Origin of the sequence: Methylobacterium marchantiae, from assembly GCF_042679825.1 — a bacterium.
Taxonomy (GTDB): Bacteria; Pseudomonadota; Alphaproteobacteria; order Rhizobiales; family Beijerinckiaceae; genus Methylobacterium; species Methylobacterium marchantiae.
Map to the genome: position 1 here is coordinate 1 of NZ_JBHTND010000005.1, position 54,978 is coordinate 54,978.

At 66.9% G+C, this 54,978-nt stretch carries 56 protein-coding genes, 2 tRNA genes and 2 pseudogenes (1 of these 60 only partly in view); 36 read left to right on the forward strand and 24 right to left on the reverse strand.

The window, feature by feature from the left end; all coding sequences use genetic code 11:
- The 3 genes from ACFQ4G_RS04975 to ACFQ4G_RS04985 form a co-directional block, all read right to left on the reverse strand.
- On the reverse strand, positions 1-1,121 hold a 1,121-nt coding region (locus ACFQ4G_RS04975), incomplete at its 3' end, for a DUF882 domain-containing protein (protein WP_379039813.1).
- A 374-nt stretch (positions 1,122-1,495) separates the two neighbouring features.
- A complete protein-coding gene (locus ACFQ4G_RS04980; RefSeq protein WP_238208179.1) occupies positions 1,496-3,601 on the reverse strand; it encodes a L,D-transpeptidase family protein in 2,106 nt (701 codons plus the stop codon).
- A gap of 184 nt (positions 3,602-3,785) precedes the next feature.
- Positions 3,786-5,279, reverse strand: coding sequence for a sigma-54-dependent transcriptional regulator (locus ACFQ4G_RS04985; protein ID WP_238208181.1), 1,494 nt, complete (start codon positions 5,277-5,279; stop codon positions 3,786-3,788).
- A 293-nt stretch (positions 5,280-5,572) separates the two neighbouring features.
- Between ACFQ4G_RS04985 and ACFQ4G_RS04990 the strand changes: the two genes are divergently transcribed.
- From ACFQ4G_RS04990 to ACFQ4G_RS05015, 6 genes are all read left to right on the forward strand, one after another.
- Positions 5,573-7,462, forward strand: a complete 1,890-nt coding sequence (locus ACFQ4G_RS04990) for a M3 family oligoendopeptidase (protein WP_238208183.1) — start codon at positions 5,573-5,575, stop codon at positions 7,460-7,462.
- A gap of 193 nt (positions 7,463-7,655) precedes the next feature.
- The gene (locus ACFQ4G_RS04995; RefSeq protein ID WP_238208185.1) at positions 7,656-9,020 is read left to right on the forward strand and encodes an ABC1 kinase family protein; all 1,365 of its coding nucleotides are present in this window, start codon (positions 7,656-7,658) and stop codon (positions 9,018-9,020) included.
- 174 nt (positions 9,021-9,194) lie between these two features.
- Positions 9,195-9,488, forward strand: a complete 294-nt coding sequence (locus tag ACFQ4G_RS05000) for an aa3-type cytochrome c oxidase subunit IV (protein WP_238208187.1) — start codon at positions 9,195-9,197, stop codon at positions 9,486-9,488.
- A 93-nt stretch (positions 9,489-9,581) separates the two neighbouring features.
- Positions 9,582-10,724 (forward strand): Re/Si-specific NAD(P)(+) transhydrogenase subunit alpha, encoded by a 1,143-nt coding sequence (locus ACFQ4G_RS05005; protein ID WP_238208189.1) that lies wholly within the window; start codon positions 9,582-9,584, stop codon positions 10,722-10,724.
- Between the two features lie 17 nt (positions 10,725-10,741).
- A complete protein-coding gene (locus ACFQ4G_RS05010; RefSeq protein WP_238208191.1) occupies positions 10,742-11,182 on the forward strand; it encodes a proton-translocating transhydrogenase family protein in 441 nt (146 codons plus the stop codon).
- 4 nt (positions 11,183-11,186) lie between these two features.
- Positions 11,187-12,587 carry an NAD(P)(+) transhydrogenase (Re/Si-specific) subunit beta gene (locus ACFQ4G_RS05015; protein WP_238208193.1) on the forward strand — a complete coding sequence of 467 codons (1,401 nt, stop codon included), beginning with the start codon at positions 11,187-11,189 and terminating at the stop codon, positions 12,585-12,587.
- A 125-nt stretch (positions 12,588-12,712) separates the two neighbouring features.
- Here ACFQ4G_RS05015 and ACFQ4G_RS05020 read toward each other — a convergent pair.
- Positions 12,713-13,123, reverse strand: a pseudogene (locus tag ACFQ4G_RS05020) (MarR family winged helix-turn-helix transcriptional regulator).
- A gap of 529 nt (positions 13,124-13,652) precedes the next feature.
- On the opposite strand from ACFQ4G_RS05020, the gene recJ reads away from it, so the two are divergent.
- The 4 genes from recJ (at position 13,653) to ACFQ4G_RS05040 (ending at position 16,143) form a co-directional block, all read left to right on the forward strand.
- Positions 13,653-15,392 carry a single-stranded-DNA-specific exonuclease RecJ gene (gene recJ, locus ACFQ4G_RS05025; protein WP_238208201.1) on the forward strand — a complete coding sequence of 580 codons (1,740 nt, stop codon included), beginning with the start codon at positions 13,653-13,655 and terminating at the stop codon, positions 15,390-15,392.
- An 88-nt stretch (positions 15,393-15,480) separates the two neighbouring features.
- A tRNA-Tyr gene (locus ACFQ4G_RS05030) sits at positions 15,481-15,564 on the forward strand.
- Positions 15,565-15,647: 83 nt separating this feature from the next.
- A tRNA-Gly gene (locus tag ACFQ4G_RS05035) sits at positions 15,648-15,721 on the forward strand.
- Between the two features lie 182 nt (positions 15,722-15,903).
- Positions 15,904-16,143, forward strand: coding sequence for a hypothetical protein (locus ACFQ4G_RS05040; protein ID WP_018044339.1), 240 nt, complete (start codon positions 15,904-15,906; stop codon positions 16,141-16,143).
- A gap of 99 nt (positions 16,144-16,242) precedes the next feature.
- Here ACFQ4G_RS05040 and ACFQ4G_RS05045 read toward each other — a convergent pair whose 3' ends face one another.
- The 5 genes from ACFQ4G_RS05045 to ACFQ4G_RS05065 form a co-directional block, all read right to left on the reverse strand.
- Complete coding sequence (locus ACFQ4G_RS05045; protein ID WP_018044338.1) at positions 16,243-16,437, reverse strand: hypothetical protein; 195 nt, start codon at positions 16,435-16,437, stop codon at positions 16,243-16,245.
- Positions 16,434-16,724 (reverse strand): hypothetical protein, encoded by a 291-nt coding sequence (locus ACFQ4G_RS05050; RefSeq protein WP_018044337.1) that lies wholly within the window; start codon positions 16,722-16,724, stop codon positions 16,434-16,436. The genes ACFQ4G_RS05045 and ACFQ4G_RS05050 overlap by 4 nt, the downstream gene beginning before the upstream one ends.
- Complete coding sequence (locus tag ACFQ4G_RS05055; RefSeq protein ID WP_238206015.1) at positions 16,721-17,239, reverse strand: hypothetical protein; 519 nt, start codon at positions 17,237-17,239, stop codon at positions 16,721-16,723. The genes ACFQ4G_RS05050 and ACFQ4G_RS05055 overlap by 4 nt, the downstream gene beginning before the upstream one ends.
- On the reverse strand, positions 17,236-17,490 hold the full coding sequence (locus ACFQ4G_RS05060; protein WP_018044335.1) for a hypothetical protein: 255 nt from the start codon (positions 17,488-17,490) through the stop codon (positions 17,236-17,238). Before ACFQ4G_RS05060 ends, ACFQ4G_RS05055 begins: the two co-directional genes overlap by 4 nt.
- A 187-nt stretch (positions 17,491-17,677) precedes the next feature.
- Entirely contained in the window at positions 17,678-18,145 is a 468-nt protein-coding gene (locus ACFQ4G_RS05065; protein ID WP_018044333.1) for a hypothetical protein, read from the reverse strand.
- Between the two features lie 269 nt (positions 18,146-18,414).
- On the opposite strand from ACFQ4G_RS05065, the gene ACFQ4G_RS05070 reads away from it, so the two are divergent.
- From ACFQ4G_RS05070 to ACFQ4G_RS05100, 7 genes are all read left to right on the forward strand, one after another.
- Positions 18,415-18,954 (forward strand): hypothetical protein, encoded by a 540-nt coding sequence (locus ACFQ4G_RS05070; protein WP_018044332.1) that lies wholly within the window; start codon positions 18,415-18,417, stop codon positions 18,952-18,954.
- Positions 18,951-19,475 (forward strand): hypothetical protein, encoded by a 525-nt coding sequence (locus tag ACFQ4G_RS05075; RefSeq protein WP_018044331.1) that lies wholly within the window; start codon positions 18,951-18,953, stop codon positions 19,473-19,475. The genes ACFQ4G_RS05070 and ACFQ4G_RS05075 overlap by 4 nt, the downstream gene beginning before the upstream one ends.
- A 98-nt stretch (positions 19,476-19,573) precedes the next feature.
- Positions 19,574-19,972 carry a hypothetical protein gene (locus ACFQ4G_RS05080; RefSeq protein WP_018044330.1) on the forward strand — a complete coding sequence of 133 codons (399 nt, stop codon included), beginning with the start codon at positions 19,574-19,576 and terminating at the stop codon, positions 19,970-19,972.
- 250 nt (positions 19,973-20,222) lie between these two features.
- Positions 20,223-20,702: a hypothetical protein gene (locus ACFQ4G_RS05085; RefSeq protein WP_238206017.1), complete on the forward strand. Its 480-nt coding sequence runs from the start codon at positions 20,223-20,225 to the stop codon at positions 20,700-20,702.
- 66 nt (positions 20,703-20,768) lie between these two features.
- Positions 20,769-22,331: an AAA family ATPase gene (locus ACFQ4G_RS05090; RefSeq protein ID WP_019904521.1), complete on the forward strand. Its 1,563-nt coding sequence runs from the start codon at positions 20,769-20,771 to the stop codon at positions 22,329-22,331.
- Positions 22,332-22,342: 11 nt separating this feature from the next.
- On the forward strand, positions 22,343-22,579 hold the full coding sequence (locus ACFQ4G_RS05095) for a hypothetical protein (protein WP_238206018.1): 237 nt from the start codon (positions 22,343-22,345) through the stop codon (positions 22,577-22,579).
- Entirely contained in the window at positions 22,576-22,935 is a 360-nt protein-coding gene (locus tag ACFQ4G_RS05100; RefSeq protein WP_051439878.1) for a hypothetical protein, read from the forward strand. Before ACFQ4G_RS05095 ends, ACFQ4G_RS05100 begins: the two co-directional genes overlap by 4 nt.
- A 563-nt stretch (positions 22,936-23,498) precedes the next feature.
- On the opposite strand, the gene ACFQ4G_RS05105 is transcribed toward ACFQ4G_RS05100, so the two are convergent.
- From ACFQ4G_RS05105 to ACFQ4G_RS05135, 7 genes are all read right to left on the reverse strand, one after another.
- Positions 23,499-24,317: a metallophosphoesterase gene (locus ACFQ4G_RS05105; RefSeq protein ID WP_018044324.1), complete on the reverse strand. Its 819-nt coding sequence runs from the start codon at positions 24,315-24,317 to the stop codon at positions 23,499-23,501.
- The gene (locus ACFQ4G_RS05110) at positions 24,314-24,856 is read right to left on the reverse strand and encodes a metallophosphoesterase (protein ID WP_018044323.1); all 543 of its coding nucleotides are present in this window, start codon (positions 24,854-24,856) and stop codon (positions 24,314-24,316) included. Before ACFQ4G_RS05110 ends, ACFQ4G_RS05105 begins: the two co-directional genes overlap by 4 nt.
- A 154-nt stretch (positions 24,857-25,010) precedes the next feature.
- Positions 25,011-26,300 (reverse strand): Y-family DNA polymerase, encoded by a 1,290-nt coding sequence (locus tag ACFQ4G_RS05115; RefSeq protein WP_018044322.1) that lies wholly within the window; start codon positions 26,298-26,300, stop codon positions 25,011-25,013.
- The gene (locus ACFQ4G_RS05120) at positions 26,297-26,725 is read right to left on the reverse strand and encodes a LexA family protein (protein ID WP_018044321.1); all 429 of its coding nucleotides are present in this window, start codon (positions 26,723-26,725) and stop codon (positions 26,297-26,299) included. Before ACFQ4G_RS05120 ends, ACFQ4G_RS05115 begins: the two co-directional genes overlap by 4 nt.
- A 193-nt stretch (positions 26,726-26,918) precedes the next feature.
- Complete coding sequence (locus ACFQ4G_RS05125; RefSeq protein WP_018044320.1) at positions 26,919-28,922, reverse strand: AAA family ATPase; 2,004 nt, start codon at positions 28,920-28,922, stop codon at positions 26,919-26,921.
- A 57-nt stretch (positions 28,923-28,979) separates the two neighbouring features.
- Positions 28,980-30,584 carry a DUF2235 domain-containing protein gene (locus ACFQ4G_RS05130; RefSeq protein WP_026176012.1) on the reverse strand — a complete coding sequence of 535 codons (1,605 nt, stop codon included), beginning with the start codon at positions 30,582-30,584 and terminating at the stop codon, positions 28,980-28,982.
- Positions 30,585-30,625: 41 nt separating this feature from the next.
- Positions 30,626-31,204, reverse strand: coding sequence for a toll/interleukin-1 receptor domain-containing protein (locus ACFQ4G_RS05135; protein ID WP_018044318.1), 579 nt, complete (start codon positions 31,202-31,204; stop codon positions 30,626-30,628).
- 354 nt (positions 31,205-31,558) lie between these two features.
- On the opposite strand from ACFQ4G_RS05135, the pseudogene ACFQ4G_RS05140 reads away from it, so the two are divergent.
- Positions 31,559-31,915 (forward strand): annotated as a pseudogene (locus ACFQ4G_RS05140) (hypothetical protein); the annotation flags it as partial.
- A 137-nt stretch (positions 31,916-32,052) separates the two neighbouring features.
- Here the strand turns inward: ACFQ4G_RS05140 and arsH are convergent.
- Positions 32,053-32,799: an arsenical resistance protein ArsH gene (arsH, locus tag ACFQ4G_RS05145; RefSeq protein WP_018044316.1), complete on the reverse strand. Its 747-nt coding sequence runs from the start codon at positions 32,797-32,799 to the stop codon at positions 32,053-32,055.
- Between the two features lie 50 nt (positions 32,800-32,849).
- On the opposite strand from arsH, the gene ACFQ4G_RS05150 reads away from it, so the two are divergent.
- The 9 genes from ACFQ4G_RS05150 to ACFQ4G_RS05190 all read left to right on the forward strand — a co-directional run bounded on the left by ACFQ4G_RS05150 (position 32,850) and on the right by ACFQ4G_RS05190 (position 42,238).
- Positions 32,850-33,209, forward strand: a complete 360-nt coding sequence (locus ACFQ4G_RS05150) for an ArsR/SmtB family transcription factor (protein ID WP_026176011.1) — start codon at positions 32,850-32,852, stop codon at positions 33,207-33,209.
- Positions 33,202-33,729: an arsenate reductase ArsC gene (locus tag ACFQ4G_RS05155; RefSeq protein ID WP_018044314.1), complete on the forward strand. Its 528-nt coding sequence runs from the start codon at positions 33,202-33,204 to the stop codon at positions 33,727-33,729. Before ACFQ4G_RS05150 ends, ACFQ4G_RS05155 begins: the two co-directional genes overlap by 8 nt.
- Positions 33,729-34,154 carry an arsenate reductase (glutaredoxin) gene (gene arsC / locus ACFQ4G_RS05160; RefSeq protein ID WP_018044313.1) on the forward strand — a complete coding sequence of 142 codons (426 nt, stop codon included), beginning with the start codon at positions 33,729-33,731 and terminating at the stop codon, positions 34,152-34,154. Before ACFQ4G_RS05155 ends, arsC begins: the two co-directional genes overlap by 1 nt.
- 36 nt (positions 34,155-34,190) lie before the next feature.
- Positions 34,191-35,486 (forward strand): arsenic transporter, encoded by a 1,296-nt coding sequence (locus tag ACFQ4G_RS05165; RefSeq protein WP_056306599.1) that lies wholly within the window; start codon positions 34,191-34,193, stop codon positions 35,484-35,486.
- 7 nt (positions 35,487-35,493) lie between these two features.
- Positions 35,494-36,657, forward strand: coding sequence for an MFS transporter (locus ACFQ4G_RS05170; RefSeq protein WP_056172881.1), 1,164 nt, complete (start codon positions 35,494-35,496; stop codon positions 36,655-36,657).
- Between the two features lie 44 nt (positions 36,658-36,701).
- Positions 36,702-37,097 (forward strand): hypothetical protein, encoded by a 396-nt coding sequence (locus ACFQ4G_RS05175; protein ID WP_018044310.1) that lies wholly within the window; start codon positions 36,702-36,704, stop codon positions 37,095-37,097.
- A gap of 82 nt (positions 37,098-37,179) precedes the next feature.
- Positions 37,180-37,575 carry a FixH family protein gene (locus ACFQ4G_RS05180; RefSeq protein ID WP_018044309.1) on the forward strand — a complete coding sequence of 132 codons (396 nt, stop codon included), beginning with the start codon at positions 37,180-37,182 and terminating at the stop codon, positions 37,573-37,575.
- Complete coding sequence (locus tag ACFQ4G_RS05185; protein ID WP_018044308.1) at positions 37,572-39,074, forward strand: efflux RND transporter periplasmic adaptor subunit; 1,503 nt, start codon at positions 37,572-37,574, stop codon at positions 39,072-39,074. The genes ACFQ4G_RS05180 and ACFQ4G_RS05185 overlap by 4 nt, the downstream gene beginning before the upstream one ends.
- A complete protein-coding gene (locus tag ACFQ4G_RS05190) occupies positions 39,071-42,238 on the forward strand; it encodes an efflux RND transporter permease subunit (protein WP_018044307.1) in 3,168 nt (1,055 codons plus the stop codon). The genes ACFQ4G_RS05185 and ACFQ4G_RS05190 overlap by 4 nt, the downstream gene beginning before the upstream one ends.
- A gap of 171 nt (positions 42,239-42,409) precedes the next feature.
- Here ACFQ4G_RS05190 and ACFQ4G_RS05195 read toward each other — a convergent pair whose 3' ends face one another.
- Positions 42,410-42,781, reverse strand: a complete 372-nt coding sequence (locus ACFQ4G_RS05195; protein ID WP_018044306.1) for a response regulator — start codon at positions 42,779-42,781, stop codon at positions 42,410-42,412.
- A gap of 378 nt (positions 42,782-43,159) precedes the next feature.
- On the opposite strand from ACFQ4G_RS05195, the gene ACFQ4G_RS05200 reads away from it, so the two are divergent.
- Both ACFQ4G_RS05200 and ACFQ4G_RS05205 read left to right on the forward strand, forming a co-directional pair.
- Positions 43,160-43,798 carry a 2,3-bisphosphoglycerate-dependent phosphoglycerate mutase gene (locus ACFQ4G_RS05200; protein WP_018044305.1) on the forward strand — a complete coding sequence of 213 codons (639 nt, stop codon included), beginning with the start codon at positions 43,160-43,162 and terminating at the stop codon, positions 43,796-43,798.
- A gap of 183 nt (positions 43,799-43,981) precedes the next feature.
- Positions 43,982-45,043, forward strand: coding sequence for a YeiH family protein (locus ACFQ4G_RS05205; RefSeq protein WP_018044304.1), 1,062 nt, complete (start codon positions 43,982-43,984; stop codon positions 45,041-45,043).
- Positions 45,044-45,069: 26 nt separating this feature from the next.
- Here ACFQ4G_RS05205 and ACFQ4G_RS05210 read toward each other — a convergent pair whose 3' ends face one another.
- Positions 45,070-46,221 carry a TDT family transporter gene (locus tag ACFQ4G_RS05210; RefSeq protein WP_018044303.1) on the reverse strand — a complete coding sequence of 384 codons (1,152 nt, stop codon included), beginning with the start codon at positions 46,219-46,221 and terminating at the stop codon, positions 45,070-45,072.
- Positions 46,222-46,435: 214 nt separating this feature from the next.
- Here ACFQ4G_RS05210 and ACFQ4G_RS05215 point away from each other — a divergent pair, with 214 nt between their 5' ends.
- The 6 genes from ACFQ4G_RS05215 to ACFQ4G_RS05240 all read left to right on the forward strand — a co-directional run bounded on the left by ACFQ4G_RS05215 (position 46,436) and on the right by ACFQ4G_RS05240 (position 51,068).
- A complete protein-coding gene (locus ACFQ4G_RS05215; protein WP_018044302.1) occupies positions 46,436-46,669 on the forward strand; it encodes a hypothetical protein in 234 nt (77 codons plus the stop codon).
- A 78-nt stretch (positions 46,670-46,747) separates the two neighbouring features.
- Positions 46,748-46,882, forward strand: a complete 135-nt coding sequence (locus ACFQ4G_RS05220) for a hypothetical protein (protein ID WP_018044301.1) — start codon at positions 46,748-46,750, stop codon at positions 46,880-46,882.
- Between the two features lie 278 nt (positions 46,883-47,160).
- A complete protein-coding gene (locus tag ACFQ4G_RS05225) occupies positions 47,161-48,384 on the forward strand; it encodes a molybdopterin-dependent oxidoreductase (protein WP_018044300.1) in 1,224 nt (407 codons plus the stop codon).
- A gap of 11 nt (positions 48,385-48,395) precedes the next feature.
- On the forward strand, positions 48,396-48,734 hold the full coding sequence (locus ACFQ4G_RS05230; protein ID WP_018044299.1) for a c-type cytochrome: 339 nt from the start codon (positions 48,396-48,398) through the stop codon (positions 48,732-48,734).
- A gap of 185 nt (positions 48,735-48,919) precedes the next feature.
- Complete coding sequence (locus ACFQ4G_RS05235) at positions 48,920-49,903, forward strand: beta-propeller fold lactonase family protein (RefSeq protein ID WP_018044298.1); 984 nt, start codon at positions 48,920-48,922, stop codon at positions 49,901-49,903.
- Between the two features lie 79 nt (positions 49,904-49,982).
- A complete protein-coding gene (locus tag ACFQ4G_RS05240; RefSeq protein ID WP_018044297.1) occupies positions 49,983-51,068 on the forward strand; it encodes a sulfite oxidase in 1,086 nt (361 codons plus the stop codon).
- Between the two features lie 3 nt (positions 51,069-51,071).
- Here ACFQ4G_RS05240 and ACFQ4G_RS05245 read toward each other — a convergent pair whose 3' ends face one another.
- The 5 genes from ACFQ4G_RS05245 to ACFQ4G_RS05265 are packed head-to-tail and all read right to left on the reverse strand — an operon-like array spanning position 51,072 to position 54,039.
- The gene (locus tag ACFQ4G_RS05245; protein ID WP_018044296.1) at positions 51,072-51,443 is read right to left on the reverse strand and encodes a YidH family protein; all 372 of its coding nucleotides are present in this window, start codon (positions 51,441-51,443) and stop codon (positions 51,072-51,074) included.
- On the reverse strand, positions 51,440-52,330 hold the full coding sequence (locus tag ACFQ4G_RS05250) for a LysR family transcriptional regulator (protein ID WP_018044295.1): 891 nt from the start codon (positions 52,328-52,330) through the stop codon (positions 51,440-51,442). Before ACFQ4G_RS05250 ends, ACFQ4G_RS05245 begins: the two co-directional genes overlap by 4 nt.
- Complete coding sequence (locus tag ACFQ4G_RS05255) at positions 52,327-53,136, reverse strand: anti-sigma factor family protein (protein ID WP_018044294.1); 810 nt, start codon at positions 53,134-53,136, stop codon at positions 52,327-52,329. The genes ACFQ4G_RS05250 and ACFQ4G_RS05255 overlap by 4 nt, the downstream gene beginning before the upstream one ends.
- A complete protein-coding gene (locus ACFQ4G_RS05260) occupies positions 53,133-53,642 on the reverse strand; it encodes an RNA polymerase sigma factor (protein ID WP_018044293.1) in 510 nt (169 codons plus the stop codon). The genes ACFQ4G_RS05255 and ACFQ4G_RS05260 overlap by 4 nt, the downstream gene beginning before the upstream one ends.
- Positions 53,643-53,655: 13 nt before the next feature.
- Complete coding sequence (locus tag ACFQ4G_RS05265; protein ID WP_018044292.1) at positions 53,656-54,039, reverse strand: COG4315 family predicted lipoprotein; 384 nt, start codon at positions 54,037-54,039, stop codon at positions 53,656-53,658.
- A 538-nt stretch (positions 54,040-54,577) separates the two neighbouring features.
- Here ACFQ4G_RS05265 and ACFQ4G_RS05270 point away from each other — a divergent pair.
- Positions 54,578-54,978: the 5' portion of a phosphatase PAP2 family protein gene (locus ACFQ4G_RS05270; protein WP_018044291.1), read on the forward strand. It continues 346 nt past the right edge of the window; only the first 401 of its 747 coding nucleotides appear in the window; its start codon is at positions 54,578-54,580; the stop codon falls past the right edge of the window.

Below are 54,978 nucleotides of genomic sequence, written 5' to 3' on the forward strand. Positions count from 1 at the left end.
GTGGGGCCGAGGCTCGCCACCTGGATGGCGGGCCGCGGCGGCGGCAGGGGCATGGTGAGGGCGGCGGCGACGGCGGCGAGTTCCGAGGGCCGGCGCGGCGGCAGCGGCACGTCGATCTGGTTCGATCCGGCCGCCATGGCGCCGTCGGGCTTCGGGGCCTCCTGCGTCAGGAGGCTCTGCGCGTCACGCCCGTCGCGGCGAAGGAGGGTGCCCTTGAGAGCATCGGAGGCGGCCGGGGCGGCATAGGCCAAAGCCTCGCGGGTGCCCAAGGCCTCGCGGGCGCCCAAGGCCTCGCGGGTACCGGTCTGGTCGTCGGGATCGGCGCTGGCGACGAGGATCGTGGGCTTCGCGCGGGCCGGCGCCGGGGCGGCGACCGGCGCCTCGGCCTGGGCGGCGGGCGCCTTCGCGCCGCCGCCGAAGAGGCTGGCGAAGAAGCCCTTGATGCTCGGGCCGTCATCCTCGTCCATCATGGCCACCTGGGTCACGCCGAGCACGGTGCCGCCGCGGGCGAGCACCTCGGCGCGGGCCAGCTCATAGCCGGGGAGGGGGCGGTTGTCGGCGGGCAGGTGGACGGTCTTGCCGTCGGGGAACAGGCGGACCAGCTGCTCGTGGCTCATGCGCGGCCAGGACCGGACCGAGCCGACGTCGAGATGGACGAAGGGCGAGCCGGAATGGGGATACCAGCCGACGCCGCCCCGCTGCATCCGCATCCCGATCGCGCGGATCTGGTCGATGGAGACGTCCGGCAGGTAGAAATCCATCGCCTTGCCGAGCATGTGCTGGCTGAACTCGGCCACCGCCCGCGACCGACGGCGCAGCATGGCGTTGGTCCCCGGCGAGCGATAGGCCGAGACGACGTTGATCGGCTCCTGCGAGCCGACCGAGCGATAGGCCTCCCACACCGTGTCGAACAGGCGCGGGTCCATCTTGGTGGGCTCGTCCATCCGCCAGTCGCGCAGCAGCCAGTTCAGCTGCTCCAACGCCGCGCGGTCGTAGCGTCCGTCACGCTTGAACGTGACCGTGGCGCTTTCCTTGGTGTGGGTATGGTAGATCGAGAGAGTACGGGTATCGCCGTTCGCGATCGCGTCCTGAGTGCCCCGCGTTCCTGCACCGAAGGCCATCGCAATCCCGGACAAAACGATCGCGGATCGGCGAAATTGTGAAGCGGAAAAAGCGCCGCGAAGGCGGGCCCGGAGGCGCGAGACGGGGTGGGCGGGTCGGTCGGCCGGCACGGCCTCATCTCGCAGCGATATGCCCACGATCGTCCTCACCTCTGCCAGACCGCGCGTTGTCGCGCGGATCATGGTGAACGCAAGGTTGCCGAAAACCGTAAACGTAAGGTTATCGGGTCCTCGGCCGCTCGCCGGTTGGGAAAACGGCTAAGTCTGAACCATGGCGAAATCGTGCCGCCTTCCGGGTGCGATTTCGACATCCGCAAGAGCGGCATCGCACATTCCGACCGGCGTGGCATTCGCGCAACGCCGGCCGTTTCCCCCTACCACCAGCCGCGAGAGACGGGGGCGGGCGCGGGCCCCCACGGATCGGACCCCGCCGCCGCCGCGGATCGCGCGGCCGGGGCTCCTGCCGCCCGCGAAGGCGCCGTGCCGGGAAGAGTCGGGCGAGGCGTTGCCCGGCGATTTTCCGCCGTCGCGGAGGTCGCCGCCGGTGTCCTGGTCACGACCTTCGGCGGGGTCTTCGCGGGTACTTTGGCGGGCGCCTTGGCGACGAGCAGACTGCCCGGCGCGAGGCCGAGGGCGATCTTCATGCGCGCATCGTGACCGTAGAGGTCCGGATACGAGCGCAGGGAGCCGTAATCGTCCGGAGCCAGAGTGAAATAGGCGAGGTGGACCGGCAGTTTCTCGGGCAACCTGATGGTGCGCTCGCCCTTGCCGATGAGCTTCTTCAGCCGCTCGCTCGACCAGGCTTCGGGCAGGACCGAATCGGCGAAGCGGAAGGGGTCGTCGACGCGCACGCAACCATGGCTCATCGCCCTCTGCGAGGCCGAGAACAGCGAACGATTGGGCGTGTCGTGGAGGTAGACCGCATGGTTGTTCGGGAACAGGAACTTGATGAATCCCAAGGCATTGCGCTCACCCGGCGGCTGCCGCACCGAGATGTTGCCGTTGCGATAGACCACCTCGTAGCCGCGGCGCGCCGCGTAGTTCGGGTCGCGGGCGAGAGCGGGCAGGAACTCGTTCTTGAGGATCGAGGGCGGCACGTTCCAGGACGGATTGACGACGGCGTATTCCATCATCCCCGAGAAGACCGGCGTCGGCGTCTCGGTCTTGCCGACGATGACGCGGGCCTCGTCGCGTTGCGTGCCGTTGCGGACCACGCGCAAGCGGAATTCCGGGATGTTCACCATGACGTAGTCGCGGCCGAGATCGCTCGGAAGCCAGCGCCAGCGCTCCATGTTGACCAGGATCGTCGATTCCTCGTCGCCGCCGGTCCGCGCCGCCGGCTCGGCCCGTCCCAGAGCGGCCACGGTCTGCGCCGTGAGCGTGCCGGTGGCCGGCAGGAGGCGGCTTCGCTGGAACTTCGCCACGGCCGCGGCCACGTTCCCGTCATAGGAATCCGGCTCGCCGGGAGCGGCGTCGAGGGTGCCGGCGGTCCGGGTCGGCAGGCCGAAATGACTGCGCAATGCGGGTACGCGGGGATCGTGCATGCCGATCTTCAGCACCGGGCCCGCGGGAATCGTCAGGGGCGACGCCGCGACGGGTGCGCTGTGCAGGTCGCGCAGGCCGGCGAGCCGGGTCTTGAGGGCGAGATAGCCCGCCTGCGCCGGGTTGTAGCTCTGGAGCACGGCACCGGCTTGCGGCCCCGCACTGGCGATGCGCGTCAGGACCGCATCCGCACCGGGAATGTCGAGGGTGGGCGTGATCAGGCGTGACACGGCGGCGAGGTTGATACGTCCGCCTCGGGCATCCTTGGCATAGAGCACGATAGCGGCCGAGAGTTTCAGCTCGATCTCGGCGGTCTGCGCCTCGCTCAGCCCCTGCGTCCCGATGACGGGCACCGGATAGGCCTGGACGTTGAGGCCGTCCTCTGCGGCGAGGGCGAGCCGGGATGCGGCAGCCTTGGCCGCGGGAGTGAAGGCGCCGTCGACGACCCAGACCGGCTTGAAGGCGCCGAGCCCGTAGAAGGCCTGCATCGCCTCCCGATCCTTCGTGGTCAGGCGGGCGAGCAGGGGGGCGGGATCGGCGAGGCGGGCAGCGAGGGCCGCGCCGATGGGATCGGTCGGCGCCGGAGCCGACGCCGCCGTGACTGCGGATTCGGGGGCGGCGCCACCGACCGGCGGCATACCCTGGGCGCTCTCTTCCTTCCCCGCTTCGGCAGGGAGCGAGGGGAGGGGCGAGGGAGCTTGTACGGTCTCTCCCGCTTCAGCGGGCTTCGCTGGTTCGGGCGCTGGCTGTGGCGTCGCGGAGATCGCGCCGGTCGCGACGGCATCGCCCTGCGCCGGCTCCGACAAGACGTCAGAAGCCGTGGCGTTCTGCACCACGGGCGGCGTCGGATCGAGCCGCGGCTCGGCTCTGGCCGCATAGCCGACGCAACCGGCGATCAGGGCGGCCAGTGCGACGGAGGCGGAGCGCGAAGCGCCCATGATGCTACTCCCGGGGAACGACCGTACCGGCCGTGGTTGAAACCAAGTCATCGCTGCTGGCGCAGCCGCTTGCAACGGCAGGCCGGCAACAGTGGCGCCTCGCCGAGAGCCGGTGGCGGGAAACCTCGTGCCTTGACGCACATCCCGACCATCTCACCCGTTCCGTCGAAGCGATGCGCCGGCCTCAGGCGGCGGCCTCGTCAGCCTTGTCGTCGCCGTCCAGACCGAGATCCTTGAGCTTGCGATACAGGGTCGACCGGCCGATCCCGAGGCGTCTCGACACTTCGGACATGCGGCCGCGGTAATATTGTAAGGCAAAGCGGATGATCTCCGCTTCCAGCGCATCCATCGGCTTCATCTCGCCGGTCTCCTCGGTGACGAGGGTCATGGCGTGGGGATCGCGGACCTCGACGCGGACGATCTCGCGCACCGGCTCGGGGATGCCGGCCTGAAGCATGGGCTGGCTCGGAGCGGCGGGAATGCGAACGTCGAATCCCTCGACCTGGGCCGCGATCTGCGGGAACTCGGCCACGGTGAGTTCGTCGCCATCGGCCAGGACCACGGCGCGGAACAGGGCGTTCTCGAGCTGGCGGACGTTGCCCGGCCAGCCGTAGCGGCTGAGCAGTGCCATCGCCTCCGGCGTGATCGCACGGACGCGCTTGCCTTCCTCGGCCGCGAAGCGCGCGCAGAACGAGCGCACCAGATCCGGGATATCCTCCCGACGCGCCCGGAGAGGGGGCAGGGTCATCGGGAAGACGTTGAGGCGGTAATACAGGTCCTCGCGGAAACGACCCTGCTTGACGAGGTCGAGCAGGGAACGGTTCGTCGCCGAGATCAGCCGGATGTCGACGCGGACGCTGCGCTTGGCACCCACGGGGTCGACCTCTCCCTCCTGCAACGCGCGCAGGAGCTTCACCTGGGCGTCGAGGGGCAGTTCGCCGATCTCGTCGAGGAACAGCGTGCCGCCCGACGCCTCCACGAACTTGCCCATGTGGCGCTCGGTGGCGCCGGTGAAGGCGCCCTTCTCGTGCCCGAACAGGGTACTTTCCACTAGGTTGTCGGGAATCGCCCCGCAATTGACCGTGACGAAGGCCTTGCCGCGCCGGTCGCCCGACCCCTGGATCGCGCGGGCGAGCACTTCCTTGCCGACACCGGATTCCCCTTCGATCAACACGGGGATGTTGGATTTCGCCGAGCGTTCGGCCAGCCGGATCACGCGTTCCATGTCCGGACTGCGCGACGACAAATCCTTGAAGGAGAGCGAACCGGAGGCACGTCGGCGCATGCGGCGCACCTCCTCCTCCAATTGATCGACTTTGAGTGCGTTCTTGATCGAGACCTGCAGCCTCTCGGCTCCGGCCGGTTTGACCACGAAGTCGGTGGCACCAGCCCGCATGGCGGTGACGACGGCATCAATGGAGCCGTTGGAGGTCTGGACGATGATCGGCGTGTCGACGCCGGATTTGCGCATCTCGGCCATGACGGCCAAGCCGTCGAGACCGCCGGGCATCACGAGATCGAGGAGAACGACGTCGATCGGCTCCCCCGACCGCAGCACGGCAAGCCCTTCCTCGCCGCTCTCGGCCACCTTTGCGTCGAAGCCGAGGCGACGCACCATCGCTTCGGCGAGCCTGCGCTGCACGGGATCGTCGTCGACGATCAGGATCGTTGTCGACATGCGGAGAGCCTCGACCGTGTGGTGTGGGAGGAGGCGACCTGGCGGAGATGCACCGCAGGTCGACCACCAGATGTTTCGTTTCGATCCGCAGGGTGAGGGAAGAGCGTAAAGCTGCGCTTAACGACGATCCGACTTTTTCCCTGTGCCGTTCTTCGACCCGATCCGCGGGGCCGTCGGATAGAGGAGGCCGCCGATTCGTTTCGACCGAATCCGCCGACCTGGTTGATCGCGGCGATCGGCGCTCGATATCAGCGCCAGCGGCGCGAGAACGCCGCCTCAGGATCAAAGCCGCCATGTCGAGTCGAGCCGCCGCCTATGCCAGCCTCTTGAGCGCAGTCCGGGCGCCGGGCGGCCAACGATCGGAGGGGACGAACGTCGCGCGGGCTGCGGCTCTCGCCCTCGATCTCGGCCCTCTTCCCGAATGGGACCTGAGCGACCTCTATTCCGGTATCGATTCCCCTGATTTTCGCGCCGACCTGGAGCGAGCGGAGAGCGAATGCCGTGATTTCTCCGAGCGCTGGAGCGGCACAATCGCAGAGGCCGCCGCCGGGCCCGATGCTTCGCTCCGCCTCGCCGAGGCGGTATCCGCTTATGAAGCGATAGAGGATCGGCTCGGCCGTCTTATGTCCTTCGCAGGCCTCGTCTATTCCGGCGACACCACCGACGAGCGACGCCAGAAATTCTACGGGGATACCCAGGAGCGTCTGACAGCGGCCTCGGGGCATCTTCTCTTCTTCGCACTGGAGATCAATCGGGTCGACGATGCCGTGATGGACGCGGCCATGGCAGAAGGGCCGCTTGCGCATTACCGCCCGTGGATCGAGGACTTGCGCCGAGAGAAGCCGTTTCAGCTGGACGACCGCACGGAGAAGCTCTTCCTCGAGAAATCGGTCACCGGACGATCCGCCTGGAATCGACTATTCGATGGCACGATCGCGTCCCTGCGCTTCCCGGTCCAGGGTGAGATGCTGCCCCTGGAGCCTACGCTCAACAAGCTTCAAGATCCCGACGGAGCCGTTCGCAAGGAGGCCGCCGGGGCTTTGGGTGAGGTGTTTCGCGCGAACCTGCGCACCTTCGCGCTCATCACCAATACCCTGGCCAAGGACAAGGAGATCTCCGACCGCTGGCGTGGCTTCGGAGACGTCGCCGATGACCGCCACCTCTCCAATCGGGTCGAGCCAGAGGTCGTGGCAGCCTTGGTCGAGGCAGTGCAGGCCGCATACCCGCGCCTATCGCACCGCTATTACAAGCTGAAGGCCAAGTGGTTCGGCGTCGATGTGCTGCCATACTGGGATCGCAATGCGCCCCTGCCGAGGGTCGAGCAGCGCACCATCCCCTGGACCGAGGCGCGTGACGTGGTGCTGGATGCCTATGGTGCTTTCTCGCCGCGGCTGGCCGCCATTGCCAAGACCTTCTTCGACCGCCGCTGGATCGATGCGCCGACGCGGCCGGGGAAGGCTCCGGGCGCATTCGCCCATCCCACCGTACCATCGGCGCATCCCTATGTTCTGGTCAACTACCAGGGCAAGCCACGGGACGTGATGACGCTCGCACACGAACTCGGCCACGGCGTGCACCAGGTTCTTGCCTCGCCCAACGGCGCGCTGATGGCGCCGACGCCGCTGACTCTCGCCGAGACGGCGAGCGTGTTCGGCGAAATGCTGACATTCCGCCGTCTGCTCGCCAACACCACCGACACGGTGCAGCGACGAGCCATGTTGGCTGCCAAGGTCGAGGATATGATCAATACGGTGGTGCGCCAGATTGCGTTCTATCTGTTCGAGCGGAAGGTCCATCTCGCTCGGGCCAAGGGCGAACTCACCGCGGAGGAAATCAACGGACTCTGGATGTCGGTGCAGGCAGAGAGCTTCGGACCGGCGATTTCGCTGGATGCGGGCTACGAGCCTTTCTGGGCCTACATTCCGCACTTCATCCACTCGCCGTTCTATGTCTACGCCTACGCGTTCGGGGATTGCCTCGTGAATTCGCTGTACGGCGTCTATGCCGAGGCGGAGGAAGGCTTCGTGGACCGCTATTTCGCGCTCTTGTCGGCTGGCGGAGCCAAACCCTATGGAGCCCTCCTTGCCCCCTTCGGTCTCAATGCCAGCGACCCCGCCTTCTGGCAGATCGGCCTGAACATGATCGAGGGGATGATCATCGATTTGGAGTCGATGGAAGGCTGAGCCGGCATGGCGAAGCCTACTCTAGGTTGAAGCCTTCGTCCGCCCGGGACCGGTGTGAAGCGGTGATATCCATGCCAGACCTGCGACACCCGGCAAGCATCAGCGCCGCGACGCAAGGGCCCACCGCCCTGGTACCCTACCGGAAAGGACCTATCTCGTAGGCACTTCCTTTTAGTCGCGCAGAATGGACCCGATGGCCGATCACGACAGCGAAGCCAACCGCTTCTCGGCCCGCGCCAGCCGTTACGCCCGTGTCGGCGCCAATGTCGGCGGTGTCGCCGCGCGCATGGCCGGCGCTAAACTCTTCGGTAAGGGCGAATCTCCGACCAATGCCGCTGCCTTGGCTCAGGCCCTCGGCGGCCTGAAGGGGCCGATCATGAAGGTGGCGCAGCTGCTCGCCACCGTGCCGGATCTGCTGCCGCCGGAATATGCTTCCGAACTGCAGAAGCTGCAGGCGGATGCGCCGCCCATGGGTGCGGCTTTCGTCAAGCGCCGGATGATGGCCGAGCTCGGGCCAGATTGGCAGCGGCGGTTCGGAACCTTCGATCTCAAACCCGCCGCCGCCGCTTCCCTCGGTCAGGTTCATCGCGCCACCGGATTGGACGGGACACCGTTCGCCTGCAAGCTCCAATATCCCGACATGCAGTCGGCCGTAGAGGCAGATCTGAAGCAGTTGGAGGTCGCCTTCGCCCTGCATCGACGACTCAGTTCCTGGCTCGACACCCGCGAGATCGCCAAGGAGATCGGGGCTCGCGTGCGCGAGGAACTCGACTACGAGCGAGAGGCTAAGCACGCCGCTCTTTACGGGGCCGTCCTTCAGGACATCACCGAGGTAAGGGTGCCGGGAATCCACACGCACCTCTCGACCAAACGTCTGCTCACTCTCGGCTGGCTCGATGGCGAAAGGATCCTGAACTTCGCCGAAGAGCCAATCGAGATCCGCAATCGCCTAGCCCGGGCGATGTTCAAGGCGTGGTGGCACCCCTTCAGCCGTGCCGCCGTGATTCACGGCGACCCACATCTCGGCAACTACACGGTCTTCTCTGAGGAGAACGAGGCGCGAGGAATAAACCTGCTCGATTACGGCTGCGTCCGCATCTTCCATCCACGCTTCGTCGGCGGCGTGGTCGATCTCTACCGCGGACTCCTTGAGAACGATCACGCCCGGATCGTCCATGCCTACGAGGTATGGGGTTTCAAGAATCTGAACAAGGAACTGATCGAGATTCTGAACATCTGGGCGCGGTTCATCTACGGCCCGATTCTGGAGGATCGCACGCGAACCGTGGCCGATGGCGTGAAGCCCGGCGAGTATGGCCGGCGCCAGGCCTTCGAGGTGCATCAGGCGCTCAAGCAGCGCGGCCCTGTGACGGTGCCCCAGGAATTCGTCTTCATGGACCGCGCCGCAGTAGGGCTCGGAGCCGTGTTCCTACACCTCAAGTCAGAGCTGAACTATCATAGGCTTTTCGAGACCGAGATCGAGAGATTCTCGCTCGAGACGCTAACGGAGCGCCAGAGCTCGGCTCTGTCTGCGGCGAGCCTGCCTCTACCGGCCTAGGTAGGGGGTCGGCTTTTCCTTCTTCGCGTGACAAGCGGGGATGCACTGTCATTCCCTTGGATAAAACCCGCTTTCCATATTTTCGCGAGTCGGTATCTCGATTGCGAGCGATCAACGCTTGCGCTAAATCCGCTTGGAACCAATCAAGATGATGACCAAGGGGACGGGCACAAGATGGCAGATGCGAAGAGTGTGACCGGCGTGCACTACAGCCCGGCGATGGATGAGAAGACCCACGAGCAAACTTACCGTGGCTTCGTACGGTTCGTTGAAATCGGCACCGGCGTGGTAATCTGTTGGGTACTCGCGCTAGCTGTGGGCGGCATTCGCGAGGCTTGGCTCACCGCGATCTTCGGCGTCCTCCTCTCGGGTGTAGCTGGGGCCGTGGGAGCGTTCGCACCGGCCATCGGATGGAAGGCGCCGCTCGTTGTTGGCATCCTGCTGGCTCTCTACCTCGCCTTCGCGTGACGTACCCTTAATCTTCTGGCATACCAGAGATTAAGGCTCTATATTTCTGCTTAGCTACGGCGATCGAGGGCGATTGCCGAAGGGGGCCTTTGAATGCGCATCGCTGTACTGACAGAATCGGATCCCGCAGAGCCGCGGGTCGCGGCGGTGCCTGATACGATCAAGAAGTTCAAGGGCCTTGGCGTAGACGTAACGGTCCAATCCGGCGCCGGCCTAAAGGCAGGTGTTCCGGATGCTGAGTACGAGGCGGTGGGGGCAACCATCGCTGCCACGTCGAGAGATGCTGCAGCGGATGCAGACCTCGTCCTCAAGGTTCGACGTCCGAACGAGGAAGAACTGAAGTTTCTTAAGAGCGGCGCTACCGTGATCGCTATTATGGATCCTTACGGAAATGAAACCGCACTGAAAGCCATGGCTGATGCCGGCGTCAGTGCGTTCTCGATGGAATTGATGCCGCGGATCACCCGCGCCCAGGTGATGGACGTCCTCTCATCGCAGGCCAATCTCGCGGGCTACCGCGCTGTGGTAGACGGTGCGGCCGAGTACGGGCGCGCCATGCCGATGATGATGACCGCGGCCGGCACTGTGCCTGCAGCACGCGTATTCGTCATGGGCGTCGGTGTTGCCGGCCTCCAAGCGATCGCTACCGCCCGCCGCATGGGCGCGGTGGTGACCGCCACCGACGTGCGGCCCGCCACCAAGGAACAGGTCGAATCCCTCGGCGCCAAATTCGTGGCGGTGGAAGACGACGAGTTCAAGCAGGCCGAGACTTCCGGCGGCTATGCCAAGGAAATGTCTGCAGAATATCAGAAGAAGCAGGCCGAGCTGGTGGCGACCCACATCGCCAAACAGGATATTGTCATCACCACCGCACTCATCCCGGGACGCCCGGCTCCCAAGCTGGTTTCGGAAGCGATGGTCGCCTCGATGAAGCCCGGCTCGGTGATTGTCGATCTCGCTGTGGAGCGCGGCGGCAACGTCGCCGGCGCCGAGGCTGGAGAGATCGTCACAACGGAGAACGGCGTCAAGATCGTAGGCCACGTCAACGTCGCAGGCCGTTTGGCCGCTACTGCGTCGAGCCTCTACTCGCGTAACCTGTTCGCCTTCGTCGAGACCCTGATCGACAAGGAGTCCAAGGCTCTCGCCGTCCAGTGGGACGATGAACTGGTGAAGGCGACGAACCTCACCCGGGACGGACAGGTGGTCCACCCGTCCTTCCAGCCCAAAGCAGCCTGATCGCGCCGGAGAGACAGATGGCCACCCTTCCTCCCGAACAGGCCGCCGAACAGGCGCGCGCCGCCGCCGCTACCGCGCGCACGGCCGCCGAACAGGCTCAGAGCCTCGCGGACAGCCTCGGTCATGGCATCAGCCACGGCATCGCAGCCGCCACTCACGGCGCAGTCGACCCCACCGTCTTCCAACTCGCGATCTTCGTGCTCGCGATCTTCGTCGGCTACTACGTGGTCTGGTCGGTGACCCCGGCGCTCCACACGCCTTTGATGTCCGTCACCAACGCGATCTCCTCCGTCATCATCGTCGGTGCCCTCCTGGCCGCCGGCGTACCGCTGATAGAGAAGGGAACTGGCTGGGCGCGATTCTTCGGCTTCGTGGGCATCGTGCTCGCCAGCGTGAACATCTTCGGCGGGTTCCTCGTCACACAGCGCATGCTCGCCATGTACAAGAAGAAGGCCTGAGACGATGTCCCAGAACGTCTCCGCCCTTCTCTACATCGTCTCCGGCGTCCTGTTCATCATGGCGCTGCGTGGGCTCTCGCACCCCACCACATCGCGGCAGGGCAACCTGTACGGCATGGTCGGCATGGGCCTTGCGGTTCTGACTACCCTGGTCGGCCATCCTCCGGCCGGTTTCGGCGCCTGGATCATCGTTCTTCTCGGCCTTGCTATCGGCGGCGGCGCAGGTGCGGTGATCGCCAAGCGGGTACCGATGACCGCCATGCCGCAGCTTGTGGCGGCTTTCCACTCTCTCGTCGGCCTCGCTGCGGTGGCAGGCGCCGCAGGCACGCTCTACGCGCCGCAGGCGGTGGGCATCCTCGAGAACGGGCATATCCATAAGGAATCGCTATTCGAGATGGCGCTTGGCGTTGCGATTGGCGCTATTACCTTCACTGGCTCAGTCATCGCCTTCGCGAAGCTCGACGGACGCATGTCCGGCAAGCCGATCATGCTGCCCCAGCGTCATGCGATCAACATTGCCATTGGCATCGCTCTGGTCGGCCTGATCGCGGTGTTCATAGGGACGGAAAGCAAAGCCATCTTCTGGCTGATCGTAATTCTTTCCTTCGTCCTCGGCGGACTCCTCATCATCCCGATCGGCGGCGCCGATATGCCCGTCGTCGTGTCAATGCTGAACTCCTACTCAGGTTGGGCGGCGGCCGGCATCGGCTTTACCCTTGGCAACCTTGCGCTGATCATCACCGGGGCGCTGGTCGGCTCCTCGGGGGCAATCCTATCCTATATCATGTGCAAGGCGATGAACCGGTCCTTCATATCGGTCATCCTCGGCGGCTTCGGCGGCGATGCCGCCGCGGCGGGCGCGGGTGGAGCGGTGGAAACCCGTCCGGTCAAGCAGGGCTCGGCCGACGACGCAGCCTACATCATGAAGAACGCCGAGCGCGTGATCATCGTACCCGGCTACGGCATGGCGGTGGCGCAAGCCCAGCACTCGCTGCGTGAGATGGTGGATATGCTCAAGAAGGAAGGCGTCGACGTGAAATACGCCATCCACCCGGTTGCAGGCCGCATGCCCGGGCACATGAACGTGCTGCTCGCGGAAGCCAACGTGCCCTACGACGAGGTCTTCGAGCTTGAAGACATCAACGGCGAGTTCCCACAGGCGGACGTGGCCTTCGTGATCGGCGCCAACGACGTCACCAATCCCGCCGCCAAGACCGACAAGGCTTCGCCGATCTACGGTATGCCGATCCTCGACGTGGAGAAGGCCAAGACCGTGCTGTTCATCAAGCGCGGCATGGGTTCCGGCTATGCCGGCGTGGAGAACGAGGTGTTCTTCCGTGACAACACGATGATGCTGTTCGGCGACGCCAAGAAGGTCGTGGACTCGATCGTCAAGAACCTCTGAACCTAAGGGGCTTAGAACCTCGGAATGCTCGAGAAGCAGGGGCTGGCGCATTACCCGCCAGTCCTTGTTTCGTTCCGGATTGCGGTACCGGATCGTAAGGAGCGCGCAGCGGGAGCCGCAAGCCTTCAGCTTCGACCTCGCAAAGGTAGGCGTGCTTCGATGAAAACATGGGTCTCGCACCATATCGGAACGGCGTCGGCGAGAGTGCTTTGGCCCGCAGCAGTCGGAACAAGGCGCCGACTGCGTCGGTCTTCTGGATCCGCGGTCACAGCTACGACGAAGCGTCACTCCAACGGCTTCAGGGCCACAGTCACCGTTGTGCGGTCCATGGCAAGGAGCGGCGCAAGGAACCGAGGGTCGGCGCTTCAGGGCGATTCAGTGGCATTCAGTAACGAGAACTGCCAGTTCGTTAGCCCCACGGACCGGAGCAACTCTTCAAATCGCCGTGCCAAGCCTCCTGCCGCTCTCTGGGTAGGTAGCCACAAACAATAGTCGCGGATATGAAGCGTCGTTTCGAAGGGACGTATCTTTGACATAATCCATTCAAGCGGCGAACCCTGAGGGCGCCGTGTTCGTTCTGTTCCGCGGCGACGGCGCGCCACTGTCGGCACCTGCGCCCGGGACGTCCGGAAATGTCGGTTGGCACGAACTGCATGCCCGCAATGGAGAAGTGGCCTTCAGCTTTTACGCAGCTCTCTTCGACTGGAAAGAAGACCGATGTGGTGGATATGGTATGGGTCCCAGGGCACCTACCAACTCTACCAACTGTTCGGAGCCTCCGATCCCGATGCCGGCTGCGACGGAATCCATAGATGATATCGACGCGGCAGGACAGCGGGTCGCCACGAGCGGTGGTAGGATTATCGCCGGTCCGCATCAGGTGTCTGGTGGGCCTGGATCCTCCACGCTCTCGATCCGCGAAGTGCGATGTTCGCGCTGGATGAGCCGAGGCGGAACGCTTAACGAAGTGGCGCCAGACGGCTCGACGCTGGTAGAGTAGTGAGCGTGTCATCCGCTTCAGTCCTCGCGCCGTCTCGCGCCTTTCTCGACGTCACGCGTTCCGTCATGGGGCGGCCCTGGCGCGACCGAGGCAACGATGAGGTTGTGCAGGCCTATGCCACCACGATGGTGCAGGCACACGGCCAGCCCGAGTTTCTGGCGCGGGTTCTGGCTTCGCGCGGGATACGCCCCAATGAAGCCGAGGGATACCTTCAACCGCGCCTGCGCGACTTAATGCCGGATCCGTCCTGTCTGGTGGACATGGAGGCTGCTGCAGAGAGACTGGCCCGTGCCGTCGAGGGCGGCGAGCGCGTGGCGGTATTTGGCGATTACGACGTCGACGGCGCCGCTAGCGCTGCCCTGATTGCAGGCCATCTGCGCGCGCTCGGCCTCGACGTGCAGATCCACATCCCGGACCGAATCACTGAAGGCTACGGTCCCAACGTCGCAGCGGTTACGGCGCTGGCGGAGGGCGGGGCAAGACTGCTCGTCTGCGTCGATTGTGGCACAAGCGGCCATGAGCCCCTGGCGGTAGCGGAGAGGCTCGGCCTCGATGTGGTCATCCTAGACCACCACGGCGCACCAGAGATTCTGCCTCCGGTGCATGCGCTGGTAAATCCTAACCGCCTCGATGATATCTCGGGGCTAGGCCATCTCTGCGCAGCGGGAATCGTCTTCCTCACCCTTGTAGCCCTCAATCGTCGGCTGAGGCGAGGAGGAGCCGCTGACCTTCCCGATCTCGCGGAGGCCCTCGACCTCGTAGCCCTGGCCACCGTCGCGGATGTGGTTCCGCTCACCGGCCTCAACCGGGCGTTCGTGACCCAGGGCTTGAAGGTGATGCGGGGTCGAGGCCGGATCGGTCTCGCAGCCCTGTTCGACGCTGCCTCCCTGAACGAGCCACCAGAATCATGGCATCTCGGCTACCTGCTCGGTCCGCGCATCAATGCGGGCGGGCGTATCGGTCATGCGGGCCTCGGCGCAGCCCTCCTCACCAGCATCGACCCCGCCGAGGCAACCCGAATCGCCGCCGAACTCGACCTCCTCAATCGGGATCGCCAGAGTATCGAAGCGCAGGCCGTGCTCGAAGCCGAGGCCGAGATTGACAGGGTCCTCACCATCGATCCGGATAGGTCCGTCCTGGTGACTGCCTCGGCGGATTGGCATCCGGGGGTAGTCGGGCTTGTCGCGGCACGACTCAAGGAACGTTTCGACCGTCCGGCCTTCGCCTTTGCCCTGCGCCCCGATGGAACTGCCACGGGATCGGGCCGCTCTATCGCCGGGGTCGATCTGGGATACACGGTGCGCGAGGCTGTGGCTGCCGGTCTCCTCGCGAAGGGAGGAGGACACGCCATGGCCGCCGGCGCCACCCTGCCGAGCCACGATACCACGCACTTCGCAAACTTCCTGGCGGCCGACCTCGCCACAGCCGTGATGGAGGCAAGAGCGATGGAGGCGCTACTCGTCGACGGTACAGTCAGTGCTGGCGGTGCCACTGCGGATGTGGTTCGTCTCGTCCAGCGAGCCGGACCATTCGGCGCCGGAGCACCGGAGCCGGTCTTCGCCATGCCCCACCACCGGCTGGTCGATGTGGGTGTCGTCGGCAACGGTCATGTGCGCGCGCGCTTCAGGAGCCGGGACGGCCAGGCAATCGGCGCCATCGCCTTTCGATCGGCACGGGGGCCACTAGGGCAAGCGCTACTCAAGGGTATCGGGATGGAATTCCACGTGGCTGGAACGCTCGCGATCGACACTTGGCGCGGTGGTAAGCGGGTCCAGCTTCGCATCAACGATCTCGCCATTCCTTGAACTTTGCGCGGCCGCATGCGCTCGATCTGTTGACACCTGCGCGAGCCCTCACCATAAGGGCCCGCGCGCTGCCGAGAGGCGGTGGTTTGGGGGAATGTCCCGAGCGGCAAAGGGGGCGGACTGTAAATCCGCTGCGTAAGCTTCGTAGGTTCGAGTCCTACTTCCCCCACCAAGCCATACCGACCGGCAGGATACGACGACACAGAGAGGGTTCACATTCTCAAAGTATCGTCGCCATGCTATCGGGCGCAATATGCGGGTGTAGCTCAATGGTAGAGCAGCAGCCTTCCAAGCTGAATACCCGGGTTCGATTCCCGGTACCCGCTCCACTCCCCCCTTCCCGAAAAGACTAGCAACCTCAGCCCGATAGGGCAGGGGCGCGGTATCCAGTGGCTGTTTGCCTGGGCGGTGGATACCGCATGGATACCGCAGACGAATCGGTATCGGGCGCAAGTTTCCTTGTCGAACTCGGACCCGCTCGCACGAATGATGGTGATCGAAAGAGATCGCCATGCCCCGCTGCACCCACACCCCGGCCCGCCTCTACGACCGCCACCCTGATCCGGTTCACGACCTCATCGCCGTTGGCAGCCTTTCCCGGTTCGTGCGCTGCACGGATTGTGGTGCCAGGGGCATCGTCCGGCGCGGCCGCGTGGGATGGACGCCCCGTAGCGCCGGTGATCCGGTCCGCCCGGAGGTCGAGCGGTGGAACGCCCTGGTGGCCGAGGCTCGTGCAGCGCTCCTGCCTTGATCGAAGAACCCGGGCCCTTTCGCTTTGGGCCGCCCCGAACGTGTAAAACGATTCCACAAACGCGATTTGGGAATCGTTTTACACGTTCGGGGCGGGCCATCAGTTCAGGGTCCCGATCTCGCCGTCGTACCCATCAAGCACCCGGACCTCGCCCCCGGCCGGGTGGAGCGAGACGGCATCGCATCGCGGGCAGTGCAGGCCGCCCGCCGCCATCCGGACCTCCCCCCACCGGAACTTCGCGGAGCACGTGAGGCAGCACCAGGTCTGCTGCATGACTTCGTCAGACTCGGTCATCCCAGCCTCCGCGAATAGCTGCCATCGGGATGGAAGGTGACCTCCTCGGTGTAGGTGGTCACCTCCACGTCATGGCTGCCAGAGATGGAAACTTTCGCGACTGGCTCGCCAAGGTTCACGCCCCAGTCGTCATCGAGGTCCATCTCCTCGCCCAGGGTGAGGTGAACCCTGATGCCGCCGGCGAGCGTGAAGGTGCCTCCCTCGCGGATGGCGCGCTGCCAGTCCTCCTCGGTCGCGAAGTGCTTGCGGGTGAGGGTGATGGTCGGGTTCATCATGCGCTCGATCATGCCCTGTCTCCTTCCGGCGGCCGCCCGTGCCGAGTGGTGCCGTCCGGCCAGTCCCAGCGATGTTCGCAATCAGGTTCGAACTCGATACCGACGATGGTGGCCTTGAGGCGGTAGAGTTTGTCCCGGAGTTCGTTGACGCCGTTCCGTTCCAGACCGATGCACCCGGCCAGGTGGCCGGTGATGGCGTAGATCTGGCGCGCCGCCTCCTTCAGACGGTCGGCCTCGGACATGGTCGTCGGGTCCGGCTCGGGCGAGTGGACCTCCTCAAGCTTCGCCAGCCGGACTATCAGGGCGCTCATGGCGAACCCGACCGATCCCTCCTTGCCCGTGACCTTCCAGTGCCCGGCGGTCTCCCGACCGGCATCTTCCCCAACGCCCTCGGTATAGATCGTGATGACGTCGCCGACGGCGTGGCGGTCGAAAGGTGCCCTGATCAGGACGACGGTCCCCTGTCCGGGCATGCGGCGCCAGTCGGTTGCCTTGACCCGGTAGCTCTGCATGCCCCGACCGTTCACTGCGGCCTCCTCAGGCAATCGGGGCGCCCGTCCGGTCCCACGAGCGGCTGCATGCCAGTCTCGGCTTGGGTGTACCGGCACCCGGTCGCCGGGTCCGTCCAGACCCGGACGCCGCCTTGGTTGGACCACGCGGGATCCGCTGCCTGCGAGAGGGCCTGCAGGATCGTGAGCAGGACGGCCGCGGCGATGGCGATGCCGATGAACAGGAACCAGAGGTCGAACCCGTCGCGAGGCGAGGAGGTCCTGATCATGAGGACCTCCTCGAAACACGGCGCCGGTCATTCCTGACCTCGCGGAGGACGGCGTGCCTGATCCAGTCCGCGAACATGACCTGCACCTTGGCCTGCCGCTGGGGGGCCCCGCCGGGGTGCTCCTCTGCGATGATCCGCTCGACCCCACGAGCAGCCCCGAGGGCGATCTCGTCGATTGTGGACCGCCTCATGACTGGGCCCCCCGAAATGGAGCGGGGTTCGGGGTGCAGCCCGAGTGGTCCTCGCCGGTCAGGAAATCGAGGACCCGATACAGGTCATGGCGGATCCCGGGGACGCCGTAGAGATGATGCCCTGCGGTCGCGAGATCGAACTCCTTGATGACGGTCTTCACACGCGAGACGGCCTCGTGGAGATCTCGCCGGCGGATGAACCCGGCATACTGCAGGACCTGCAGGGCGGGCGCCGGGTCGAAGTCGGCGTCGCTGTAAGCGTTGACGGTCTGCTCGACGACGTCGGCATCGCTCATTGCCCGGAGGGCGTCACGGCGCTCCTGTGCCGCGACCGCTCGCTGCGCAATCTCCTCGGCCATCTCCAGCCGGTACTTGGCGACCCACGTTTCATGGGCCGCCACTTGCTCGGGTGTCATGCCGGCATACAGCCGGGCGAACTCTCGGATCTCGATCTCTGTGGGCATGCTGGTCCGGGTCCCTGTCTCGCGTTCGCGAGATCGCTTCAGAGACGATCGAAGCAGCTCCCGCAGATTCGCCTAGAGGGAAACCGGACGGGCCGTCCGGATGGCCCATCGAGAACGCCATCGCGGTTTACGACGCGCGACACGGCCTCATCGGGCGTAAAGAATTCTCTCGTGGAGGCCTTGCGACTACCGCAAATTGCGGTACATTTAGATCACCGGCGCAAGCCGAGGCCTCCCGGGGCGATCCGGGCCGATGATGGAGCCACCCGATGACCACCACCAAAATCGACCGTTCCGCCCTCCTGAGGAATGCTTGGCGGATCGCCCGCGAAGCCGCGGCCTCCGCCGGCACCGCCGTCCGTGCCGCGCTCGGCGCCGCGTTCCGGCAGGCTTGGGCCGAGGCCCGCATGGTCGCCCAGCCCGTCCAGCAGCAGCAGGCCCAGGCCGTCGCGCCGGCCGACCTCACCACCACCGAGGGCCTCGCCAAGGCCCTCGTCGGCAAGACCGCCTCCCTTGCGCTTGCGGGTGGTGAGGCCCTCTACACCATCGTCTCCGTCGAGCGCTGGACCTCGCCCGACGGCGCGCAGGTCCGCGACTACATCAAGATGGAGACGAGCGGCATGTGGTCTGACGACCGCAAGGGTCCAATCAAACTCTTCATCCTGCGCAAGGGAACCGGACACGGCACGTACACCGAGACGGATGCCGGCGAGGCCTTCTGGGCGTACGGCGGGTTCTGCAACAGCGGCAACAAGCGCTGCAACGCCAACGACATGGTCAAAGACATCCTGGAGAGTATCCGCTCATGACCTGGATGGTCCGACTACGCGCACACGATGGCGGCGAGCTTCTGGAGAGGGCGAGCTACGGCTCGCCCGACGCAGCCATTGACGCCTATCGCCTCCTGCTCGGGCGCGAGGACCTCATCGGGCAACCGGTCGCCGCGGTGTTCAAGCCTCCCCGGGATGCGACCGGCGACGGGAACGCCGCGACGTGGTTCTCGCGGTTCGACAAGCCTCTCGGGGCGGGCCGCATCGGTCCCGACGACCCCCGGCTTGACCCTTGGGCTAACGCATACGATGCGAAAAGCGCAGTGTACTCCCCCGCGCCGGCGTCCAAGCCCAAGGCCGCACCGGACTGGGAAAAGGACGCCCGCCCCCTGTCGGAGTGTCTAAAGGCATGGGCCAAGACACGCGGCGGGCGCGACGCCGCGGCCGACGCCCTGCAGGTCTCACGGTCTACCTTCGACGGCTGGTGCGACGGCCGTGGCGCGGCCCAGGACAGGATGATCCGCAGACTCATGACGCTCACCGACACTACTAGCCGTTGACGACGCGCTACCCTTGAAGAGTAATGATTGTCAGTATAGATAGGACAATACCAGAAGCGGCTTGCCCACAAGCTGCCCGGTACAGCAGGGAACCCCACATGTTGATTATCGACCGAATGGTGGCGATGGTGCGCGCCGGCCCCGGCCCCTCGCCGGAGGAACGGGCTGCGGCCGCTGCCCAGTACCAGGCTGAGGAGAAAGCCAGGCAGGTCCGCCAGGCCGAGGAGCGCCAGGCATTCCTCACGGCCGCCCCCCGGTATGTCCTCCCCGACGGCTCCGCGTGGCGCTCGGCACAGATGCTCGGACGCCTGAGCAACGGCGGTGAGCGCGACCGCGGCCGCCTGTACCATATCGTCTCCGAGGACGGCTGCGGCCCGATGGGCGGGGCCGGGAGCGCGCTGTGCGGTGCCACGCCGGGCCGGCGTTCCGTCGGATGGGGCGACGTCGAAGGCGTCCCTGCGACCTGCCCGCGTTGCCTGAAGCGGGTGGCGTCATGAGGGGCACCACCATCATCATCAGGGGGTACACATGGGGGCAGCGCCTTGGCATGTGGCCCGTCGCGAATGACCATCCCGGCCGGTTCTGCGTTGACGTGATCTACCTGGCCGGCCCCACCCAGGACCTTCTCCCGTGCGCATAACGCTCTACCCCGTCCCGGCTGGGACCCCCGCCGTTGGGCACGCCGTCGGGTACGTCTCGGGCTCGCCGCTCTCCAACCTCGCGGGGGCCGCCCCCCCGGCGGGGCCTTTGCTGTCCTACGATGGCCGGCAGGCCCTGATCGATGGCCAGCCGGTGGATCATGCGGAGATCTCGGAGGCCCTCCACGCCGAGATCGAGCGAGTGGCCAAAAGGGTCTTCGGACCTGATTTCGTGGGGCCCCTGAGCCTGGCCTCGGGCCTAAACGTGCGCTCCCTGGCACGCGGCCGCCTCATCTCCCATGGTCTCCCGGCGCCCCTCCTGGACATGCTCGGCCGGGCGGCCGCAACCGCACACCCGAGGGCCACCGGGTATATGCTCCAAGCAGTCGCGTACCTTTGGGACGAGCACGTCATCTCCCATGGAATGGGCGAGACCGGCCCAGGGCCGCTCTCCGCCCAGGGTCGCGAGGCCCTCGGGCAGCGCTGTGAGGAGATCCTCGACCGTGCGCTCGGGATGGTCGCCACGATGCAGGGGGAGACGGCCGCGGCCCGGGCCCGGACGGCCGCGCTCAAGGCAACGCTCCGTTAACGATTCGTGTGTATGGCTGGCACCCTGAAGCCCTGTCTCTGACAGGGCGTCTGGAGAAACCCGGCCATGACGAAGACCCCCCCTCGGGGTGCGCGCCCCCGTGCGCCTGCCAGCGATCCGTTCGCACCCAATCATCCCCCGTCCGTAGACTGGCTCGATCAGGGCCTGGATTTCCTCGACTGCGACCCGCTCGCGGATACGATCCACTGGTCGACCGGCATCCTGCTCGACCTGCCGGACCTGCCCCCCCCCGTGCGTGCCGCGCTTGAGAAGCTGTCGTCGTGCCGCGTGTCGCTCTCGTCGCTCTCGCATGCTGAGAGCGTGTGCGACGATGCCTCGGAGGACCTCAAGCTGGGGCAGAACGACCGCGACACGTATGCCGATTGGTCGACGAGGTGCGTCTATTACCAAGCTTTTTTGGGCGACCACGTCTGTGCCCTGCGGTGTGCCGTCAGGGTCTGGCAGATCGCCATGGCGGGCGGGCATACCGACCTACGACTGGGAAATCTCCTCCGAACGCATGCCGAGATGATGAGCATCGCCGCGTACTGCGATGGAGAGCAGTGGGCACCCAGGCGCGAGCCCCGGTCGGCCCGCCGCCAGGGGGACGGTTTGACCGCCTTACAGATCATTGCCCGGTCGGTCGTGAAGGTAGAGTGGCCCAACAACGTCAAGCGCGGCCCCGTCCGGGACGACACCGGCTTCGATCCCCGCGATCAAGACGAGGACGATCTGCCGGAGGCAGCGGGCGCCGGGCTCCTCGTCGTGCGCAGCGTCGAGCACCTGCCGGGGTCCGCGAAGGACGGCGCACGTAGCAGCGGCGGGACCACGCCCCGCGCGGAGTGGGCGCCTATCGCGGGGGTGACTCTCCCGCGCCGGCCGGTGCCCGATCTCGCGGCCGCGCGTCGGGATCTCGTCGATCAGTACCCGCACGCGGCATCGCTCATCGAGCGCATCCTGAACCAACTCGTCGGTAGGTCATTCGCCCGGCTTCCACCCATCCTGCTCGTCGGGCCCCCGGGCTCCGGCAAGACGCGACTGGCCACCAGCCTGGCCACCGCGCTGGGCCTCCCAAGCACGGTCTACTCGTGCTCGGGTGTGGCGGACGCCTCGTTCATCGGGACCTCCCGGCAGTGGTCATCCGGCAGGGCCTCGGTGCCGCTTCAGACGATCCGGCAAGAGAGCCTCGCGACGGTGGCGGTGGTCCTCGACGAGATCGAGAAGGCCGGCACCAGCATGACGAACGGCAATCTCCTCGACGGGCTCCTGCCCATGCTGGATCATGCCGAGGACTACAGGGACCCCTACCTGGAGTGCGCGACCGATCTCTCGGGCATCACGTTCCTGGCGACGGCTAACGGGACTAGGGGCATGCCCCGGCCCCTGCTGGACCGCTTCCGAGTTTTCCAGATGCCCGAGCCCACGCTTGCCGACCTACCTGCCCTCGCACGGGGGATCGTGGGGGACGCCCGGCGCGAGAGGGGGACGGATGCGTCGTGGCTCCCGGACCTCGACGGCGACGAGCTCGGGCTCATCGCGGAGCACTGGAGTGGGGGTAGCGTCCGACGTCTCCAGCGTCTCGTCGACACCGTCCTCGCCGGTCGCGAGACCCTCGCGGCCCGGCATTGAAGAGGGTGACGATGACCACGCACGCCCCCGTCTGGGACTACCTCCGCTCGTCCATCCGAGCCCATCGCCTCGCCGGCACGGTCGATCACCGCGTCGGGGTCGTGCTTGATGAGTACGTCGGACATATGGCCCGCTGTGTCGCGACACGCCAGGTCACCTTGTCTGAGGGCCTCGCCGCCGCCAACGCGGCCGTCGTGGCATGCGGCCGCCTCATCCCGATCCCTGAGGATCGCCTTGAAGCGCGATGACAGACGTCTACCGGAATCTGACCCGCGGCTGCTGGTCCGTCCGTGAACGCGGCCGCGTCGTCGCCCACGCCCAAACCGTAACCCTGGCCGACGCCGTGATGGTCGTCCGGCCAGGGTCGCGGGCCCGGGTTATCCCCACCGGCAATCGCGAGGTTCACGCGTGGATCAAGGGCACCCTCGTCCCGCATGCAGGCGTCCCCGCGAGGGCCGTCAGATTCTATTACCGGCCGTTCCTTGCCGGTCATTTCACTGACGAATGCGGTCGGCCCGTCGTGGCGGCCGCCTCAATTTTCTTCGACGAGGACGGCAGGGCATGGCACAGCGAAACCGGTACCCAGGCAGCCGCTTCGACCTGACTGAGCTCGGCGACCGTCCCCTGTTTCACGACTGGATCATACAGCCCGACAACCGGTCCGCGGATGGCACCGTGCTCACCGGGACGGTCTACGGGCATGACAAGTTCCCCGACGGGACGGGCCTAACGACGTCGACCGTCCAGGCTTTCGATGCGGCGGCGGGATGGGCGTACTGCTACTCGACTGGGCTGGTCCGCCTCGGCCGGTGCCAGGACCCGGAGGGATGCGCGAACGTGGACCTTATGTAGCCCAAGCGTTAACGGCCCGGCCGGGGCGGTGGTGGCAAAACGCCTGTCGGGAGGCGGGCGGGCGGCAAAACGCCTGGGCGGACGGCAAATTACCTATTCCGAGGGTCGCTGGCGGCAAAATGCCTGGGCGCCCCCGGGTCGACAGGCCGTTTGGGTCACCTTGATACAGCCCCCCCCGCGCCTCCCGGTTAACGCAAGGCCCGTATCCCGTTCGGGAATTTTTTAGGTCCGGAATGCCGTGACCTGACCGTTATTTTGGACCGAGCCGACTGAGAGGCTACTGTGGCCTGTCCTGGGATCCGTCGAGGGGGCTGGTCAAGGAATGTAATGGGCGACCTCAACAACGAGCCCATGTCTGAACCTGGTTCGCTCATCTGAATGCCCCCTTGCGTTGCAGACCACCCGCGTCCGGCCCACCCGGTAATCGGAGGCATAATGGACATGACCGTGGACCCAGACGTCCGGTCCTTGGTCCAGGATGACGTCAGTCAGGTCGGAAGCATCGCACCACCGTAGGTCCGCGTCGCTCCGTGGAAGGCTCGCCGGGTGCGGGGCGTGATGGGTCACCACCACCGTGGGACCGGGGTGGCTGACGGCCAGGGTGTTCTCGATAAAGCCACGGGTGACCCGGTGCATCGCAAGCACCTCCTCGGGCTTGATGCGATTGCGCGACCTCGGACCCGTGCGGATCCGGCGGTAATCGACCATCCCACCACGCCCCTGGGCGGTCCGGATACCGTGGTTCAGGTTGAACGACCCCAGGCGGAAGTCCGTCCATAGGGTACCGCCGGCGAACCGAACGCCGTCGATGATGACCGCGTCGTCGAGCAGGAGATGGATGCCGAGCGCGTCCGCCCGCTCACGCCCCCGGGTCAACTGGTCGTGAATCGTGTAGCGTTCCTCACCCCGGTCCCACCAAAAATCGTGATTGCCTGGCACGTAGACCACCGGCACGCCGGACAAGTGGTCGCCGAGCCAGTCCAGCGCCCGAACCAGGGGCATGTGCACGTCACCGGCCACGACGGCCACGTCGAAACCACCCGCCGGCGCATGCGCGGCAGGGTCCCAAGCATTCTCCTTCCAGTCCTGATGCAGGTCCGAGAACACCCATAGGCGAAGGCCAGGGGCAGTCATGACCCCGCTCCGTTCGTCGCCAAGCGCGCCAGGATCCGGTCCAACGTCACCGGGGCCCAGTCCCAGCAATCCACGCCGACATCGGCACGCGTCGCCGTGCCCGGGACCGAACCATGGGAATGCCCATGCAGGTGAAGGCCACCCCGGTGGGAGCGAGGGTAGCTCACATGAGGGTAATGGCTCAGCCATATGGAGCGCATCACGCCCGCCGGGTCCGGCAGGGCGATCATCGCCACGTCCCGGACGGGCTCGGCCCAGGGGAGGCGTTCACCGATCCGCTCGTGGTTGCCACGGATCAGGAGCTTGCGACCGTTAAGGCGTAGGAAAATCGCGAGCGCATAAGTCTCGGTGCACCGGTATGCGAAGTCGCCCAGGTGCCAGACCGTGTCATCCGGGTGGACGACGGCGTTCCAACGTTCGACCAGGGTCTCGTCGTGCTCGTGAAGCGAAGCGAACGGTCGCTGGGTCTGCATCCTCGGGCTGAGGATGAGAGCTTGATGGCCAACGTGGCTGTCGGCCGTAAAATGTACCTTTGGCATTTTAACCTCTCGCAATTGCGGAGGCTTCGCGCGCGGCATCGCTCTCCGGGATTAGTCGGTCGGGGGCGGCGCCATGCGTTTCATCGTTACTATCCTTGAAGCTTCCGCGTGATCGCCTGGCCGGTCCCCGAACGCAAGGGGCGTGAGAAGCTTGTCAGGCCGCGGCGACTATCGGAATCTCGTCGAGGCGGGTCGTGTAACGGGGCGACCGCATCTTGAACTTGGTCGACCATTCGCGGTTCGGGGCGAACCCGGCGGCGCCCGGGACGACGGCGCCTCGTCCGAAGCGGCGATTGCAGGCGTCGAGCGCCTCCATCAGGGCGGCTCCCATCTCGCGGTCGAGTTGGCCCAAGCCCGGCATCGCACGCTGCGATGCGGCCAGCGGCATCAGGTCGGTGGTGACCACCCCGGCCTTGGAATAGCGGAACCCGTCCCGCCTGGTCTTCCGGACGCCGTGGGTGGCGGCCTTCACCAGGGCGAGAGTGTCGCTGGTCGCCTCGGGGAGCGTCACGACGGTCGAGACCGAGCGTTGAGGCCGGTCGCGGTCATGCTCCGAGGTGTGGAAGAAGACCGTCACGTGGTTGGTCGCCAACCCCTCGCGGCGGAGCTTCTCGCCGAGTCTGGAGGCATGGGTGGCGACGGCCTGCTCCATGGTGGCGCGATCCTCGACGCGCTCGGAGAACGACCGGGTGACGGCGCATCCCTTACGGGTGGCGGCTACCGTCTCCAGGTCTAGGCAGGCCATACCCCGCAGCTCGTGGACGAGGCGCTCGCCCACGACTGTCATGGCCTTGCGGGCGACGCGTGGGTCGAAGTCGCGGACATCGGCGGCGCTGTCGCATCCCAGGGCTTCCAGGCGCCGGGCGTTTGCCGGCCCCACACCCCAGATGTCGCCCACCGGGATGCGGATGATCCAGTGGTCGTACTGCTCCGGGTCGGTCAGGTCGCAGACCCCTTCGAGCTCGGGTACCTTCTTGGCGATGTGGTTGGCGAGCTTGGCCAACGTCTTGGTCGACCCGATGCCGACGCAGGTGGGGATGCCCGTCCAGGCCCGTACGGTCGCCCGCATGTCCCTGCATAAGGACGCCCGGTCCTGGTTGCGCACGTCGGAGATGTCGAGAAAACTCTCGTCGATGGAGTAAATCTCGATGCGGGGCGAGAAGTCCCGGTAGACCGCGTTCACCCGGGCCGACATGTCTCCATAAAGGGCGTAGTTCGAGGAGTAGACTTGGACACCCTGCTGCCGGCACATGTCCCGGATCTTGAACCAGGGCTCGCCCATCCGGATGCCGAGCGCCTTGGCCTCGTTGGTCCGGGCAATCGCGCAGCCATCGTTGTTGGACAGCACGATCACCGGCACCTTCGCCAGCCGAGCATCGAAGACCCGCTCGCACGAGCAGTAGAACGAGTTGCCGTCGGAGAGCGCGTAGGCCCGGGCGCTCATTCGCAGCGGCGCTTCGCACAGACGGACCCGGAGACGACGCCCCAGACCTCAATGACAGCGTCGGGGGAGAGTTGGAACTCGGGGAAGCGAGGGTTGGCGAAGTGCAGCGAGATGCGCGGCCCTTGGCGCTTCCAGACCTTGAAGGATCGCTCGCCGTCGATGTCGACAACGACGATGTCGCCGTTGCGCGGGGTGAGCGAGCGGTCGACGACGGCGAGGTCGCCGTCGAACAGGCGGGCTAGGATCATGCTGTCGCCGGCGACCCGGACCAGGAAGGTGGCCGGGCGGTTGACGATCAGTAGGCGCTGGAGGTCGATCTCTTCCTCGATGAAGTCGTCGGCCGGACTCGGGAAGCCGGCCTGGACAGGCTTGGCGAGAAGGGACACCGGCATGGAAAAGCCGATGTTTATGCCAGTGATCTGCATGGTGCTCCTCCAAGAGTCCAGGAACAAAAGCAGAACACGTTTGGCCGGTTCCGTATAGCGGCTACGCTTGGGTGCGAAGCCACAATTCGATGAGGTCCCGCCGATGGTGGAGTGGGGAAAACCCGTCTCCCGCGATAGAGGCGGTTCATGCACCCGCCGTCCGCGAAGGGATGCCACGGACGGTAGGGGTGGACTACGTAGGCAGGGCGCCGTTGATCGCCCGGATCACCTTCTCCGCATTGTCCAGGGTGGCCTCGATGGCGGGGGTCTTTTCGTCCAGAACGGCGGGATTGCGAATAAGCCAGTCCGCCGGCGTGAAGTGATCGAACTCTGGCGTGTCGGGAGGCAGCAGCTTGAAGGCCGCCTCCACCCGCTTGACCAGTCGCACAATACCCCCCGCCTCCTTGTCGAGCTTGGCGGTCGTCAGCACACCGCGGCCCTTCAGGCCGTAGGCTCCGTTGACAATGGCGAGGTAGACTTCCGGGTCGAAGATGTCCTCGACATCCCCCTCTGGCAGGCCGAGCACGTCGGGGTAGTTCATGATGCGGTTCTCGGGGATCGCACCTGCGGCCCGGAGTTGCTCCAGCTTGCGCTTGTCGCCCTGAGCCCTGTCGGACATCACCGCGATGTGCAGCTTCGCGCCCTTGAACAGCGAGACGAACGACTGGATCTTGTCGAGGCCGCCGGCCGGGCAGATCGTCCAGCGCGGATCGAGCGCGATACGCTTGCGGCGCTTCAACTGGGCCGAGAGCGCATTGAGGAAGACGAGGTCGCCGGGCCCCTCGACCAGCAAGGTGTGCTTGCCGATAAACAGGGCCTGGGTCACGTCGTAGCCCAGCGCCGCCTGGAGCGGGAACAGCGTGTCCGGATCGGTCGCCAGGACGTCATCGCGCACCTTGGTGCCCTTCGTCGTCGGGAAGCCGTTCGGCCGCTGTTCGATCTGGTCCTCGACGATGCGCGAGAGCGTCAGGTCGTCGGGTGGAACCATGAACGGCGAATGGGTCGAGAACACCACCTGGTGGTGGGGCACCAGCTTGTCGCCGAAGTACCTCAACAGGTCGGCCTGGGCCTTTCCGTGAAGGGTCAGCCCTGGCTCGTCGAGCAGGAGCACCAGGCTGCCGCCCTGCTTGCTGACCTGGGCGAACTTCACCAGGAACGAGAAGAACCAGATGAAACCGGCGCTCCGCTCCGAGAAGGGGACCGAGACGCGATGCAGGATGTTTTTGACGCGGGCGCGCGCGATCACGCCCTCGTCAAACGGCGCGGGGTCGTTCGGCTCCGCCTTTGTGACCCTGACCTCGATCTCCAGGAACGGGTTCTGGGTCCAGTATTCCCGCAGTTGGTCGGTGATCGCGTTCGACGCGGATTCGCATTTCGCGTTCAGCGACTCGTAGGTCTTCGACTCGCGGATCTCCTCGACCGAGGTCCCGGCGAACTCCAGGAAATCGAGGAAAACCAGCTCGGGGACTTCGAGAGGCTCGCTCGACCTATGCGGGCGGCGACCAAATCGATGGACGCCGCCATCCTCGTCCCTCTCGATGTCGTCGACGCGGATCTGGCCGGCCATGCGGTCGTAGTGCGAGAAGTACATGAAGCTTGGGCAGGCCGAGCGAACGTGGCTCGCAATAGCGTTGAGCACCGATTTGCCTGGCAAGGCTTCCAGGGCATCCAGTAGCGCCTGTTGGGCTGCGGATATTTCCTCCAGGCCCTCCAGGGCCTTCCGGACCGCTGCCGCCGAACCGGAGGCCGCAAAGGCGCGTCGCTCATCCTCGGTTAGCCCATGCCTGTCGGTGAGGAAGGCCATGCAGGCGGCCTCGTCGAGGTGCACGGTCACTCCGATCCCGCCACCGTAGCGCCGGCTGAGGGTCACCTGGGACGACGCGAGGCAGCCGGGCCCGAAAGATGCGGCGAGGTCGTTCATCTCGGCGTCGGACAAGGTCCACCGGGTCGCGATGACCATGGCGTCGTCGTCCGCGTGACGCCTCTCGTATTCGTTCAGGTAACGCCGCGGGTAGTCCCGCTCACGGTCGAACGTGATAGGCGTCGACGCATGAGGTTTCAGGCCGGCGAGCGCGTGAAGCAGTGCCGTCTTGCCTGCCTCGTTCTTGCCGACGAGGCAGGCCATGTCGCCGAGGGTGATCTCGCCGGAATCCTCGACGCTGCGAAAATTCGTGACCCTGAAACTGTCGAGCTTCATCCGAGACCTCGTTGTCCGGTCGGCCTCGGCGGAGGCCTGCATGTGAAAGGATGATGGTTAGGGCGTGCCCGGAGCCGAAGCCTGCGCGGGTGCAGGGGCGGCCGGAGATCCGTCGTTGAAATCCCCGTGGGTGGCCAGCGCCTCCGGTCGGTAGGGGCCCCTGCCGGTGCATTGCGTCACCTCGGCCAACCGGAAGCGCCGGTAGACGGTCTCATGGACAGGCGCCCCGGGCGGCACGTAGCGTGGCTTCACCGCCCAGCCCAGCCTGCCGGCCAATGGCAGGAGCCAGCCGGGGACGATGCCCGCGATGGTGTCGCGCATCCCGGCGACCTCGCAGTGCTGCATGCCGTCGAAGGCCGGGTGCAGGTGCAATCGCCCGGTACCCGTCTTGCCCGGTTCCATCCCGTCGACCAGGAGCGGATACGGAATGGTCGTGGCCTCCTCGACCATCCAGTCCAGCGCGATGTCGGAGAGCCGGCTTTCGACCTCGGGATAACTCCCGCCCACGTCGGAATGGTTGCCTGCGAACCACATCTGGATCAGCGGATCGGGCTCGTCGCCGACCCTTTGGCGAATGGCGTCCTTCTTCGCCCATTCGACACGGGGGAAGTCGGCGCGGGTCTCGTCGATTGCCAGGGCGTGCCGACCGTAGCCGACGTGGCCGCTGAGGAACCTGTCGTAGTTCCCGGACCGCCATTGCGCGAGGTTGAAGCGCGTCTTGCCGTTGACGGGGGAGTTCACGATGAACTTGATGGTGGTAGGAAGCCAGCGCCACAGGACGAAAGCCGCGCCGAGGATCGCGACGACCGCGAACGGCTTCCAGAACCCCGTATGGAATGCAAGGTCGAGCACGACCGACGGCCCGGCGGCGAGCACGGCGGCCAGCGCGAACAGCCCTGCCGCGAGGCCCCAACGCCGTACGCCGACCGATCCGAGGGATGCGACGGTGTCGAACACGCCTACGAAATGAGGAGCCACGTTCGACCTCAGGTCGTCGCCTGACCCGTATCGGTGCCGGAACCGACGCGCCAGCTCCTGGCGCTCCCGGTCGTAGTCGCCCCGAGGGGACCCGGCGCCATACTCGTAGACTCCCATCACCGCCTCGTTGGCGATGTCGCGGGTCGTCTTCCGAAACCGTGGAAGGTAACTGCCGGGGGGTAGTGCCTCGGCCGGCGGCGGGAGCGCGTGCTTCCGGCCTGGAAGCTTCTCCTTCATCCATTGGCCAACCGCCGCCCAAAGGCTTGGGGCCTTGCACTCGCCCCCGGGCGCAATCGTCGGGACGCCACACAGGAAGAGCACGTTTGCCACGCAACGGGCCGTGTAGGCTCCTCGGCTGAAGCCCACGAGGAAGATACGGTCGCCCGGCTCGTAGTGGTCGATGATGAAGGCGTAGCAGTCGGCGATGTTCTTCGTGATGCCGAGGCCCGTCACCGAGGACAGGAGCTTCTGCAGCCTTCGGTAGGCGCTCAGCAACCCGGTGGCTGAGCCGTCGGTCCCCAACCCGGGGTCGTAGAACGCCACCTGATCCTTCGGGTCGATGCCGCTGTCCGGGCCAACCCGGCAGACGCGATAGAGTTTGTAGACGTTGCTGAGGCGCTGCTCCTCGCGCAGCCCGCCCTCCTGGCCGGTCCCGTCCGAAAAGACGACAATGTTCTTCGGCATGCCCATTCCGACCCCACGGGCCGCCCCCCGAATTATATGGTTCAACCGGAAACCCGACTTCGCGTCGGCGGACCGTCCTTGGTCCGCTTCGGGCCCGTGGCCCCCTTCATCCGTCGAGCGCCGGCGGTCTTGGCGTTCCCTGTGGATGCCTTGCTCCTGGCCGCCCTGGCAGGCCTCGCTTTGGCATCCTCGGCCAGCGAGGCGCGCACCGTCCTGACCGCCCCGCGGATGCCCTGGGTCACGTCGTGAAAAGCCTCGTCCGCGGTTCGCCAGTTGCTCACCACCCGGCCGTCTCGCGGCAACACCTTTAGCGCCGAAGCGCCGGTATCCTTCCAGTCGCAATGGCGGAGCACGACGACCACCACACGCATTGCGCCCCTGGCCCGGCGGCCCATCGCACGGCGGTACTCCAGTTGGCACCAGTGGCTGTGGATGTACTCGGGGCTCATCAACGCCACGAAGACGTGGGCCTCCCGAAGCTTACGGGAGATCTTGCTGTTCAGTGCGTCACCGGCTTCCATGTCGCCATCGAACCAGGTCTCGACCTCGTCGCGCTTCAGTTGCGCCAGGTGGACCTGCAGCTTTGCCTGCTGTGCTGAGTTCGCGTGGCTGTAGGACACGAAGATCCGAACCGTTGGCTTCTTCGTCTTCGCCTTTGGTGCGCTCGGCTTTGGCGGACTGGAGGCGCACGCGACCGCCGCCCCTTTCGTCTTGGGTGGTGTAGCCTTCCTGGCCCCTGGCCCGGATTTCGTGCGCAATGAGCCCCCCAGGCGGCGGCCAAGTTCAGGAATAATGTCGTCTGAACACGTTTTGTTCCAGTCGTCCTGCGCTCATCCTGCGCTGTGGATCTCTCCCGCTCCGAGCTTGCGGGATTTGGGCCCGCGATGCGATCACCGCCGCCTCAAGAAGCGCTCACACGATGAAAATCAGGGACCGCCACCCTCGACTCTGACCCCTGGAGCGCCGCGAAAAGCGATATCGAACGCATACTCGTCGAAACCCACCAGGAGTTCGGTACCCGCCAACTCGAAGCTAACGTGGGCTACATAGACCGGGCGATTGGCATGGTCGCCGACGCATCAGATACACCTTCGTCGAAAGCCAGGCCCAACCTCGGTCCCGAAACGCGTTCCCTCCACGTTGCACTCGCGACCGGACGGAAGGGAGGGCCGTCCCATGTCCTGTACTATCGGGTGCAGGGGGACGGGCATGGGCACGCTGAGGTCGTCATCCTCCGAGTGCTGCCCGACAGAATGGAGCCGCGTCTCAGGCTGGCCGTCGATCTCGACCTGACCGATGATGAGGACGACACACCCCAACCGGGGATGTGACGGCCGGAGGCAGCGAGATCATCCGCCGATCTTGCCTTCGGATGCCATCCTGAACCGAATATCGCTGTGACGTCGAAGGGCTGTCTAACGCAACTCGCGGCCACTCGGCTTTGATCCAACACCCCACGGGCAGTGGTTCAGCGCTTGACGAACCCGATGTCGACGGCGACGGCCTTGAGGCGCTCAGGCTCTCGCTCTTTCCGTTCGGAGTAGCGGTCAACGAGATAGGAGGAGCGCTCGCGGGTCAGGAGCGTGAACCTGACCAATTCCTCGCAGACGTCGACCACCCGATCGTAGAGCGGCCCAGGCCTCATCCGGCCGGCCTCGTCAAATTCCTTATAGGCCATCGGGACCGAAGACTGGTTCGGGATGGTGATCATCCGCATCCAGCGCCCGAGCACACGCAGGCCGTTGACCGCGTTGAAGGACTGCGAGCCGCCCGAGACCTGCATCACGGCCAGGGTCCGGCCCTGCGTCGGGCGCACCGACCCTTCCGACAGGGGGAGCCAGTCGATCTGGCTCTTGATCACCCCGGTCATGGCGCCGTGGCGCTCGGGGCTGACCCAGACGTGGCCCTCGGACCAGATCGAGAGGTTCCGGAGTTCCTCGACCTTGGGGTGATCGGCCGTGGCGTCGTCGGGCAGCGGCAGGCCGTGCGCGTCGTAGATCCGCACCTCGCCTCCCATCGCCTCCAGGAGACGCGCGGCCTCGTAGGCCAGGAAGCGGCTGAAGGAACGCTCCCGGAGCGAGCCGTACAGGATCAGGAAGCGTGGGGCGTGGGTGAACGGTGCCTGCACCTGAAGGTCGGTCGCCGCCGGGACCACGAAGTGCTCCTCGCTGAGGTTGGGCAATCCATCGGCGAAAGGCTGTTGGGGCTTGTCCAAGACGCTTCGTTCCTTTACGTTTCAACGATGGTTGAGATATTGACATCATGATGGACGAACGGCAAGCCGTCGCCGCCTTCGCGGCCCTTGGGCAGGAGCATCGCCTACGCATCGTGCGCCAGCTCGTCACCGCCGGCCCTGAAGGCATGGCGGCCGGCATGCTGGCCGAGGCGGTCGGCGTCTCGGGCACCAACCTGTCATTTCACCTGAAGGAGCTCAGCCATGCCGGGCTGGTCACCTCGCGGCGCGAGGGACGCTCGATCATCTACAGCGCCGCCTACCCGGACCTGTCCGAGCTCATCCAATTTCTGATGCGCGATTGCTGCCAAGGGCGACCCGAGGTCTGCGCCCCCGCCGTCGCCGCGCTCGCCGCCTGCTGCCTGCCCACCGGAGACACCGCTCATGCCTGACCGCGTCTACAACGTCCTGTTCCTCTGCACCGGTAACTCCGCTCGCTCGATCCTGGCGGAGGCCATGCTCAACAAGGAGGGCCAGGGTCGTTTCCGGGCCTTTTCCGCCGGCAGCCAGCCGAAGGCGGACGTGAACCCGCTCGCCGTTCAGGTTCTGCGCGAGACGGAGTACCCGACCGAGGGGCTGCGCTCGAAGTCGTGGGACGCGTTCGCCGGCCCCGACGCGCCGGTCATGGATTTCGTCTTCACGGTCTGTGACAACGCCGCCGGCGAGGCTTGCCCCTACTGGCCCGGCCAGCCGGTGACGGCGCACTGGGGCATCGAGGACCCTGCAGCCGTCGAAGGCAGCGACATGCAGCGCAAGGCGGCGTTCATCACCGCCCAACGCTACCTGAAGAACCGGATCGGAGCCTTCGTCGCTCTGCCGCTCGACAGCCTTAGTGGCGTGGCGCTCTCGTCCAAGGTGCGCGAGATCGGCCAGCGGGCCGGCGCCACCTCGCCCCGCCCGGAGGTCGCGTGATGGACGTCGTCATCTACCACAACCCGGATTGCGGCACGTCCCGCAACACCCTGGCCCTGATCCGCAACGCCGGCATCGAGCCGCATGTGGTCGAGTACCTCAAGACGCCACCGAACCGGATCCTGGTGCGCCAACTCGCCGACAGGGCTGGCGTCACCGTCCGCGCTCTGCTCCGCGAGAAGGTCACGCCCTACGCCGAACTCGGGCTCTCGGACCCGAGCCTGACGGACGACCAGCTTCTCGACGCCATCGCCGAGCACCCGATCCTGCTGAACCGCCCCCTGGTGGTGAGCCCGAAGGGCGTTGCCCTGTGCCGGCCCTCCGAGGCGGTCCTCGACCTCCTCCCGGCCCAGCAGGGCGAGTTCGTGAAGGAAGACGGCGAGCGCGTCGTCGACGAGCACGGGCGCCGCGTCGCCACCGCCTGATCCGCTCCACGTACACAAGAACAAGAAACGGTCCCGATGCTCGCCCTTGCCATCTTCGTGGTCACCCTCGTCTTCGTCATCTGGCAGCCGAAGGGGCTCGGCATCGGGTGGAGCGCCCTCATCGGGGCCGCCGTGGCGCTGGCCACCGGGGTCATCAGCCCCGGCGACATCCCGGTGGTCTGGCACATCGTCTGGGACGCGACCTTCACCTTCGTGGCGCTGATCATCATCTCGCTGCTCCTCGACGAAGCCGGCTTCTTCCATTGGGCGGCGCTCCACATCGCCCGCTGGGGCGGCGGCCGGGGACGCCTGCTCTTCCCGCTGCTCATCCTCCTGGGTGCAGCCATCGCGGCGGTGTTCGCCAATGACGGGGCGGCCCTCCTGCTCACCCCCATTGTGCTCGCCATCCTGCTCCGGCTGAACTTCAAGCCGGCGGCCGCGCTGGCCTTCATTGTTGCCTGCGGGTTCGTGGCAGACTCGACGAGCCTGCCGCTGGTGATCTCGAACCTCGTCAACATCGTCTCGGCGAACTTCTTCGACATCTCCTTTAGCCGCTACGCGGCCGTGATGGTGCCGGTGAACCTGGTCTCGTTGGCAGCGACCCTGGTGGTGCTGTGGCTGTTCTACCGGCGCGACCTTCCGGCCACGTACCCGGTAGCCGAGCTCGAAGCGCCGCGCCACGCGATCAAGGACCCGCTGGTCTTCCGGGCGGCCTTCCCGCTCCTCGGTCTGCTTCTGGTCGCCTACTTTGTGACCGCACCGTTCGGCGTGCCGGTCTCGGTGGTCACCTGTGCCGGCGCACTGATCCTCCTGGCGCTGGCCAACCGCAGCCGCGTCATCCCCATTCGCAAGGTCCTGACCGGCGCCCCCTGGCAGATCGTGCTGTTCAGCCTCGGCATGTACCTCGTGGTCTACGGCCTGAAGAATGCCGGGCTGACCGGCTACCTGGCGCAGGGGCTCGTATGGCTCTCGGGCTTTGGCCCGTTCGTCGCCACCATCGGGACCGGGTTCGCCGCCGCCATCCTGTCCTCGGTGATGAACAACATGCCGAGCGTGCTGGTGGGCGCGCTCTCAATCCAGCAGGCCCCGGACCTCTCGCCACTGACCCGGGAGCTCATGGTCTATGCCAACGTCATCGGCTGCGACCTCGGCCCGAAGTTCACGCCCATCGGGAGTTTGGCGACCCTGCTCTGGCTGCACGTCCTCGACATCAAGGGCCAGCGCATCACCTGGGGTCAGTACATGCGGGTCGGCCTCGTGATCACCCCTCCGGTGCTGCTCGTCACCCTGGCTGCCCTTGCAGTGTGGCTACCCGTTCTTGGGGCCCGGTAGCGGACCGATGACCCCGGTGCGCCGCTGGCCCGTGATCTCGGCCCTAGGCGTCGTCCAGATCCTGACCTGGGGCTCCTCGTTCTACCTGTTGTCGGTGCTGGCCACCCCGATGTCGAAGGACACGGGATGGCCCCTGGGTTGGGTCATCGGCGGCCTGTCCCTCGGCCTCCTCGTCGCGGGCTTGGTCTCGCCACGGGTCGGAGCGTTCATCGGGGAGCACGGCGGTAGGCCCGTTCTGGCCTTCGCGGCCGTGGTCCTTGCCTTGGGCCTCGGCGTCCTCGGCCTCGCGCCGAACCTGCCGACCTACCTGGTGGGCTGGCTCCTCGTCGGGCTCGGCATGGGCACCGGCCTGTACGATCCGGCCTTTGCCACGCTTGGTCGGCTCTACGGCGCCGAGGCAAGACCCGCCATCACGACCCTGACCCTGTGGGGCGGCTTCGCCAGCACGGTGTGCTGGCCGCTCTCGGCCTTCCTGATCGAACGGGTAGGCTGGCGCGGCACCTGCCTCGCCTATGCCGGGCTGCACCTGGCGGTCACGCTTCCCCTCGTCCTGCTCGTCATCCCGCACCCCCCTGCCCACGGGCCAGCACGTTCCGAGGGCCCGGTCTCGGCCGTCCGGCTCGATGCACGCGAGCGGCGTGCCTTCCTCCTCATGGCGGGGGTCCTGACCCTCGGCGGCACCGTAATGGCCATGGTCTCGGTGCACCTCATTACCCTTCTCCAGGCCCGTGGCGTGGCGCTGACCTCGGCCGTCGCATACGGCGCGCTGATCGGCCCGTCACAGGTGGGGGCGCGCATCGTCGAGATGGCCGGGAAGGGCCGGCATCACCCTCTATGGACCCTCACCGCGGCGATGGTCCTCGTCGCCATCGGGGTCGCGATGCTGGCGGCTGGTCTGCCCGTGGTGGGGCTGTCGCTGGTCCTCTACGGCGCCGGCAACGGGATCTATTCCATCGCCCGCGGGACGGTGCCCCTCGCGCTGTTCGGTCCCGAGCGCTACGCCCCGCTCGTTGGCCGGCTCGCCCGTCCGGGGCTGGTGGCGCAGGCGCTTGCGCCCTCCCTCGGGGCGGTCGTGCTGACGCAGGCGGGCGCCGATGCGACCTACGCCCTCTTGACCGTGCTCGCCCTCGCGAACGTCGCGCTCGCCGTATCCCTCTGGCGCGTCCGGTAGTCACCTCCCTTCCTCACCGCTCCGCGATGTGGCATCGTCCGTCCGTGACCTTCTGGCTCGCCCTTCGGCGGCTGCTTCCGCTCCTTGCGGTCCTCAGCCTCGCCCTTGCGCCGGTGACCGCATCCGCGGCCGCCGCGGGCATGCATGCGCCGATGGCCGCTCAGGGCCACGCCATGGCGATGCCCGACGAGGCCATGGACGACATGGCCGGGATGGCCATGGACGAGATGCCGTGCTGCCCCAAGGAGCGGCCGGACATGCCCGACTGCTCGAAGGGCTGCCCCCTGATGGCACTCTGCCTGGCGAAGGTCGCCACCGGCCTGCCCGGCGCCTTAGGGTTGCCGGGACGCGTCGCCGTCGTCGAGGGGACTGCGTGGGCCGTCACCGCCTCCTTCGACAGCGTCTCGCAAGGGCCACCCTCCGAGCCTCCCCGAGCCTGAACCCGATGCCGTCGGCGCCTGCGCCGGCACGGTGACGCGCGTCCGCGCGTGGCCATCCATCGCGTTCAGGAGACCCCACATCGTGACCAAGACATCGTTTTCGCGCGCCCTCACGGTTGCGCTGCTCGGCCTCGCCCTCACCGCCGCGGCCCGGGCCGACACCAAGGACTACGAGTTCCAGCTGGTGAAGGACGAAGCCAAGCAGGGCGAGGCCATCCTCGACGTCCGCCTCGTCGACAAGCGCACGTCCAAGCCCGTGCCGAACGCCGTCATCTTCGCCAAGCGCATCGATATGGCGCCCGACAGCATGGAGGAGATGACCTCCAAGATCGAGCAACTGCCCTCGCCGGAGCCGGGCCTCTACCGGTTCAAGGCGAAGCTGACGATGGCCGGCGGCTGGCGCCTCTCGCTCGGGGCCAAGGTCCAAGGCGAGACCGGCACCGTCGAGAACAAGCTGGTGTTCAAGGCCACCAAGTGAGCCGGACGGCATGGCTGGCCGGGACCCTCGCCGCGCTCGCGGCGGGGGGGCTGGGCTATGGCGCGGGGCATGAGGGCAGCCCCGTGCCGGCGCTCGTCCAGCAGGCGCGGACCGGGTTCGCCCATTGGCTGCCGGGTGCACGGCCGGCCTCCCCGATGCCCGCGCAGGCTCCGATCAAGGCGACGGGTTCGGTGGTCTACTACCGAGACCCGGACGGGAAGCCGGACTACGCCTCCGAACCCAAACAGACGGCGGACGGTCGCGACTACCGCGCCGTCCACGCCAGCGAGGACGTGCGCTTCGACGAACCCGAAGAGGCGGAAGCCATGCCTGACGCCGGCCACGGCGACATGGCCATGGCTCAGGCCAAGACGCCCGCGAGCGCCCGCAAGGTGCGCTTCTACCGCAACCCGATGGGCCTTCCGGACACTTCGCCGATTCCGAAAAAGGACTCGATGGGGATGGACTACCTCCCCGTCTACGAGGGCGAGGACACCGACGACGGCACCGTGACCCTCTCGCCCGGCAAGGTCCAGCGAACCGGCGTCCGGACGGAGGTCGCTGCACGGCGCGTCCTATCCATGCCGGTGCGGGCTCCTGGAACCATCGAGGAGGACGAGCGCCGGATCTCGGTCATCGCGATGCGCACCGACGCCTTCATTGAGAAGGTCGAGGCCGTCACCACCGGCGACCACGTCCACAAGGGCCAGCCGCTCATGCGCCTGTTCTCGCCCGAGATGAACGCGGCCGCCGCGCAGTACCTCACCGGCATCGGCTACGAGGGCGCCCGGCGCCGACTGGAGAACCTCGGCATCCCGCCCGAGGCCATCGACGAGATCGAGCGATCCCGAAAAGTGCCGGCGACCATCACGTGGTCGGCGCCACGCGACGGCGTCGTGGTCGAGCGCAACGTCTCCGACGGCATGCGCGCCAAGTCCGGCGACACCCTGTTCAAGCTCGTCGACCATACCCGGGTATGGGTGCTCGTCGACGTGACCGAACGCGACCTGGCGTCCGTGGCGGAGGGCCAAACGGCGACCGTGCGTGCCCGGACGTTTCCCGACCGGACCTTCACTGGCACGGTGACGCGGATCTATCCGCACCTCGCCATGGGGACCCGGACGGCCCGCCTGCGCATCGAGTTGCCGAACCTCAACGGCGACCTGCGGCCCGGGATGTACGGCGACGTCGAGATCGCGACCGGGAACGCCAAGCCCGTGGTCGCCGTCCCCGACGACGCCGTCATCGACACCGGAACCAGGCAGGTCGTCCTGCTCGACAAGGGCGAGGGCCGCTTCGAGCCGCGCCCGGTCAAGCTCGGTGCCCGCGGCGACGGCTACGTCGAAGTCCGGGAGGGCATCGCGGCAGGCGACCGGGTGGTGACCGCCGCCAACTTCCTCATCGACGCCGAGAGCAACCTCAAGGCGGCGCTGCAGGGTCTCTCCGAGCCGAAGGTAGAACCAGGTCCGCAGGCGGCGGCCGATGGGAGGGCGCCATGATCGCCCGGCTCATCGGCTGGTCGGCCCGGAATCTGGTTCTGGTGTTGATCGGGACGGTGTTCGCGGTGGGGGCCGGGCTCTACGCCCTGAGGACCCTGCCGCTCGACGCGATCCCGGACCTCTCGGACGTCCAGACCATCGTCTACACCGAGTACCCCGGGCAGGCGCCACAGGTCATCGAGGACCAGGTCACCTACCCGCTGACTACCGCCATGCTGACGGTGCCCCGGTCGAAGGTCGTGCGCGGCTTCTCGTTCTTCGGGGTCTCGTTCGTCTACGTCATCTTCGAGGACGGCACCGACCCATACTGGGCCCGGAGCCGGGTGCTCGAATACCTAAACACCGTGGCCAAGCGCCTGCCGGCGGGGGTGACCCCGACGCTGGGACCGGACGCGACCGGGGTCGGCTGGGTCTACCAGTACGTCGTGGTCGCCAAAGAGCGCACGCTGGCCGAGCTCCGCTCGCTCCAGGACTGGGTCGTGCGCTTCGGGGCCTCTCGTGCCGAAGGCGTGGCCGAGGTCGCAGGCGTCGGCGGCTTCGTCAAACAGTACAACGTGGTCGTCGACCCGAGCCGGTTGCGGGCGCAGGGCATCACCCTGGCGAAGCTCCGGGACGCGATCCGGGCGAGCAACGCCGACGTAGGCGGCCGCACCGTCGAGCTCTCCGAGTTCGAGTTCGTCGTCCGTGGCCGCGGGTACCTCAAGAGCATCGCCGACATCGAGAGCATCGTCCTGAAGACAGAGGCGGGCACGCCCCTGCGGGTGAAGGACGTCGCCCGGGTCGAGCTCGGTCCCGACGAGCGCCGCGGCATCACCGAGATGAACGGGGAGGGCGAGGTCGCCGGCGGCATCATCCTCCAGCGCTTCGGGGCCAACGCCCTCGACGTTATCGCGAGTGCCAAGGCGCGCCTCGCCGAGGTCGCCGCGAGCCTGCCCAAGGGCACCGAGATCCTGCCTGTCTACGACCGGTCGCACCTCATCGAGGCGGCCATCGAGACGCTCAAGGGGACCCTGATCGAGGAGAGCGCCATCGTCGCCCTCGTCTGCGTCGTGTTCCTGCTCCACGTCCGCAGTGCGCTGGTCGCGATCCTGATGCTGCCGGTCGGCATCCTAATGGCGTTCGCGGGCATGAAGGCGCTGGGCTTGGGCGCCAACATCATGAGCCTGGGCGGCATCGCCATCGCGGTCGGCGCCATGATCGACGCCGCCATCGTCATGATCGAGAACGCCCACAAGCACCTGGAGCGGGCGGACCCTGGCAAGCCCCGGGTCCAGGTCCTGATAGAGGCCGCCTCCGAGGTCGGTCCCTCGCTGTTCTTCTCGCTCCTCATCATCACGGTCAGCTTCCTGCCCATCTTCACCCTGGAAAGCCAGGAAGGGCGTCTGTTCGGGCCGCTGGCCTTCACCAAGACGTTCGCGATGGCGGCGGCGGCGGTGCTGTCGGTGACGCTGGTTCCGGCGCTGATGGTGCTGTTCGTGCGCGGCCGCATCGTGCCCGAGCACCGCAACCCGGTGAACCGGCTCCTGATCTGGTTCTACCGTCCCATCATCGCAGGGGTCCTGCGGGCGCGGGTGCTGACCATCCTGATCGCGCTGGGCGTTCTCGGCGCCTCGGTCTGGCCGGCCCTGCAACTCGGGTCCGAGTTCATGCCCGATCTCGACGAGGGCACCCTGATGTACATGCCGACCACCCTGCCGGGCATCTCGGTGACCAAGGCCGGCGAGCTTTTAGGGAGACAGGACACCATCCTGAAGAGCTTCCCGGAAGTCCTGTCCGTCTACGGCAAGGCCGGACGGGCCGCGACCGCGACGGACCCGGCGCCCTCCGAGATGTTCGAGACCATCGTCAACCTGAAGCCGAAGGCGGAGTGGCGCCCGGGCGTGACGCTGGCGAGCCTCAAAGCCGAGATGGATGCCGCGCTCCAGTTCCCCGGTGTCTCCAATGCCTGGACCCAGCCGATCCGCGCCCGCATCGACATGCTCGCCACCGGCATCCGGACCCCCGTCGGCATCAAGGTGCTCGGAACCGACCTCGCCGAGATGGAGAAGGTCGCCCGCCGGGTCGAGGCGGTGGTGAAGGCGGTGCCGGGCACGTCGAGCGCCTATGCCGAGCGCGTCCAGGGCGGGTACTTCCTCGACATCACGCCCGACCGGGAGGTTCTGGGCCGCTACGGCCTATCGGTCGGGGACGTGCAGGACGTGATCGCCATGGCGCTCGGCGGCGAGAGCGTCACCAACACGGTCGAGGGCCGCGAGCGCTACACCGTCAACGTGCGCTACCCGCGCGCCTTCCGGTCGAGCCCACAATCCATCGCGACCGAGGTGCAGGTGCCCATCGCGGGCGGAGGCACGGTCCCCTTGGGCGAAGTCGCCAAGGTGGCACTGACCCGGGGGCCGACCCAGATCCGGACCGAGAACGGGCAACTCGCGGTCTTCATCTACGTCGATGTCTCGGGACGGGACCTTGGCGGCTACGTGGCCGATGCACGGGCGGCTGTTACCGGCGAGGTGAGCCTGCCACCCGGGACCACCCTCCAGTGGAGCGGGCAGGTCGAGTACCTCGACCGCGCCACGGCCCGGCTCAAGATCGTGGTGCCCCTGACCCTCCTGACCGTGTTCCTGCTGCTCTACCTCAACTTTCGCCGGCTGACTGAAACCCTCATCGTGATGCTGTCGCTGCCCTTCGCACTGGTGGGCGGCGTCTGGCTGATGTGGTGGTTGGGCTTCAACCTATCGGTCGCCGTGGCCGTGGGCTTCATCGCGCTCGCCGGGGTCGCCGCCGAGACCGGGGTGATCATGCTGGTCTACCTCGACCATGCGCTGGCCGAGATCCGGACGGAGTGCGAGCGGGATGGGCGCGCCCTATCGCGAAATGACCTGAGGCGGGCGATCATGGTCGGCGCGGTCGAGCGGGTGCGGCCCAAGATGATGACCGTGGTCGCCATCATAGCCGGGCTGTTGCCCATCCTGTGGAGCACCGGCTCGGGCTCCGAGGTCATGCAGCGCATCGCGGTGCCGATGATCGGCGGCATGGTGTCGTCGACCGTCCTGACCCTCGTCGTGATCCCGGCGGTATACGGGCTGGTGAAGGGATGGGGACTGCCGAGATCCGACATGCAGCCGGAACCCGTCGAGGGGCACACGATGCCCTTGGCCGCGGAATGACAACGAGGACGAGACCATGCTGGTGGTCGACGACGAGCCGACGGTTAGGCATGTTGGTCTCCGACATTCTCGAAGACCTCGCCTAACCCGACATCGAGGGTCGCTCGCATCCGGTCGATGATCGAGGAGAGCCGGTAGGAGGCATGGGGCTCCGGCCAACCGATCCCGGGCTTACCTCCGAAGGGGCCCGGGGTGCTTCTCCGACGGCATCGTCTCGCGCACGTGGTGCCGGACCAAGGAGGGGCTGAACGGCTTCCCGATGAACGTCGCCCCATCGGGCAGGTCCCCGGGTTCAGGTCGCACATTGCCGGAGGCGACCACGATGGCGATGTGGGGCCACGTCACGGCCGTCCGCCGCGCCAGGTCGAAGCCGTTGTCCGGCCCGGGCATCTGCACGTCCGTGAACAGCAGCTGCACCTTGCCATGGTGCTCGTCGAGCACCCGCGTCGCCTGGGCGACGTCCATCGCCTCAAGAACCACGAAACCGGCATCCTCCAGGATGTCGGACACATCCATCAGGATGAGGGCGTCGTCGTCGACCACGAGGACATGGGGGGCATCGGCGGGGTCAGGCAGGGGCATGGATACCAAAGGCCGGCCTGGCCGGTAGGTTGCCGCATAACATAGGTTTCTTTTGCGCCATCGGAGCATGGTTGCCTAGCGCCGTTTCCGTAGGTCCCGTGGATGCGGGCCCCTAGTGGTTGAAATCTGACGCTTGGTACCCATTCGCGAGGTCAGCTTGGGGTGGGAAGCAGCTTGGCTGCTTTCAGTCGCGAGACGTTCTTAAGCGGACCTAGGATGACCCGCCGACTCCGGATGAACGGTCCAACCCATCGCATGGTCGAAGTTCGTTGAAGTCGGATGCCGACATCATCAGAGGCGATGCGACCGGCACGAAAGTGCTCTGCCTCGGGAGACAGCGTGATTCACGATTGCAAAGCCCCGGTCACGCGACATCTCGTGCTGGTCCGGCATGGCCAGAGCGTAGCCAACCGATCCGGCCTGTTCACGGGATTGCTGGACTCGCCCTTGACCGAGCAGGGCCGGATGGAAGCCGAGGCAGCCGGGCGGCGTTTGGCCGAGCGCAGCTGGCGCTTTTCCGCAGCCTTCACCTCGACGCTGACGCGGGCGATCGTGAGCGGCCGGCTTATTCTCGATGCGCTCGGGCAACCCGGATTGGTCCCCCAACGCTTCGCCGCGCTCGACGAGCGAGACTACGGCGACCTCAGCGGGCTCGACAAGATCGCCGCCGATGCGCGCTGGGGGGCGGAGCGGATCGAGACCTGGCGCCGCTCCTACGCCGAGGCGCCGCCGAACGGTGAGAGCCTGCGCGATACCGTCGCCCGCATCGTCCCATGCTACCTCCGAACCATCCAGCCGGCGGTTATGGGCGGAGACGTGCTCGTCGTCGCCCACGGCAATTGCCTGCGGGCGCTTGTCATGGCGCTTGAAGACCTGAGCCCCGCGGAGGTCGAGCACCTTGAACTCGCGACGGGCTCCGTCAGGATCTATGAGCTTGCTGCGGACACGACGATCAAGGCCCGCTGGATCGACGGGTGAATCCGCCTGTCGGCCCTCCACAATGGGTCTCCGCAAACTCTGAAGGGGTCCTGCTTTCATCTATTTCAGTGATGGCAAGCATCTAATCATTCCGTTGGAGTGAATGAACGGGCCCTGGGATCCTCCGGCATCACATCGGAGCCATCCATGTCCGCGCCCAGACTTTTCTCCCACCCTCGATCGATGCACGCCTTGGCCGGCACGAGAGCCATCCTTCCGGGACTGGGCCTCTGCGTGGCGGTCACCGCCGCAGCGGTCGGCTTCGAGGCCGTCGAGGCGCATCTGTTCGGTCGCGCTTGGCTCGAAGCCCTGGTACTGGCGATCCTGCTCGGGAGCGCGATTCGCACCGCCTGGACCCCGTCGCAGCGTTTCTTTCCCGGCATCGCCTTCGGGGCCAAGACCGTGCTGGAGATCGCGGTCGTCCTGCTCGGGGCGTCGCTCAGCCTCGCGACGATCCTCGCCGCCGGACCGGGCCTGCTCTTCGGCATTGCGGGCGTCGTCGCGGTGGCGATCCTGTCGAGTTACGGCATCGGCCGAGCGCTCGGGCTGCATCCGCGCATGGCGATCCTCGTGGCCTGCGGGAACTCGATCTGCGGCAACTCGGCGATCGCGGCCACGGCACCGGTGATCGGCGCCGACGGCGAGGACGTCGCCGCCTCCATCGCCTTCACCGCGGTGCTGGGCGTGCTGGTGGTGCTCGGCCTACCGCTGCTGGTGCCGCTGCTCGGTCTGTCGCCGATGCAGTACGGCGTGCTCGCCGGCCTCACCGTCTACGCTGTTCCGCAAGTCCTCGCCGCCACCGCGCCGGTCGCGGCGCTCAGCGTCCAGGTCGGAACCCTGGTGAAGCTCGTCCGGGTGCTGATGCTAGGCCCGGTCGTCCTGATGCTCTCGCTCGGCGCAAGCCGGCTGCGCGAGGAGACCGACGAGGCCGCCCCCGGCGTCACCGCTGGCGACCGCCCTGCTCGCGCCGGCCTCGCGATCCACCGCTTGGTGCCGTGGTTCATCCTCGCCTTCCTGGCGCTCGCGGGCCTTCGCTCGGCCGGGCTGGTTCCGCAGGTCGCGCTCGCGCCGATGTCGGAGACCGCCAATCTGCTCACCGTGGTCTCGATGGCGGCGCTCGGCCTCGGGGTCGATGTGCGCAGCGTCGCCAAGGCCGGGGCGCGGGTGACCCTGGCGGTGGTCGCCTCGCTCGTCGCACTCGGCGCCGTCAGCCTCGGTCTGATCCGCGTGCTGGGCCTCGCTTGAACCGATCGGATGCGCCCGAGGCCCGGTCAGGCCCCGGCGAGGCAGGGCGAGACGAAGAGCTCCCCGCGATAGGCCCCGCGCAACGTGCGCACGGACACGATCAGCCAGAGTAGGGTCAGCAGGCCGACGAGGCCCGCTCCGAGCCAGGCGAACCCGCTGAGTGCCGTCACTTCGCCGATCCGCAGGGTGGCCAGGGCATAGACGCCGAGCGGGAAGATGTAGCCCCACCAGCCGAGGTTGAACGGAACGCCGGCGCGTAGGTAGCGCACGGTGACGGCGAGCGAGAGCAGAAACCACCAGGCGCCGTAGCCCCAGAGGATCAGCGCGCCGATCAGGCCCGTGATCCTGAGGATCTCGGGCGCGCCGGCAAAACCGCCTGCCGCGAGGATCGGGCCACCGGCCTGCCCCAGCACGAGCAGGCCGAGCGCCCCGGTTCCGAGCGGACCGAGGGAGAGCCAGCTCGATGCGGCCATCTCACGCGGTGGCAAGTTGTGCAGCGCCATGCGCAGCACCAGGATCGCCAGGATGCTCAGCGCCAGCGGGACCGAGACGCCCCAGAGCACGAAGCTCGTGACGATGACGGCGAGTTGTTGGCTCTCGCCGCTCAAGGCTGGAGCGAGCAGGCCACCGGAGACGGCGACGACCTCGGCTGTCACCACTGGCAGCAGCCATACGGCCGTCATCTGGTCGATGCGGTGCTCCTGACGGGTGAACATCAGGTAGGGGATCGCGACAGCACAGATCAGAGCGAGCGCCACGTCGAACCACCACAGTGGCAGTGCGATTCGGACGGTCTCTGCGCCGAGATAGGGCGGACCGAATATCAGCAGCCCGTTCAGCAGCGTCGCCAGTGCCATCGGGATCGCCCCGAAGAACATCGACACCGTCGAGTGTCCGAAGATCCGTCGGGCGCCATCGAAGTAGAAGATCCAGCGCGCGCCGTAGACTAGGCAGAAGGTGGCGAAAAGCACGACGGAGGCGAGCCAGAGCCCGAGCGGCACAGGGGCCAGCAGGGCATGCGTCTCCGGCAGACGGTCGAGGGCCAAGGCGACCACGCCAGTGCCCATCACCACGGTGAACCAGTTCGGCGTGAATTGTCGGATCACGTCCCGCGGATGCTGGAGGCGCGAGAGCGGCTTTAGGCCTGTGCTGATCGCCAGCAGACTGGATTCGGACACGGGGCGCTCTTGGGCTTCGGAGGGTCAACGCACCGGCTCTAGCACGACCCCGCATCGCGCGCCGCCGCGATAAACATCAACTCGCAAGCGGCGCTTAATCATCAAAACAATCGATTAAAACTAGCTAATCAAACCATTAGTATGAATGGTTGTCGGCCGCTACCTTCTTGTCATCACGAACCGACGTGACGACCCGACCAGAAGGATATCGACCATGACCCGTACGATCGCTGCCGTCGCCCTCGCCGCCTCCGCCCTCGTCGGCATGACGGGCCTCTCGCAGGCCCAGGGCCTCCGCGCTCCGCAGGTCCGCTTCATCACCAGCCCATCCGCACCGATCTACGGCGACGCCGATGGCGCCAACGCCAAGAACCCGGCACTCCCGGCCTACGCCCGTGGCCGCGGCCAGGAGACCGGCGGCCCGGCGCGGGAACTGATCGGTCGCTGACAGCGCCCCCTTGGCCGCCGGGCATCCGTCCGGCGGCACGTGAAGCCTTCGAACACCCGAATGACAGGGAGATCCATCATGACCCGACCCACCTTCGAGACCACTGACGAGGCCCGGCAGGGCGAGACCAGCGGTCATATGCGCTGGGTCCTGTTCTGGACGGTCGCCCTGACTGTCGCCGCCGTCGGCACCGCCTGGCTGACGATCATCTGATCCGGCCGCCCGCCATTGATCGGAGATCGGAAATCTTCGGATGATCGCAATCGGAGATCGTTCAGATCTCTAACGATCATTGGGTGGAATAATCATCTCGCTGTAGCATCTCGTTCACGGAGAGGACGCCTCTTTGCCGGGATGACATGGATCGACGACCCGAGTTTCCGGCGGCGAGACCGAACCGTCCCGACCGACGCCAATGCCGTCCGCCGACGGCGACACCGAGATCCAGCGACCGGCCGACGCGGCCCAACAAACGATTCCAGGGAGACATCATGCGCCATCTGCACGAACCGTTGAACCGCCGCCTCGTCCTGGGTGGCCTAGGGGTCGGCAGCCTCGCCGCCGCCATGCCGGCCTGGGCCGCGGGCTCGGTGAAGCTTCCGCTGCCCGGCGGCCCGGACGAGCGGGCGCTGACCACCGCCTTTCCGGGCAAGGCCGAGATGATCCTTCAACGCACCCATCCGCCGCTGCTGGAGACGCCGTTCTCGGTGTTCGACGAGGGCGTGTTCACCCCTAACGACCGCTTCTACGTCCGTTGGCACTGGGCCTCGATCCCGACCGAAGTCGATGCCGGCACCTTCCGTCTTAAGGTCCACGGCCACGTCGATAAGGAACTCTCGCTCTCGCTCGACGCCATCGCCGGCCTGCCGCGCTTCGAGATCGCCGCGGTGAACCAGTGCTCGGGCAATTCACGCGGGCTGTTCGAGCCGCGGGTGCCCGGCGCGCAATGGGCCAACGGCTCGATGGGCAACGCCCGCTGGACCGGGGTACGCCTCAAGGACGTGCTCGAACGCGCTGGGGTGAAGTCCGGCGCCGTGCAGGTGCGCTTCAACGGCCTCGACGAGCCCGTGGTCGACGACGCGCCGGACTTCAAGAAGTCGCTCGATCTCGACCACGCCAACAATGGTGAGGTGATGATCGCCTACGCGATGAACGGCGAGCAGCTCCCGCTGCTCAACGGTTTCCCGCTCCGCCTCGTGGTGCCGGGCTGGTATTCGACCTACTGGGTCAAGATGCTGTCCGACATCGAGGTGCTGGACAAGCCCGACGACGGGTACTGGATGAAGACCGCCTACCGCATCCCGGACGTGCCGGGCGCCAACATCAAGCCCGGCCAGACCGGCTTCAAGACGGTGCCGATCAACAGGATGGTGCCGCGCTCCTTCGTCACCAACCTGACCGACGGCGCCAAGGTGGCGGCCGGAACGCCGGTGGCCCTTCGCGGCATCGCTTTCGGCGGCGATTGCGGGGTAAAGGCGGTCGACTTCTCCGGAGACGGCGGGGCGACGTGGTTTCCGGCGCAACTCGGCGCGGACGAGGGCCCCTACAGCTTCCGCCGCTTCGACGGCAGCCTGCCGGCGCTGGCCGCCGGCACCCATGCGGTTAAGGTCCGCTGCACCAATACCAACGGCGTCGCCCAGGGCATGGACCAGGTCTGGAACGCCAACGGCTTCATGCAGAACGGCATAGAGACCGTGTCCTTCCAGGCCGCTTGAGGAGACCAGCCATGAACCCGATCCGCCCTGCGGCCCTCATCGCCGCGCTCGCCTTGTCTCCTCTGGTGGCGCTCGCCGCCCCGGCCCCCGAGCCGATGCGCTTCACCTCGCAATCCATTGCGATGCCGACCTCCGACCGGATCTTCCCCGACGGGCCGGGGGCCGAGGCCGTCAACAACAACTGCCTTGCCTGCCACTCGGCCGGGATGGTGCTGACCCAGCCCAAGCTCACCAAGGCGCAGTGGACCGAGACCGTGAACAAGATGGTTCACGTCTACAAGGCACCGGTCGATCAGGCCGACGTGCAGACCATCATCGATTACCTCACGGCGTTGAAGCCGACGCCCTGAACCCCCGATTCCCGAGGCCGCCGCGCTTTTTTCGCCGGCCTCGGGGAATAGACCGCGCCTTCCGGCGTCTCCTCAGGGCGATGCACGGCCGGCCCGGCCTTGCACGACGGATTTCCGATTTCGAACCAGCCCTCACGGCAGGCCCCGGCCGCCGAACGAGCGCGCATGCCCGAGAGACACGCTTCATGACCCATATCCGCACCAGCCTGCGCGCCCTCGTCGCCGGAGCCGCCTTGCTCCTCGCCCAGGGCCAGCCCGGGTTCGCCGCCGGTTTCGACGGGGCGATCAAGAACAACGCGCTGGCGCTGAACGCCGCCGGTACGGTCGCCGCTGTGTCGAACAGCGAAGAGAGCGCCGTCATCGTCTACGACGTCGCCAAGGGCACGGTGCTGCGCCGCCTCGACGGCTTCGTGACCCCGCGCAACATCGTGTTCGCGCCGGACGGCGCCCGCTTCTACGTCTCCGACAGCGGCACCGGCCGGATCACGGTCTACGAGACCGCCACCGGCAAGGAAGCCGGCGTTCTCGCCGCGGGCCCCGGCGCGTTCGGCACGGTGCTCTCGGCCGACGGGACCAAGCTCTACGTCAATAACGAGGCCGCGAGCACGCTGACCGTGTTCGACACCAGGACCATGCTCGCCGAGGCTGTGATCCCCGGCTTCGCGCAGCCGCGCCAGGGCGTGAAGTTGTCGCCGGACGGCAAGACCGTGTTCGTGACGAACTTCCTCGGCGACAAGATCACGTTGGTCGATACCGCCACCAACAAGATCACCGGCGAGATCGCCGGGTTCGACAAGCTGCGCGCCATCTCGATCACCAAGGACGGTAAGACGCTGTTTGCCGCCAACAGCGGCCGCAACACGATCGGCGTGGTCGATGTCGCCGCCCGTAAGGTCACGTCCGAGGTGGCGGTGGGCAAGGACCCCTACGGCGCCGCGCTGACCCCGGACGGGCGCTTCGTCTATTCGGGCAATCTCAAGGACAACTCCTTGTCGGTGATCGACACCGGCACCCTCAAGGTCGTCGCCACGGTGACCGGCCTGAACGAGCCGCGCCAGGCGATCGCGTTCTCGGCCGACAACGCCCACGCCTACGTCCTCAACCGCGACCTTAGCGTCGCCGTGGTGGACCGGGCGAAGAACGCGGTCATCTCGACCATGAAGCCCTGAGGCGTCGCGCGCCGGGTGCCTTCTCGGCTCCCGGCGCGTTCCCGATGTCGACACGTCACGAACGCAGGACAAAGACCCCATGCTCGGCCTGTTCCAGCGCAAGGACCGCCTCATCGTCCACGGAAAGGCGCCCTACAACGCCGAGCCGCCGCTCGATCGCCTGCGCGCGGCCTTCCTGACTGATCAGGCCGACTTCTACGTCCGCAGCCACGGTGACATCCCGGACCTCGACGCCGACAGCTACCGCCTGATTATCGACGGGATGGTCGCGACGTCGCTCGACCTCTCGCTCGCCGATCTCAAGGAACGCTTCGCGCCCGTCACCGTCACGGCGGTGATGCAATGCGCCGGCAACCGCCGGGCCGACATGCTGGCGGTGGCGCCGGTCTCCGGCGACCCGTGGGCGCCCGGCGCCATCGGCAACGCGGAATGGACCGGCGTGCGCCTCGCCGAGGTGCTGCGCGCGGCCGGCCTCGACGCGGGGGGCGCACGTCACGTCGCCTTCGAGAGCCACGACCGGATCGCCCATACGGACACGCGCTTCGGCGCCTCGATCCCGCTCGCCAAGGCTCTCGCCCCCGAGACGCTGCTCGCCTTCGCGATGAACGGCGAGCTTCTCGCCCCCGAGCACGGTCACCCGCTGCGTGTTGTGGTGCCGGGCTTTGCCGGCATCCGCAGCCCGAAATGGCTCGCCCGCATCACGGTGCAGGATCACCCCTCCAACAACCCGATGCAGGCCGACGACTACAAGCTGTTTCCGCCCGACGTGACCGCCGAGACCGCGGACCCCGCCCACGGCATCACCATCGAGGCGATGCCGCTCAACAGCGCGATCTGCGAGCCCGCCCGCGGCGCGGCGTTGAAGGCCGGCCGGCACGCGATCCGCGGCTACGCCATCGCCAGTGACCGCGCGGTCGCCCGCGTCGATGTCTCGACGGATGGCGGTCGCAGCTGGGCGCAGGCCCGGATCGACCGCGACGCCGACGCACCCTACGCCTGGACGTTCTGGGAGATCGAGCGCGAGCTGACGACCGGCGAGCACGAACTCGCGGTACGGGCCTGGGATTCCGCCGGCCAGACCCAGCCTGCGGCGCCGGACGACACCTGGAACTACAAGGGCTACCTCAGCGCCGCCTGGCACCGGGTGCGGGTAACGGTGGCCTGACCGTCACGCCCAGAGCAGGGCGGTGGCAGCGAGGCCCGAGATCGCGATGAGCAGGGCCGCAACCCCGACGGTGAGGATGCGCGGCATCATCGGGATCTCGGCATGAGCGAGTCGCGCCCGGATCGCTCGGTCCCGCCATGCGGCGCCGGCGAACGAGGCGAGCGCACAGGCGATCAGCGTGAGCGACAGCACCTTCAGTGGCCAGACCGCCAGCACCTCTCGCAGGAAGCGCTGCGCGGCCAGGCCGACGCCGAGGAAGGCGAGCCCGGTGCGAAGCCACGCCACGAAGGTGCGCTCGGCTGCCAGCACCGTGCGGTCCTCGGCGAGCCTGACCCGCGGGTCGTCGGGGGGAACGGGTTTCGCGGGCTCGCTCATTCGGCATCCGCCGTTGCGATCAAATCGAGCAGCGCGTCGGCGGCCCGGCTGCGGTAGCGCTCCTTGTGGCGCAGTACCCGGAACGGCCGGCTCGGCAGGGCGAACGCCGCCCGTACCAGGGTCCCGGCTCGAAGCGCTGCGGCGACCACGGTCTCGGACAGCACGGCGGCCCCGCCCCCGGCCTCGACGGCGGCGCGGACCGCCTCGTTCGAGGGCAATTCGAGTGTGACTTGGAGTTGAGCCGCAGCGAGGCCGGCCGCACCCAGCGCCGCCTCAAAGGCCGAGCGGGTTCCCGATCCCCCCTCGCGCAGCACCCAGTCGGCCCCGGCGAGGTCCTTGGGTTCAAGGGCGGTCGCTCCGGCGAAGGGATGGCCTGGGGCGACCACGAGGACGAGCTGGTCATGAGCAATGGTGGTGCTCGCGAGCGTCGGGTCGTCCAGCGCCCCCTCGACGAAGCCGAGTTCGGCCTGCCCGGCGCGGACCGCATCGGCAGCGTCGGTGGTGTTGCCCACCGCCAGCCGGATGGCGATCTCAGGGTAGGCCCGGCGGAAGGCGACAAGGTGGCGCGGCAGCCAGTCGCTGGCGATGGTCTGGCTGGCGTAGAGGGCCAGCGTCCCGCGTCGCATGCCGCTGAGGTCGGCGAGCACCAGCTCGGCGGCCTCGGCCCGGGCGAGCACCGCGCGGGCCTCGACGAGGAACACGCGTCCCGCCTCGGTCAGCTCGATCCCGCGGCCGACCCGATGGAACAGCTTGGTCGCGTGTCGTCCCTCGATATTGGCGATCGCCGTGCTGACCGCCGACTGCACGAGGTTCAGCGCCTCGGCAGCCCGGGTTACGTGCTGCCGCTCGGCCACCGCCACGAAGATGCGGAGTTGGTCGAGGGTCATGGTTGCCGCGGCGGAACCGGCAATCCACGGACCTGCGCGTCAACCGCCTGCGCGACGGTCAAAAGCCGCGCTTCGTCGGTGCGACCGGTGACGACGTAGGACATGCCGCCATCGACCCAGGAGAAGGCGGCGACGTCGCCCTCGCGGGCGAAGCGGAACACCGTGCGGCCATCCGCATCGCCTACGCGGCTGTAGAGCGTCAGCCGGGTGCCGTGATCGTCATCGTACATCAGCATCGCGGCGGATTCGGAACCCGCCGGCAGCAGCCGGCCCCCCATCAGGCGGAAGCCGTAGGCCGTGAGGTCGGGGGTGGTCACCGCCCGGCCGAGGCGCTTCGAGAGCCACGTCACGAGGTGTGGCTTCTCATCGGCGCGCACCTCCACTGGATGCACCGCCTCGACCACGTAGGTGCGGAAGGCCGCCACCGCGTCGTCGGTCGCCGGCTCGGTTCGCGCGAGCGTGACCGTGGGTACCTGCCGCGCGGCATGGCCGAACCAGCCGGCGGCACCGCCAACCGCGAGGCAGAGCACGGCCGCAGCCGCGACCGGAAGCCAGCGCCCGGTTATCGGGCGATGTCGCGAGCGGATGTTGGCCACCCGGAGCCGCGCCGGGATCGCCTCCTCGGCGATCGGCGCGAGGCGGGCACGCAAGCGCTCGCGCAGGGCGCGATCCGCCGAGACCTCGGCCGCCCGCGCGGGGTTTCCCCTGAGCCATGCCTCGACCAGTGCCTGCCGCTCCGGTTCGAGACGACCGTCGATCAGGCCGTGCAGGTCGTCCTCGCCGACCGGGCGTGGATCCCCGCTCATTTCACCCTCCTCAACAAGCCGGTTCGGCCCGTTTCCAGAAAACTTCGCATCCGCTCCCGGGCTCGGCTTAACCGCGACATCACCGTGCCCAGCGGTACTCCGAGCACCTGCGCCGCTTCCGCATAAGACAGATCCTCGACCGCGACGAGCAGTAGCACTGAGCGCTGCTCCTCGGGCAGGGCGTCGAGTCCGGTGAGCACGTCGCGTGCCCCCATAACGGCCTCGGGGTCGGCACCCGGATCGGGCACCTGCTCCAAAGCCTCAGCGCCGACATCGATGCCGCGCCGGCCCCGGCGTCGAACAGTGCCGAGGAACAGGTTGCGCTCGATCGTGAACAGCCAGGCTCGCAGGTCGCCGTCGCGGCGACGTCCGGACCAGCCGGACAACGCCCGCTCCAACGTGTCCTGGACGAGGTCATCCGCCGCTTCGCGGTCCCGCAACAGTGCGACTGCGTAGCGCCGCAACGCTGGGATCTGCGGTTCGATGAGGGCGGCGATCTCGTCCACGAGGCTTTACCGATCAGGGCTTGGCGATGTGCCATGCACCGTTGAGGAATCCGTCGCCGGTGATGTCGCCGGGCTTCGTATCCTTGGCGAAGGTGTAGAGCGGCTTGCCCTTGTAGGCCCACTGCATCGTGCCGTCGTCCCGCGTCACCATCGTCCAGTCGCCACTAGCAGCCGAGCCGGAGGCGGCCATCAGGGCCGGCCAGTTGGCGGCGCAGGGGCCGTTGCACATCGACTTGCCGCCCATGTCCTTGTCGAAGGTGTAGAGGGTCATGCTCTTGGCATCGACGAGCGCCGGCCCCTTGGCAGTCTCGGCCGTCATCGCAGGCGCAGCGGCCTGGGCGGCGGCGGCGGAGAAGGCGAAGGCCGCAAAGGCAGCGCGGATCAGCATGGTGTGCATGAGTGAGGTCTCCCGCGGTCGACCATGACCGCATCGGGAGAGATGCCGAACGGGCGCGTCTATTCCACTGACACACGAAAAAGATTGGTGACGTCAGCGTGACCGCCGACTCGTCCTCAACCACGGCATACGGCCGTCACCCAGGAGCAGTCAGAGGAATGATGCGGCGGCGTCACCACTCTGAAAGGCGGAGATCCGAGATCATGCCCTCGCACGGCGAGATCGACTGCAACGTCTGCTTTCGAGAGATACGTTGGCTTGCTCTTACGGCGTAGTTGGGTCGGAAGCGGACGGTATCAAGCGTCAGGTTTCGACCACTAGGCCTCGGGGTCGATATCCGACGTTTCAGGCCCTCCTCCACAGGGATCTCGGCGTGGATGCGACCATTGCGGGCAACAAAGGTGCGGGTTCTCCTTGGCTCGCCGCTCACCGCGGGGGAACGGGCGAGGATCCGAACGGGTTCTTCGGCTCTGCCGCATGAGGCGGTGAGTGTCCCGAGCCAGCAACCGTCAAGGGACCGATCCAGGAGTTCGGGCGCATGAACCAGTCCTCTCCGTCCGCCCGTGCCGGTATCATGGCGCGCCTCGGCAAGCGGGAGATCGGTCTGCCCGTGACGCTGTTTTGCGTCGCCGCCCTCATCCTCGGGTTTGGTCTCCTGGCCGACAAGGTCATGGAGGGCGGCACGATGGGGTTCGACACCCGCGTCGCCCACTTCTTCCGTCCACCCGGCGCGGCTGGTCCGATTGGACCGGATTGGCTGCACGAGATGGCCCGGGACGTGACCTCCCTGGGCAGCATGGTGGTCCTCTGCTTCCTCATCGCGGCTGTGGCAGGGTACCTGCTCCTGATCCGCAAGCAGGGGGCCGCGGTCCTGGTGGTGGGATCGATCCTGGGCGGGACGGTCATCAGCTTCGGGCTGAAACTCCTCTTCAACCGGCC

What these genes read in the sequence shown, in the direction of transcription:
- ACFQ4G_RS04980 (WP_238208179.1), bottom strand. Translation starts at nt 3,601, where the DNA reads ATGGGCGCTTCGCGCTCCGCCTCCGTCGCACTGGCCGCCCTGATCGCC.
- ACFQ4G_RS04985 (WP_238208181.1), bottom strand. Translation starts at nt 5,279, where the DNA reads ATGTCGACAACGATCCTGATCGTCGACGACGATCCCGTGCAGCGCAGG.
- ACFQ4G_RS04990 (WP_238208183.1), top strand. Translation starts at nt 5,573, where the DNA reads ATGTCGAGTCGAGCCGCCGCCTATGCCAGCCTCTTGAGCGCAGTCCGG.
- ACFQ4G_RS04995 (WP_238208185.1), top strand. Translation starts at nt 7,656, where the DNA reads ATGGCCGATCACGACAGCGAAGCCAACCGCTTCTCGGCCCGCGCCAGC.
- ACFQ4G_RS05000 (WP_238208187.1), top strand. Translation starts at nt 9,195, where the DNA reads ATGGCAGATGCGAAGAGTGTGACCGGCGTGCACTACAGCCCGGCGATG.
- ACFQ4G_RS05005 (WP_238208189.1), top strand. Translation starts at nt 9,582, where the DNA reads ATGCGCATCGCTGTACTGACAGAATCGGATCCCGCAGAGCCGCGGGTC.
- ACFQ4G_RS05010 (WP_238208191.1), top strand. Translation starts at nt 10,742, where the DNA reads ATGGCCACCCTTCCTCCCGAACAGGCCGCCGAACAGGCGCGCGCCGCC.
- ACFQ4G_RS05015 (WP_238208193.1), top strand. Translation starts at nt 11,187, where the DNA reads ATGTCCCAGAACGTCTCCGCCCTTCTCTACATCGTCTCCGGCGTCCTG.
- recJ (WP_238208201.1), top strand. Translation starts at nt 13,653, where the DNA reads ATGGGGCGGCCCTGGCGCGACCGAGGCAACGATGAGGTTGTGCAGGCC.
- ACFQ4G_RS05040 (WP_018044339.1), top strand. Translation starts at nt 15,904, where the DNA reads ATGCCCCGCTGCACCCACACCCCGGCCCGCCTCTACGACCGCCACCCT.
- ACFQ4G_RS05045 (WP_018044338.1), bottom strand. Translation starts at nt 16,437, where the DNA reads ATGACCGAGTCTGACGAAGTCATGCAGCAGACCTGGTGCTGCCTCACG.
- ACFQ4G_RS05050 (WP_018044337.1), bottom strand. Translation starts at nt 16,724, where the DNA reads ATGATCGAGCGCATGATGAACCCGACCATCACCCTCACCCGCAAGCAC.
- ACFQ4G_RS05060 (WP_018044335.1), bottom strand. Translation starts at nt 17,490, where the DNA reads ATGATCAGGACCTCCTCGCCTCGCGACGGGTTCGACCTCTGGTTCCTG.
- ACFQ4G_RS05065 (WP_018044333.1), bottom strand. Translation starts at nt 18,145, where the DNA reads ATGCCCACAGAGATCGAGATCCGAGAGTTCGCCCGGCTGTATGCCGGC.
- ACFQ4G_RS05070 (WP_018044332.1), top strand. Translation starts at nt 18,415, where the DNA reads ATGACCACCACCAAAATCGACCGTTCCGCCCTCCTGAGGAATGCTTGG.
- ACFQ4G_RS05075 (WP_018044331.1), top strand. Translation starts at nt 18,951, where the DNA reads ATGACCTGGATGGTCCGACTACGCGCACACGATGGCGGCGAGCTTCTG.
- ACFQ4G_RS05080 (WP_018044330.1), top strand. Translation starts at nt 19,574, where the DNA reads ATGTTGATTATCGACCGAATGGTGGCGATGGTGCGCGCCGGCCCCGGC.
- ACFQ4G_RS05090 (WP_019904521.1), top strand. Translation starts at nt 20,769, where the DNA reads ATGACGAAGACCCCCCCTCGGGGTGCGCGCCCCCGTGCGCCTGCCAGC.
- ACFQ4G_RS05095 (WP_238206018.1), top strand. Translation starts at nt 22,343, where the DNA reads ATGACCACGCACGCCCCCGTCTGGGACTACCTCCGCTCGTCCATCCGA.
- ACFQ4G_RS05100 (WP_051439878.1), top strand. Translation starts at nt 22,576, where the DNA reads ATGACAGACGTCTACCGGAATCTGACCCGCGGCTGCTGGTCCGTCCGT.
- ACFQ4G_RS05105 (WP_018044324.1), bottom strand. Translation starts at nt 24,317, where the DNA reads ATGACTGCCCCTGGCCTTCGCCTATGGGTGTTCTCGGACCTGCATCAG.
- ACFQ4G_RS05110 (WP_018044323.1), bottom strand. Translation starts at nt 24,856, where the DNA reads ATGCCAAAGGTACATTTTACGGCCGACAGCCACGTTGGCCATCAAGCT.
- ACFQ4G_RS05115 (WP_018044322.1), bottom strand. Translation starts at nt 26,300, where the DNA reads ATGAGCGCCCGGGCCTACGCGCTCTCCGACGGCAACTCGTTCTACTGC.
- ACFQ4G_RS05120 (WP_018044321.1), bottom strand. Translation starts at nt 26,725, where the DNA reads ATGCAGATCACTGGCATAAACATCGGCTTTTCCATGCCGGTGTCCCTT.
- ACFQ4G_RS05125 (WP_018044320.1), bottom strand. Translation starts at nt 28,922, where the DNA reads ATGAAGCTCGACAGTTTCAGGGTCACGAATTTTCGCAGCGTCGAGGAT.
- ACFQ4G_RS05130 (WP_026176012.1), bottom strand. Translation starts at nt 30,584, where the DNA reads ATGCCGAAGAACATTGTCGTCTTTTCGGACGGGACCGGCCAGGAGGGC.
- ACFQ4G_RS05150 (WP_026176011.1), top strand. Translation starts at nt 32,850, where the DNA reads ATGGACGAACGGCAAGCCGTCGCCGCCTTCGCGGCCCTTGGGCAGGAG.
- ACFQ4G_RS05155 (WP_018044314.1), top strand. Translation starts at nt 33,202, where the DNA reads ATGCCTGACCGCGTCTACAACGTCCTGTTCCTCTGCACCGGTAACTCC.
- arsC (WP_018044313.1), top strand. Translation starts at nt 33,729, where the DNA reads ATGGACGTCGTCATCTACCACAACCCGGATTGCGGCACGTCCCGCAAC.
- ACFQ4G_RS05165 (WP_056306599.1), top strand. Translation starts at nt 34,191, where the DNA reads ATGCTCGCCCTTGCCATCTTCGTGGTCACCCTCGTCTTCGTCATCTGG.
- ACFQ4G_RS05170 (WP_056172881.1), top strand. Translation starts at nt 35,494, where the DNA reads ATGACCCCGGTGCGCCGCTGGCCCGTGATCTCGGCCCTAGGCGTCGTC.
- ACFQ4G_RS05190 (WP_018044307.1), top strand. Translation starts at nt 39,071, where the DNA reads ATGATCGCCCGGCTCATCGGCTGGTCGGCCCGGAATCTGGTTCTGGTG.
- ACFQ4G_RS05205 (WP_018044304.1), top strand. Translation starts at nt 43,982, where the DNA reads ATGCACGCCTTGGCCGGCACGAGAGCCATCCTTCCGGGACTGGGCCTC.
- ACFQ4G_RS05215 (WP_018044302.1), top strand. Translation starts at nt 46,436, where the DNA reads ATGACCCGTACGATCGCTGCCGTCGCCCTCGCCGCCTCCGCCCTCGTC.
- ACFQ4G_RS05220 (WP_018044301.1), top strand. Translation starts at nt 46,748, where the DNA reads ATGACCCGACCCACCTTCGAGACCACTGACGAGGCCCGGCAGGGCGAG.
- ACFQ4G_RS05225 (WP_018044300.1), top strand. Translation starts at nt 47,161, where the DNA reads ATGCGCCATCTGCACGAACCGTTGAACCGCCGCCTCGTCCTGGGTGGC.
- ACFQ4G_RS05230 (WP_018044299.1), top strand. Translation starts at nt 48,396, where the DNA reads ATGAACCCGATCCGCCCTGCGGCCCTCATCGCCGCGCTCGCCTTGTCT.
- ACFQ4G_RS05235 (WP_018044298.1), top strand. Translation starts at nt 48,920, where the DNA reads ATGACCCATATCCGCACCAGCCTGCGCGCCCTCGTCGCCGGAGCCGCC.
- ACFQ4G_RS05240 (WP_018044297.1), top strand. Translation starts at nt 49,983, where the DNA reads ATGCTCGGCCTGTTCCAGCGCAAGGACCGCCTCATCGTCCACGGAAAG.
- ACFQ4G_RS05245 (WP_018044296.1), bottom strand. Translation starts at nt 51,443, where the DNA reads ATGAGCGAGCCCGCGAAACCCGTTCCCCCCGACGACCCGCGGGTCAGG.
- ACFQ4G_RS05250 (WP_018044295.1), bottom strand. Translation starts at nt 52,330, where the DNA reads ATGACCCTCGACCAACTCCGCATCTTCGTGGCGGTGGCCGAGCGGCAG.
- ACFQ4G_RS05255 (WP_018044294.1), bottom strand. Translation starts at nt 53,136, where the DNA reads ATGAGCGGGGATCCACGCCCGGTCGGCGAGGACGACCTGCACGGCCTG.
- ACFQ4G_RS05265 (WP_018044292.1), bottom strand. Translation starts at nt 54,039, where the DNA reads ATGCACACCATGCTGATCCGCGCTGCCTTTGCGGCCTTCGCCTTCTCC.